The organism is Algoriphagus halophilus, from assembly GCF_041729275.1.
In the GTDB taxonomy this organism is placed as follows: Bacteria; Bacteroidota; Bacteroidia; order Cytophagales; family Cyclobacteriaceae; genus Algoriphagus; species Algoriphagus halophilus_A.
On record NZ_CP146486.1, the window covers coordinates 4,290,650 to 4,348,320 of the forward strand.

General features: G+C 40.5%; 48 protein-coding genes and 8 pseudogenes (2 of these 56 running past the window's edge). 19 read left to right on the plus strand and 37 right to left on the minus strand.

The window, feature by feature from the left end; genetic code table 11:
- The 13 genes and pseudogenes from V8V91_RS23005 to V8V91_RS23065 all read right to left on the minus strand — a co-directional run.
- Positions 1-225: pseudogene (locus V8V91_RS23005) on the minus strand (M81 family metallopeptidase) (its annotated part extends 533 nt beyond the left edge of the window); the annotation flags it as partial.
- Positions 171-335: a hypothetical protein gene (locus tag V8V91_RS23010; RefSeq protein ID WP_373397402.1), complete on the minus strand. Its 165-nt coding sequence runs from the start codon at positions 333-335 to the stop codon at positions 171-173. The pseudogene V8V91_RS23005 and the gene V8V91_RS23010, both read right to left, overlap by 55 nt.
- Positions 336-410: 75 nt before the next feature.
- Positions 411-914 carry an alkaline phosphatase family protein gene (locus V8V91_RS23015; RefSeq protein ID WP_373400795.1) on the minus strand — a complete coding sequence of 168 codons (504 nt, stop codon included), beginning with the start codon at positions 912-914 and terminating at the stop codon, positions 411-413.
- The gene (locus V8V91_RS23020; RefSeq protein ID WP_373397404.1) at positions 911-1,339 is read right to left on the minus strand and encodes an alkaline phosphatase family protein; all 429 of its coding nucleotides are present in this window, start codon (positions 1,337-1,339) and stop codon (positions 911-913) included. The genes V8V91_RS23015 and V8V91_RS23020 overlap by 4 nt, the downstream gene beginning before the upstream one ends.
- A 7-nt stretch (positions 1,340-1,346) precedes the next feature.
- On the minus strand, positions 1,347-1,688 hold the full coding sequence (locus V8V91_RS23025; RefSeq protein ID WP_373397405.1) for an L-rhamnose mutarotase: 342 nt from the start codon (positions 1,686-1,688) through the stop codon (positions 1,347-1,349).
- Between the two features lie 11 nt (positions 1,689-1,699).
- Complete coding sequence (locus V8V91_RS23030) at positions 1,700-2,515, minus strand: TIM barrel protein (protein WP_373397406.1); 816 nt, start codon at positions 2,513-2,515, stop codon at positions 1,700-1,702.
- On the minus strand, positions 2,508-3,539 hold the full coding sequence (locus tag V8V91_RS23035; protein ID WP_373397407.1) for a zinc-binding alcohol dehydrogenase family protein: 1,032 nt from the start codon (positions 3,537-3,539) through the stop codon (positions 2,508-2,510). The genes V8V91_RS23030 and V8V91_RS23035 overlap by 8 nt, the downstream gene beginning before the upstream one ends.
- Before the next feature lie 12 nt (positions 3,540-3,551).
- Positions 3,552-4,379, minus strand: a complete 828-nt coding sequence (locus V8V91_RS23040) for an aldo/keto reductase (protein ID WP_373397409.1) — start codon at positions 4,377-4,379, stop codon at positions 3,552-3,554.
- Positions 4,380-4,531: 152 nt separating this feature from the next.
- The gene (locus tag V8V91_RS23045; protein ID WP_373397411.1) at positions 4,532-5,143 is read right to left on the minus strand and encodes a sulfatase/phosphatase domain-containing protein; all 612 of its coding nucleotides are present in this window, start codon (positions 5,141-5,143) and stop codon (positions 4,532-4,534) included.
- 5 nt (positions 5,144-5,148) lie between these two features.
- Positions 5,149-5,451: a sulfatase-like hydrolase/transferase gene (locus tag V8V91_RS23050; RefSeq protein WP_373397413.1), complete on the minus strand. Its 303-nt coding sequence runs from the start codon at positions 5,449-5,451 to the stop codon at positions 5,149-5,151.
- A 141-nt stretch (positions 5,452-5,592) separates the two neighbouring features.
- A complete protein-coding gene (locus V8V91_RS23055; protein ID WP_373397414.1) occupies positions 5,593-6,213 on the minus strand; it encodes a peptidylprolyl isomerase in 621 nt (206 codons plus the stop codon).
- Between the two features lie 128 nt (positions 6,214-6,341).
- A complete protein-coding gene (locus V8V91_RS23060) occupies positions 6,342-7,361 on the minus strand; it encodes a hypothetical protein (protein ID WP_373397415.1) in 1,020 nt (339 codons plus the stop codon).
- A complete protein-coding gene (locus tag V8V91_RS23065) occupies positions 7,325-8,578 on the minus strand; it encodes a molybdopterin-dependent oxidoreductase (protein ID WP_373397416.1) in 1,254 nt (417 codons plus the stop codon). Before V8V91_RS23065 ends, V8V91_RS23060 begins: the two co-directional genes overlap by 37 nt.
- Positions 8,579-8,824: 246 nt before the next feature.
- Between V8V91_RS23065 and V8V91_RS23070 the strand changes: the two genes are divergently transcribed.
- A complete protein-coding gene (locus V8V91_RS23070; protein ID WP_373397417.1) occupies positions 8,825-9,112 on the plus strand; it encodes a pyridoxamine 5'-phosphate oxidase family protein in 288 nt (95 codons plus the stop codon).
- Complete coding sequence (locus V8V91_RS23075; RefSeq protein ID WP_373397418.1) at positions 9,100-9,360, plus strand: pyridoxamine 5'-phosphate oxidase family protein; 261 nt, start codon at positions 9,100-9,102, stop codon at positions 9,358-9,360. The genes V8V91_RS23070 and V8V91_RS23075 overlap by 13 nt, the downstream gene beginning before the upstream one ends.
- Before the next feature lie 96 nt (positions 9,361-9,456).
- Here V8V91_RS23075 and V8V91_RS23080 read toward each other — a convergent pair whose 3' ends face one another.
- The 7 genes from V8V91_RS23080 to V8V91_RS23110 form a co-directional block, all read right to left on the minus strand.
- On the minus strand, positions 9,457-9,795 hold the full coding sequence (locus V8V91_RS23080; protein ID WP_373400796.1) for a HopJ type III effector protein: 339 nt from the start codon (positions 9,793-9,795) through the stop codon (positions 9,457-9,459).
- Positions 9,796-9,825: 30 nt separating this feature from the next.
- Positions 9,826-10,632: a metallophosphoesterase gene (locus V8V91_RS23085; protein ID WP_373397419.1), complete on the minus strand. Its 807-nt coding sequence runs from the start codon at positions 10,630-10,632 to the stop codon at positions 9,826-9,828.
- Positions 10,633-10,748: 116 nt separating this feature from the next.
- Entirely contained in the window at positions 10,749-12,074 is a 1,326-nt protein-coding gene (locus tag V8V91_RS23090; RefSeq protein ID WP_373397420.1) for an ADP-ribosylglycohydrolase family protein, read from the minus strand.
- 40 nt (positions 12,075-12,114) lie between these two features.
- Complete coding sequence (locus tag V8V91_RS23095; protein ID WP_373397421.1) at positions 12,115-13,071, minus strand: NAD(P)-dependent alcohol dehydrogenase; 957 nt, start codon at positions 13,069-13,071, stop codon at positions 12,115-12,117.
- A 147-nt stretch (positions 13,072-13,218) separates the two neighbouring features.
- Positions 13,219-13,524 carry a hypothetical protein gene (locus tag V8V91_RS23100; RefSeq protein ID WP_373397422.1) on the minus strand — a complete coding sequence of 102 codons (306 nt, stop codon included), beginning with the start codon at positions 13,522-13,524 and terminating at the stop codon, positions 13,219-13,221.
- A 22-nt stretch (positions 13,525-13,546) separates the two neighbouring features.
- Positions 13,547-14,044: a class I SAM-dependent methyltransferase gene (locus tag V8V91_RS23105; protein WP_373397423.1), complete on the minus strand. Its 498-nt coding sequence runs from the start codon at positions 14,042-14,044 to the stop codon at positions 13,547-13,549.
- Between the two features lie 95 nt (positions 14,045-14,139).
- Positions 14,140-14,565, minus strand: coding sequence for an OsmC family protein (locus V8V91_RS23110; protein WP_373397424.1), 426 nt, complete (start codon positions 14,563-14,565; stop codon positions 14,140-14,142).
- A gap of 350 nt (positions 14,566-14,915) precedes the next feature.
- Between V8V91_RS23110 and V8V91_RS23115 the strand changes: the two genes are divergently transcribed.
- Positions 14,916-15,470, plus strand: a complete 555-nt coding sequence (locus V8V91_RS23115; RefSeq protein WP_373397425.1) for a DUF2911 domain-containing protein — start codon at positions 14,916-14,918, stop codon at positions 15,468-15,470.
- 1 nt (position 15,471) lies between these two features.
- On the opposite strand, the gene V8V91_RS23120 is transcribed toward V8V91_RS23115, so the two are convergent.
- The 3 genes from V8V91_RS23120 to V8V91_RS23130 form a co-directional block, all read right to left on the minus strand.
- Positions 15,472-15,912 (minus strand): hypothetical protein, encoded by a 441-nt coding sequence (locus V8V91_RS23120; protein ID WP_373397426.1) that lies wholly within the window; start codon positions 15,910-15,912, stop codon positions 15,472-15,474.
- Positions 15,909-16,754: a hypothetical protein gene (locus V8V91_RS23125; protein ID WP_373397427.1), complete on the minus strand. Its 846-nt coding sequence runs from the start codon at positions 16,752-16,754 to the stop codon at positions 15,909-15,911. Before V8V91_RS23125 ends, V8V91_RS23120 begins: the two co-directional genes overlap by 4 nt.
- Before the next feature lie 114 nt (positions 16,755-16,868).
- Positions 16,869-17,666, minus strand: a complete 798-nt coding sequence (locus V8V91_RS23130) for a zinc-dependent peptidase (RefSeq protein WP_373397428.1) — start codon at positions 17,664-17,666, stop codon at positions 16,869-16,871.
- Positions 17,667-17,843: 177 nt separating this feature from the next.
- On the opposite strand from V8V91_RS23130, the pseudogene V8V91_RS23135 reads away from it, so the two are divergent.
- The 3 genes and pseudogenes from V8V91_RS23135 to V8V91_RS23145 all read left to right on the plus strand — a co-directional run bounded on the left by V8V91_RS23135 (position 17,844) and on the right by V8V91_RS23145 (position 21,627).
- A pseudogene (locus V8V91_RS23135) lies at positions 17,844-19,015 on the plus strand (dicarboxylate/amino acid:cation symporter).
- 124 nt (positions 19,016-19,139) lie between these two features.
- Complete coding sequence (locus V8V91_RS23140; protein WP_373397429.1) at positions 19,140-20,240, plus strand: hypothetical protein; 1,101 nt, start codon at positions 19,140-19,142, stop codon at positions 20,238-20,240.
- Between the two features lie 46 nt (positions 20,241-20,286).
- A complete protein-coding gene (locus V8V91_RS23145) occupies positions 20,287-21,627 on the plus strand; it encodes a TRAFs-binding domain-containing protein (protein WP_373397431.1) in 1,341 nt (446 codons plus the stop codon).
- Between the two features lie 8 nt (positions 21,628-21,635).
- Here V8V91_RS23145 and V8V91_RS23150 read toward each other — a convergent pair whose 3' ends face one another.
- The 5 genes from V8V91_RS23150 to ygiD form a co-directional block, all read right to left on the minus strand.
- Positions 21,636-22,772: a patatin-like phospholipase family protein gene (locus tag V8V91_RS23150; RefSeq protein ID WP_373397432.1), complete on the minus strand. Its 1,137-nt coding sequence runs from the start codon at positions 22,770-22,772 to the stop codon at positions 21,636-21,638.
- A 124-nt stretch (positions 22,773-22,896) separates the two neighbouring features.
- Positions 22,897-23,586 (minus strand): DUF5995 family protein, encoded by a 690-nt coding sequence (locus V8V91_RS23155; protein WP_373397433.1) that lies wholly within the window; start codon positions 23,584-23,586, stop codon positions 22,897-22,899.
- A gap of 38 nt (positions 23,587-23,624) precedes the next feature.
- Positions 23,625-23,972, minus strand: a complete 348-nt coding sequence (locus V8V91_RS23160) for a hypothetical protein (RefSeq protein WP_373397434.1) — start codon at positions 23,970-23,972, stop codon at positions 23,625-23,627.
- The gene (locus tag V8V91_RS23165; protein ID WP_373397435.1) at positions 23,969-25,066 is read right to left on the minus strand and encodes a hypothetical protein; all 1,098 of its coding nucleotides are present in this window, start codon (positions 25,064-25,066) and stop codon (positions 23,969-23,971) included. Before V8V91_RS23165 ends, V8V91_RS23160 begins: the two co-directional genes overlap by 4 nt.
- 186 nt (positions 25,067-25,252) lie before the next feature.
- Positions 25,253-25,993, minus strand: coding sequence for a 4,5-DOPA dioxygenase extradiol (ygiD, locus tag V8V91_RS23170; RefSeq protein WP_373397436.1), 741 nt, complete (start codon positions 25,991-25,993; stop codon positions 25,253-25,255).
- A 353-nt stretch (positions 25,994-26,346) separates the two neighbouring features.
- Here ygiD and V8V91_RS23175 point away from each other — a divergent pair, with 353 nt between their 5' ends.
- Entirely contained in the window at positions 26,347-29,442 is a 3,096-nt protein-coding gene (locus V8V91_RS23175) for a WD40/YVTN/BNR-like repeat-containing protein (protein ID WP_373397438.1), read from the plus strand.
- A gap of 7 nt (positions 29,443-29,449) precedes the next feature.
- Here the strand turns inward: V8V91_RS23175 and V8V91_RS23180 are convergent, their stop codons facing one another.
- From V8V91_RS23180 to purL, 4 genes and pseudogenes are all read right to left on the minus strand, one after another.
- A complete protein-coding gene (locus tag V8V91_RS23180; protein WP_373397439.1) occupies positions 29,450-30,907 on the minus strand; it encodes an aldo/keto reductase in 1,458 nt (485 codons plus the stop codon).
- Positions 30,908-30,910: 3 nt separating this feature from the next.
- Positions 30,911-32,389, minus strand: a complete 1,479-nt coding sequence (locus tag V8V91_RS23185) for an APC family permease (RefSeq protein ID WP_373397440.1) — start codon at positions 32,387-32,389, stop codon at positions 30,911-30,913.
- Between the two features lie 252 nt (positions 32,390-32,641).
- Positions 32,642-33,136 carry a hypothetical protein gene (locus tag V8V91_RS23190; protein ID WP_373397441.1) on the minus strand — a complete coding sequence of 165 codons (495 nt, stop codon included), beginning with the start codon at positions 33,134-33,136 and terminating at the stop codon, positions 32,642-32,644.
- A gap of 773 nt (positions 33,137-33,909) precedes the next feature.
- Positions 33,910-37,594, minus strand: a pseudogene (gene purL, locus V8V91_RS23195) (phosphoribosylformylglycinamidine synthase).
- A gap of 367 nt (positions 37,595-37,961) precedes the next feature.
- Here purL and V8V91_RS23200 point away from each other — a divergent pair.
- From V8V91_RS23200 to V8V91_RS23225, 6 genes are all read left to right on the plus strand, one after another.
- Positions 37,962-38,567 carry a TetR/AcrR family transcriptional regulator gene (locus tag V8V91_RS23200; RefSeq protein WP_373397442.1) on the plus strand — a complete coding sequence of 202 codons (606 nt, stop codon included), beginning with the start codon at positions 37,962-37,964 and terminating at the stop codon, positions 38,565-38,567.
- Positions 38,568-38,624: 57 nt separating this feature from the next.
- Positions 38,625-40,007, plus strand: coding sequence for a TolC family protein (locus V8V91_RS23205; protein ID WP_373397443.1), 1,383 nt, complete (start codon positions 38,625-38,627; stop codon positions 40,005-40,007).
- A gap of 55 nt (positions 40,008-40,062) precedes the next feature.
- Entirely contained in the window at positions 40,063-41,091 is a 1,029-nt protein-coding gene (locus V8V91_RS23210) for an efflux RND transporter periplasmic adaptor subunit (RefSeq protein WP_373397444.1), read from the plus strand.
- Positions 41,039-41,197: a hypothetical protein gene (locus tag V8V91_RS23215; protein ID WP_373397445.1), complete on the plus strand. Its 159-nt coding sequence runs from the start codon at positions 41,039-41,041 to the stop codon at positions 41,195-41,197. The genes V8V91_RS23210 and V8V91_RS23215 overlap by 53 nt, the downstream gene beginning before the upstream one ends.
- Positions 41,198-41,199: 2 nt before the next feature.
- Complete coding sequence (locus V8V91_RS23220; protein WP_373397446.1) at positions 41,200-44,604, plus strand: efflux RND transporter permease subunit; 3,405 nt, start codon at positions 41,200-41,202, stop codon at positions 44,602-44,604.
- A gap of 133 nt (positions 44,605-44,737) precedes the next feature.
- Positions 44,738-45,250, plus strand: coding sequence for a UpxY family transcription antiterminator (locus V8V91_RS23225; RefSeq protein WP_074225080.1), 513 nt, complete (start codon positions 44,738-44,740; stop codon positions 45,248-45,250).
- Positions 45,251-45,275: 25 nt separating this feature from the next.
- Here the strand turns inward: V8V91_RS23225 and V8V91_RS23230 are convergent, their stop codons facing one another.
- The 4 genes and pseudogenes from V8V91_RS23230 to ligA all read right to left on the minus strand — a co-directional run bounded on the left by V8V91_RS23230 (position 45,276) and on the right by ligA (position 50,992).
- Complete coding sequence (locus tag V8V91_RS23230; protein WP_373397447.1) at positions 45,276-45,980, minus strand: hypothetical protein; 705 nt, start codon at positions 45,978-45,980, stop codon at positions 45,276-45,278.
- Between the two features lie 131 nt (positions 45,981-46,111).
- Complete coding sequence (xseA, locus tag V8V91_RS23235) at positions 46,112-47,605, minus strand: exodeoxyribonuclease VII large subunit (RefSeq protein WP_373397448.1); 1,494 nt, start codon at positions 47,603-47,605, stop codon at positions 46,112-46,114.
- A 5-nt stretch (positions 47,606-47,610) separates the two neighbouring features.
- Positions 47,611-48,473: pseudogene (gene dapA / locus V8V91_RS23240) on the minus strand (4-hydroxy-tetrahydrodipicolinate synthase).
- 73 nt (positions 48,474-48,546) lie between these two features.
- Positions 48,547-50,992, minus strand: a pseudogene (gene ligA, locus V8V91_RS23245) (NAD-dependent DNA ligase LigA).
- Between the two features lie 221 nt (positions 50,993-51,213).
- Between ligA and V8V91_RS23250 the strand changes: the two are divergent.
- The 3 genes and pseudogenes from V8V91_RS23250 (at position 51,214) to V8V91_RS23260 (ending at position 54,411) form a co-directional block, all read left to right on the plus strand.
- Positions 51,214-51,804, plus strand: coding sequence for a TetR/AcrR family transcriptional regulator (locus tag V8V91_RS23250; protein WP_373397449.1), 591 nt, complete (start codon positions 51,214-51,216; stop codon positions 51,802-51,804).
- A 50-nt stretch (positions 51,805-51,854) separates the two neighbouring features.
- A pseudogene (gene metG, locus V8V91_RS23255) lies at positions 51,855-53,914 on the plus strand (methionine--tRNA ligase).
- Between the two features lie 134 nt (positions 53,915-54,048).
- The gene (locus V8V91_RS23260; protein WP_373397450.1) at positions 54,049-54,411 is read left to right on the plus strand and encodes a four helix bundle protein; all 363 of its coding nucleotides are present in this window, start codon (positions 54,049-54,051) and stop codon (positions 54,409-54,411) included.
- Here the strand turns inward: V8V91_RS23260 and V8V91_RS23265 are convergent.
- Entirely contained in the window at positions 54,380-55,387 is a 1,008-nt protein-coding gene (locus tag V8V91_RS23265; RefSeq protein ID WP_373397451.1) for a YitT family protein, read from the minus strand. The genes V8V91_RS23260 and V8V91_RS23265 overlap by 32 nt on opposite strands.
- A gap of 298 nt (positions 55,388-55,685) precedes the next feature.
- On the opposite strand from V8V91_RS23265, the pseudogene V8V91_RS23270 reads away from it, so the two are divergent.
- The 3 genes and pseudogenes from V8V91_RS23270 to V8V91_RS23280 form a co-directional block, all read left to right on the plus strand.
- Positions 55,686-57,109 (plus strand): annotated as a pseudogene (locus V8V91_RS23270) (circularly permuted type 2 ATP-grasp protein).
- 7 nt (positions 57,110-57,116) lie between these two features.
- Positions 57,117-57,365, plus strand: coding sequence for an alpha-E domain-containing protein (locus V8V91_RS23275; protein WP_373397452.1), 249 nt, complete (start codon positions 57,117-57,119; stop codon positions 57,363-57,365).
- A pseudogene (locus V8V91_RS23280) lies at positions 57,362-57,671 on the plus strand (alpha-E domain-containing protein) (it continues 424 nt past the right edge of the window). Before V8V91_RS23275 ends, V8V91_RS23280 begins: the two are co-directional and overlap by 4 nt.

Consider the following 57,671-nt stretch of genomic DNA (forward strand, 5'->3'; position numbering starts at 1 on the left):
TAAATTTTCCTGGAGCATTTCTAAGGTGACACCGACCAATGAATCGTATGCTTCTCTCGTTACTATTCCTCCAGGAATGGCATGACCTCTCAACGTAGGAAACCAATCGGCCCTTTCTCTGTCTACTGAACCCGAACCCAAAAAAGGATAATAGCTGAATATTTCTTCTCCTACACGAGTTCTAAATGCAGCAGCATCACTTTGGGCAGGGAGAAGGTACTGGATTCAATTGCCAATCCAGCAATCGCAATTCTTGGAAGTTTTTCCGAAGTCTCAGAACTGCTACATCCAAACACAAGAAACAACGCCAAAAGGCCAAAAATCGATAATCTCATAAATTAAGAGTTGGTGAGTTAGTAATGTTTTTTGGAACAGGTTATTCGGGTATTACAAGTATGCGGGATTTTTATTTATTTCTTAAATATTCCTGCAGGAGTTTTACCAATGGCAGAAGCCTGTAATTCTTTCATCCCAAAAATGGATGCTATCACCGATGCAGTATTGGCGTTGCTATTGGGGATTTGGAATTTTTGATCTTTCAAAATAGAAGGACCTACTACAGCCCAAGGAACTTCCATTTCCTCTTTGCTGAGTCCTCCATGGCCCTTTTCATTTCCTCCGTGATCCGTGATCAAAAAGAAATTCGTGTTCTTGAAAACATCCTCTGATTTCATTTTTTTAACCAAATCTCCAATTGCTTTATCTGCCTCTTCGATGGCTTTGATGTATTCTTTCGACATCCAGCCATTCGTATGGCCAGCATGATCTATGTGCACGGTATACAGGAAAATCAAGAAAGGGGAGTCTTTAGAAGCTGTTGCAAAGGCTAAGGCTTTATCATAATTCTCCCGGTAACCGTCGTTTTCCTCAAATCCTACTTCATCCAGGTATTTCTGATTGATGGAATTGATCAGATTCCCCCATTATAATAGTATGCTGTTTTTATCTCTGGGTTTTCATCCTTTAATGCCTTAAAAATAGAAGGATAATATCCATCAGCATCTGTTTCCAGTGGCGGCAATTCATGTGCTTCCAAAGTCCAATTATTAGTAGTGACCCCATGTTGTTCAGGTCCTCCAGAAGTCAAATGACTGGTCCAGTTAGGTAAAGTGACCGAAGGCATGACCGCTCTTGTTTGAAGAGACAAAACGCCATCTGAAAATAATTTATCCAAATTTGGGGTTTTAGCCTTTTGAAATCCTTCCACACTCAGTCCATCAATCCCTATGACCAATACTTGTTTTGGGGATTTTGCAGTTGGTAAGATAAATCCTACTGAGCCTAGAATGACCAAAAATACCCCTACTACTGGGCTGATTTTTCGTAAACCAATTGTCATCACTGTTTTATTCTCCTGATTTGAAAATGCGTTTCATGAGCACCCATTTTTCTCCGGGTTTTGCCCATGGAATAGCCTGTTGATACTTCCACATAAGGTTTTCCCATTCCGCAATTTTAGGATTAGAAGCATCCATTTTAGCCTTTTCTTCAAATGTGAACTCATCCACTGTTTCCAGAATCATAAACATTCGATTTCCAGTCCTGAAAATTTCAATATTTGTAATTCCACAGTCAATGTCATGTTGGGTCACTTCTGGCCAGGCACTTCCTGGCGCATGATATTGTTCGTATTCTTGAATGGATTCCGGATCATCAATTAAATCCAGGGTTAGACAAAATCGTTGCATGAGGGTGGTTGTTAACTGAAAAATTTTCTAAATGATTGAATGGTTTGAATGGCAGCCTCATCAGGGCTTGGTTCAGGGAATGCTTCTGCTGAAATAAACCCTGAGTATTGGATGTCCTTGATTGCTTTTGCAATAGGGGCCATTTCCGTATGTCCCAAGCCAATTGGCTTTCGGTTGCTATCGGCAAAGTGAATATGGCCAATGTGTCCATTTGCTTCGAGTATACTTTTAGAAATATCCGCTTCCTCGATATTCATATGGAATAGATCAGCAAGGAGCTTTACCTGTTTCGTTTCCAGTTTTTCCAGAAATTCAACCCCTGCTTTCATCGTATTCAATAAATTGGTTTCGTAGCGGTTGAGCGGTTCATAAATCAAAAATGTATGTTGCTCTCGGGCCTTTTCTCCCAGAATTTCCAATCCCTCCGCTAACCAGGATAAAGTCTGGTTTCGGTCATTGCCCGGCAGGACATTTCCTTGCATGGAACCTATTATCGCAGGAGCGCCAAATGTTGCCCCAAAGGCAATCATATCAGAAATAAAGGAAATTGCTTTTTTTCGAATCCCCGGATCCGGGTCGGTAAGTGTAAGCCCATGGATGACTTTTCCGGCTCCGGTACCTACCGCTGCTAACGCTAATTGATATTTGGTCAATAACTCATGTAAGAAATCAAATTCTACAGTAGTAGAAGCAGGAGTAAATAATTCAATGGCATCAAAGCCTAGTTCAGCAGCTTTCTCCATCCCTTTTTCCAGATCCTTCCAAAAAATCCAGGGACCATAATTGATTTCAGGTACAAGAGCGATTGTTGCGCAAGATTTAATCATGGTATTCTCGGTCAAAGTCAATCATAATTTTAGTGATTCCCACGGGATTTGCATCCCAGTCTATCATGGTTTGAGGGGCTTCGTCTATGGTAACCACTTTACTGATGACCTCATCAACTGGAAACTTTCTCTCTTCCAGGTATTGAATGACCCTAGGGAAGTCACCCAAACAATTTCTGGAACCAAGGATTTCTATTTCTTTTTGAACAAATAGGGAGGTGTTAAAATCCACATCCTTTTTTGCATATCCGATGCAGACCACTCTTCCTGTAAAGGCTACTTCTTCTACGGCAGCTCTATAGGTAGAGGGGCTTCCCACCGCCTCAATGATGACATCAGGGCCATCATTATTCGAATACTTTTGAAGGGCTTCGTGTAGGTCTTCTTTACTTGGATTGATGGTGTGGGCGACTCCAATCTTCTTGGCGATCTCCAATTTTTTATCGTCCAGATCTACGGCTATCACTTGAGCTCCCCTTTCCACTGCTGAAGCAATCGCCCCCATTCCCACAATGCCGCAACCCAGTACAGCGACTATATCCTCTTCAGAAATTCTTCCCCTTTCTGCTGCATGGAAGCCCACAGTCAGAGGTTCTGCCAAAGCAAGTTCCCGAAGGGATAATTTTTCTGAAGAAAAAGTGTCCTGATAAGGCACGGAAATGTACCTAGTCATCGCACCCGGACGTCTTACCCCCATGGTTTTATTGGTTTTACAGGAGTTAGGCCTGCCTTTTCTACATGCTTTACAAGTTCCACAGTTTTGATAAGGATAGATCGTGACATTGGTGCCTTCTTTGATTTCAGGAGGTACTCCTGGTCCGATTTCCTCTATAGTGCCACCAACTTCATGTCCTAAAATATTTGGGTATTCCTGCAAGGGGAAAAGCCCTCTGAAACTGTTCAAGTCTCCGCCACAAAATCCAACCATTCCTACCCGCACTAACACTTCCCCTGCTCCCACACCTGGTTTTTCTACTTCTTGAACTTCTGTTTTTCCAACTTCTGTAATGACTAATGCTTTCATGCTAATAGGTATTTATAGGTTGTTTTCTGGGTTTCCTTCAAACCACATTTTGTTTTTTACCGGAGCCAAAAGCTGTGTGATTTCCTCTAGCAATTGACTTGGGATGTTAAAATCTACGGCAGCTACATTTTGTTGGATAAGGGATAGGCGATTCATTCCTACAATGGTAGTCGCAATATCAGGATGATCCATGGCATACCTCAGGGCTACATCACTCAAGCGAAGCCCGTATTTGGCGCATAATTCTAATAAAATGGGCTGCATGGCCTTTACCTCCTCAGGGGATCGATGCCATTCAGGAAGTGGGGCATCTGAAAGTATTCGTTGCATCAAAGGAGCTGCATTCATCAAGCCAAATCCTTTTTCTTTTGAAAGGGGCACCAATTCATCGTTTATTTCATCTTCCAAGAGATTGTAGTGTGCCCAAGATAAAACCGTATCCACTTCCACTTCCCTGACGATTTGGGCCAAGTACCGCACAGGAAGACCGGTGATTCCAATGTACCTGGCTTTTCCGCTCGCTTTGATTTCTTCAATGGCAGGCATGGCTTCTTCTAAAATTTGCTGCTTATCGACAAACTCTATGTCATGCAGCTGCAGCAGATCTACATAATCTGTTTTTAATCTGGTTAGGGATTCATCGATACTTTTTAGAATCCTGTTTTTGGAGAAGTCGAAATCCTGAAGTCCATATCTACCACATTTGGTGGCCAGATAAACTTCGTTCCTTTTTCCTTGTAAGGCTGTTCCCAGCCTCTTTTCTGCTAAAGTGAGCCCATAAAAAGGAGATACGTCAAAGAAGTTAACCCCATGGTCTATCGCATAATGAACGGTTTCCACTCCGTCTTTTTCGGTGCATTCATCAAAAACATTTCCTAGGGAGAGGCTCCAAAACCTAGAATAGAAACCTCCATATCGGTATTTCCAAGTTTACGGTACTTCATGTGATGTTGGGTTGATTGAAAAAGTGTGATTGATATAAATAGATTTTTTTAGTCAATGGTTTTACTGCCCCACCAATCTTTATTCGGCTGAAAATCTTTGGAAAGCATGGCTTTTCGCTGATCTTCCAATCGTTGAATTAAGGTGGTCCTATATCGTTCTGCTACCATGGCAGCTGAATCTGGATTGTAAAGTGGGTCAGGCTTGGCAAAATTGGCATTTCTCTCATGGAGCCAATCTAGTAATTGTTGGGATAATGTTTCGGCGATCTCATGATTTTCGCCTAATACATTCTGTTCCTCGCTTAGGTCATTTTTAAGATGATACAATTCTTCATGACCATCTTCCCAGTAATGGATTAATTTCCAATCTCCTTTTCTGATGGTAGAATTAGGCTCTCCACCTTGGTTGCCATAATGTGGGTAATGCCAATATAGAGCACGCTCTTGCAACGTTCCCCCTTCAAGAAGAGGTCGAAGACTAGTGCCATCAAGTCCTTCTGGCATTTCACTGACACCTGCGTAATCCAATAGGGTAGGTAAGAAATCCACTCCGGTAACGGGGGTGTCGTTCTTGTTGCCATTGTTTTGAAGCCAAGGAACGTATACCAGGTAAGGAATACGAATACCACCTTCCCACTGGTATCCTTTTCCTCCTCGCAAAGGGTCTAAATTGGTGGAGTCATAATTCCATGCACAACAGTGAATCTACCAGTCATTAAACTTGCCCTGGAGGGACTACAAACTGCACTATTGGCGTATCCATTGGTGAACACCATTCCCTTGGAGGCGAGCTTGTCAAGATGAGGAGTCTCATAAAATTCACTACCCATAAATCCCACATCATTGTACCCTAAATCATCTACCAGAATGAAGAGAAAGTTAGGTTCTGAAGGTGCTTTTGGTTCTTGGGAACAAGAGAAAAGCAGAAAACCACAAAGGATTAAAGTGATGGGTTTTAATAGTTTCATGTCAGGAAATTATCTGGGTCAAAATTAAGCTGAAATAGGGTTGAAAGAAAAATTATTTTCCTATAGTTAAAATTTTTGAAAGAAAACCAAGCTATGGAATTTTTTATTTAAGCTGTTTTGGCTGGTTAAGCAGGTACATTTTCATGCGGATGGCGGTGGTAGGCTGATCCTTTCATCGGTGGTAGTGGTGGCAATTTTATCCAGCACCTCAAAACCTTTTTCCAACTCTCCATATACTGTATAGGCACCATCTAAATGGGGTGTACCGCCAATAGAAGTGTATAATTCTTTTTGGAAATCATTTAAAGTCAGTTCCCTTTCCTCTGCATGCTCTTCTAATTGGGGCAGGGTATAGGGTTTCCTTTGAACTATGTAAAATTGGGTACTACTACTGGCTTTTTCAGGGTTATTTGTTCTGGCAGCTGCCAATGCACCTCTTCTATGATAAATGTGTTGGTCTGTCCGAAACTCAGCGGGAATTAATTCTTTGGAATAGGGGTGAGGACTTCCGTCAGGGGAGGGATTGGGTCTCCCTCCCTGGATCATAAAATCGTTGATGACCCGATGAAATTCTAAATTATCATAATATCCCTCTTTCACTTTTTGAATAAAGTTATCTCTATGGACTGGCGTTTCATTGTAAAGCTTGACCATCATATCACCTTCCGAAGTCGCGATTAGAACATGATACAAGCTGTCTTTTTTGGGAATGAGCGATTGAAAGTCCTTGATTTTTGATTTTTCTTCAGAAGAAAGCTTCACAGTGTTTCTACTGGATTGGCAAGCTGAGATTGAAAAAGAAGTAGTGCCAGAAAAGCAACAAGAGGGGATTTCATAGAGGTGATTGATGTTAAATTGATCAATAAATATGATAATTAATTTGTGAAAGCTTAAGCCTGACTGATTTTTACTTTGACGGATTTACTGGCAGGCGTATTACTTTTTCGGGCTTTGAGTTGAAGAGGAACCAATTCATTGCATTCTGGAAAGTAGGTGGCAATACATCTTCTGGGAATGTCATAAGGAATAATGGTCAATCCCACTACTTTCCGGGTCTTCTGCCCGTAAGAGTTATATAATGTAACAGGTTTCTGAAGGTCTAGTGCAAATGTAGCAATGTCGGATTTATTCATTAGCACCACCGTCCGGATGCCATAAATACCCCGATACCGATCATCCATCCCGTAAATCGTGGTATTGAATTGATCATGACTCCGAATGGTCATCATCATCAGTTCATCTTCCTCCAGATGGTAATCGGGCAATGAATTAACAGTAAACCGAGCCTTACCAATGTCATTCGTGAACGTTCCTTTTCTAGGGCCATTGGGAAGTTCGAAAACGGCATTGTTTTTCAATTTCTCATTAAAGGACTCGAATCCTTTCACTGACTTACTGATTAATTCACGGATTTGATCATAGTCCTGGATCAGTGAATCCCAGTTGACTATTTTATTTCCCACCGTTCGGGAAGCTATTTGCGAAATGATATGGGGCTCACTAAGCAAATGTTCCGACCTAGGCTTTTGATTCCCCTGAGTACTGTGCACCATTCCCATGGAATTTTCAACCGTCAATTTCTGGATTCCAGATTGCTCCTGGATAATATCAGTTCTACCCAAACAAGGAAGGATAAAACCAATATCTCCAGGGTAAAGGTGTGAACGGTTCAATTTGGTGGAAACATGAATCGTCATGCCACAATTTTCCAGCGCTGTTTTGGTATAAGCAGTATCCGGGGCTGCCGAAAGTAAATTCCCTCCCATGGCCATGAATACTTTTCCAGGCTCTTCGTGCATTAATTGTATCGCAGCTACCACATCTACTCCATGTGCTCTTGGTGGTTCAAAATTAAACGTAGAGGCCAAGCTTTCTAAAAACTCTTTACTGGGTCGCTCCCAGATTCCCATGGTGCGATCCCCTGCACATTGCTATGACCCCGGACAGGGCAAGTGCCAGCCCCAGGTTTCCCAATACTGCCCTTCAACAACAATAGGTTTACAATTTCCTGGATATTATCCACGGCATTGACATGTTGTGTTAGTCCCATGGCCCAGCAGGCGATGATTTGATGGCGTTCGGTCAAGAGCTGGATTAATTGGTCAATTTGATCCATTGGAAGGCCTGTTCGCTCGATCAATTGTTGGAAATCCTGAGTTTCCAAGTGGGATTTGAAGGCTTGAAACCCATCTGTTTTTTCATTTATAAATGCTGAATCGATGATGTTTGGACGGTCTTTGGCCAATTCCAAAAGTTTTAATGAAAGGGCTTGAAATAGGGCTACATCCTCATTGATCCTAATTTGCAGGTATAGGTCAGCAATTGAGCTTCCAATTCCGAGCATTCCAGCAACAGATTGAGGGTCTTCAAAACGGATAAGACCTGCTTCCTTGAGTGGATTGATGACCACTATTTTCGCACCATGGCTTTTCGCTTTTTTTAGAGCTGAAAGCATTCTTGGATGGTTCGTCCCAGGGTTTTGTCCAACTATCAAGATCAGTTCCGACTGGTAAAAATCTTCCAGTTTTACCGAACCCTTTCCTATCCCCAAAGTATGGCTTAAGGCTACCCCACTGGATTCATGGCACATATTGGAGCAATCGGGCATGTTGTTCGTTCCAAAAATCCGAACGAAAAGTTGGTAAAGAAATGCTGCCTCGTTGCTGGTTCTCCCCGAAGTATAAAAGATTCCATCATTGGGCGATGCCAAGCCGGAGAGTTTCGATGCAATGGTATCAAATAGCTCATTCCAGGAAACTGGTGAATAATGAGCTTCGCCTTTTTTGATCCTCATCGGTTGGGTCAACCTTCCTTGATGCCCCAACCAGTAATCCGTTTGATCCCGCATCATTTCAATGGAATGACGCGCAAAAAATGCGGCATCCGCATTAGCATCCATCGCTTCTTCTGCGATGGCTTTCACTCCATTTTCACAGTATTCACCAAGTTTTGATCGATGTGAAGGGTCTGGCCATGCACATCCTGGGCAGTCAATCCCTCCTTTTTGATTTAAATCGCCAAGGATTTTAAAGGTCTTGCCTAGCTTCATAGCTTCAAAAGCTTTGCTCATAGCATGATATACTGCTTTAGGGCCTGCAGCCGAATTTGCCGGTTTTCCTGTTTTCATACAACTCTTCAAGGATTGTTTAAAAATACGATAAATCAAGGAATGATCCTGTTGGAAGTTTTTACCTCACATTGGGTAAGTATTGACAAAATAGTTTGAAGGTACCCTAGTTGGATTGACAGGTTAATTGTCATTGAATTTATTTAAATAACTGTTTGTCAGTTGTTTGTATTCTGTTCCGTGTATTTTATCGTTGTTTGGAGTGAGGTTTGCAACGAGTTAGGTGAATTAGATGAAACAAATAATATGGAAACTTCAACAAAAGAAACAAAACAAAGAAATGTGGAAAATCTTAGTGGGAAGGCTGCGGTGAGTAAAATCCGAGAGATGGTAGATTCTTCAGGCTTATGTTTTTTTCAAACTGAAGTATCATTTGACGAAAACCAATCCGCAAGACCGATGAGCATTCAAAAATCGGATGAGGATGGAACACTTTGGTTTCTAAGTTCTATAGAAAGTGCTAAAAATGCCGAAATAAGCAATAATCCAAAAGCAAGACTCTTCTTTCAAAAACCAGTTCCATGGAATTTTTAGAGCTCAGGGGTACGGCAAAAATTTCCCAGGATAAAAAGATGATTCATGAACTTTGGGATGGAATCGCCAAAAATTGGTTTCCCCAAGGCAAAGACGATCCAAGAATTTCAATCATTCAATTTTCTCCGGAAGCAGGACATTATTGGGATACCAAGCATGGCGCTGGTTTGGCAGGAGCCAAAATGCTCTTCGGCCTGGTGACAGGTAAACCCATGAAGGTAGGAGTTGAAGGGGAATTGGATGTATAAAAATCTTCAGGGAAAGCAGCATCCCAGAAGTGCGGAATGCGCATAAGTTAATAGGTTTTTGAATCGTGAAAGGATCCGGAAGTTTTCGGATCTTTTTTATAAGGGAGTTAATGCCTCTCCTTCAAAAGAGATACCTTCCCAACCCGTTTTCATGAAATTCCGGATATTTTGATGGTCAACCCCTTCTTGATTTTTTAAGACATCTATTCGGTAATAGTCACCAAATAATTGAAGTGTTTGTGAAGGATTTAAACTCATCAATTTCGCAAAAGAAAAGATTTTACATGACCCATTATTTTGGTTGGATTCATTGAGTAAAGATCCATTTTGGAATCGGGTAGGAGTGAACTGAAAATGTTCGTCTATGTATTGGATTACTTCCTGAAAGTTGATGTTCTGAGGTTCGTGTTGAATTTTTCTAGTAAAGACATTCAGTAATTAAATTCGAATATTTTGAATAGTGGATCAGAGTGAATGACCATTTAGGACTGTGCCGTCTTTCACGGTTTTGAGGTAGGTGATGGTTTTTCCATCTTCCAAAATTTCAACTACACGATAGGTATGGAAAGGGTTGCCCCAGCTTCCTCCAAAATGACCATCCCAAAGATATGGTTTTCCCCGATTGATCATGATTCCATCCACATCATGATCATGCCCATGAAATACGGCTTTGACATTTGAGTAGTTGCTAATCGTTTCAAGCAACTCATCACATTTTACCCCATGTCTTGTCCAGTCATTTTGTGATATATGGATGAAAACAAAGACATGAGATAGCGTCCTATACTCCTCTAATTTTGATTTCAAATAAGTTACATCTCCGCAAAGGTATTCTCCAGCTTGATTGGAGCAGTTTAGTAAAATCACCCCTGAATCATCTTTGGCTTGAAAGGAGTGATTTTCTTGATAACCCCAAATATTTTCCCATTCACCATTTGCTACGCGATCATGATTTCCACGAGTTACAAAATAAGGGGACTTTAGGGAGTCATAATACATTTTTACCTGGGGTAAAAAATTAGGGTCGTCATGAACCAAGTCCCCATTAAACACCACAAATTCTACTTGTTCCTCTTTGTTGATGGATTCCATCAATACAGAATGGGTTTGGATGTAATCCGTATTTGGTTGACCGAAATGCCCGTCAGAAGCGACAATAAACCGTAATTTCTTTGGCTCATTTTGAATGGTTTTACTTAAGCTATCCAGAGGAATAGATAAAACCGCCGTTGAAAATAAGGTGAGTTTCTGAAGAAATGGACGTCTTTGCATAGTGGGTTCGACTTTGGACTCCTTAATTTCTTAAAAGAAATTGATTTTGAGGCGGAGTTAAAGATTAATTACCTGTTAAATGTGCAACACAGGGGTGATGTAGAGGTTGGGAAAAGCTACTTTAAAGGAATAATCCAAGTATTTTCTTTCGTGTCAACTTTTCCATTCATTTCATTCAAAATCACTCGTTCAGTTATGGATATGCCGGTTTTTGCCATGTTTTCAAAGGTGTCAATTCCCCCATTGGGAAAATTAATTCGCGTTCGATGGATATTAAATTGATTAGAAAAGGTCCTTCCAAATGCTTTTTCGATTCCTTCTTTTCCAATCATAAAACCAAGCATACCTCCCCAAGTAGCGGTGGGATTATCAGAATCCCAACCTGCCAAAGCCCCAATTTTAATCGTCTCAATTATATCGCCTTCTCCGTAGAATAAACTGACTAAGCTCGACGCAAAGTTTATTCCTGCAGCAAAACAACCATTGCAATAGAGGTTTCTGGACGTAATGTCATATCCGTCCAATTGTTCAACTTGGTATCTGAAGTAAACAGAATCCCTCGCTTGCTCCCAAGGAATTCCCGACTCGTATTTTGATTTTACAAAGTCATACATTTGAGAGGGATACGAAGATTCAGGCAGGACATGTTTTGCTTCTTCTGCCATCCAAAATACCCGGTCTTTTCTACTCATTGTGGTATCTTCCAGGGAAGCTAGGGAATACATGGTCACATAAAAATCAGATATCCAAGCGGCTTCATTTCTGGCAGTAGTCTGTATGGGTAATTCTGCCATTTTCCTGGCAATATCCGGCCGCCCAGGAGCAAATAAACCAAAGATTTCAGTGGTCAATTGAGCGTCAATCATCTCAAAATGCTCATTCAATTCCGGATCACTGGTTTGTGGGGGGATAACACCTTCTTGCATCAAATCGAAGGCCTTTTGATTGGATACCCACAAGTAATTCTCTTCCTCTGATTTGATATGATTCAACCAACCTGCTCTTATTTGTTCTCCTGAAAGAAAAGAAGTCTGGTGTTGATCTAAAAGGAATTGATATAGATATTCAATATCCGTATCGTCATCGGATCCCCATATTTCGTCTTCATCAGCAAATACGAAGTCAATGGTCGGAGATAAATCACTTGGGATCCCTTCTGCCCAAATACTCGGTTGGTCAGGCTGGCCCCAATCATTTCTAGTGTAAAAATCTCCTGTTTTTATGGTTCCTATATTCCCGATTTTATCCATTTCGGTCACTAAGCCCGTCCAGTTGGCAATGCATTCTCCCAACCAAAAACCATAGAGTTGATCTTGGTATTTAGATTTAGAGAGGACAAGTTCATTCGACTGTTTTTCTACTTTTTTATTTTCATTACAGGACATGAAAATGATCAGGGAAGCGATCAGGAATGGATTCAAAAAGCTTTGACTGAGTTTCATAGGAGTTAAGATGGGCAAGTTTTGTTCAATACGAAATGTCCTAATGGTGAATGATCACATTTCCTGTTTTCTGGCCAGAAAGCACATATTTATAGGCTTCTGAGATTTCACCCAAAGTGAAGTTTTGGTCAATAACCGGTTTGAATTTTCCTTTTTCCAATAAATCGATCATATAAGGAATGGTTTTCTTCAAACTAAAGGGGATAGGGAAGATGACTTTTTTATTCTTACTGAATTTTGTGGCAAGAGCGAAAAGTACATTTTGGGAATTAGGTCCCAATTCAGAAGAAATGTAAATGCCATTTTCTTTTAGTATGGGTTTACAGGCGCCAAAGGTGCTTTTACCGACCGTGTCAAAAACAAAATCATATTTCTCGGTAGTTTGGGTAAAATCCTCCTTGGTAAAATCGATAATTTGATCAGCTCCGAGGGATTTGATTAAATCAATATTCTTAGTATTGGTAGTGGCGGTGATGTGAATGTCAAACATTCTTGCAAACTGCACTAATGCAGAACCAATTGCTCCAGTGGCCCCATTGATCAGCATCGTTTGACCAGGTTGAATCGTCACATAGTGGATAAAGGAGTAGGCATAATGAGCTCCCTCCAAGGCCGCAGCTGCTAAAGGAAAATCGATGTTTTCAGGAATGGAGTAGACCAAATCTTCTTTGACACATACCTGCTCTGCTTGAGACCCCAATCCCATGTCAAAAAAACCGAACACCCGGTCTCCAGGATTAAAGGATTTTACCCGGCTGCCTGTTTGCATCACTTCTCCTGCAAAGTCAGTCCCCAAAATAATTTTTCTGGGTTTGGAAAAGCCAAGCATCAATTTCATGATAAAGGGCTTACCAGTAAGGTTGGCACAATCTGTTCTATTTACGGTGCTTGCTTTTACCCGAATCAATAATTCATCCTCTTTGGGGATTGGGTTCGGAAAGTTTTCTATGGTAATAGAATCTTGATCTCCATACTGACGCCTTACTGCTGCTTTCACGTATATGCCGTTGAAATGAAAAATTTTCGGCTTCCTGAAAAAGCCTTAAAAGGTTCAAAAAACAAATAATATTTGAATTAATCCAAAAATGGGGACAAAATGAAATCTAGTATCAGGAGCCGTTTGATGAACTTGATCTGAAGGATTTCAATCAGAAGGAGGTTTTATTCCGATAGCCACGACAAATTCTCCAGGTATGTCATACCCAGTAGCTGTTTTGTAAGGCTGAATAGACTCGATGTATTCTTTTTGTGCTTCTTCTTTGGTCTGTTCATCAAATCGTGAATAGGCCATTGCTACCGGTCCGCCCATAAAAGATGCTTGGCAAGCCTCCTCATCACTGGAGTAGGGTAGGTTTACTTCAATTTTTGGATGTTGATATTGGTAAAACCAGCTTTTGCAAAGGGAAATTTGATTACATCCTGTTCTCCCAAACTGAAAAACATGGGGCAAACATCTGAACTGACTCTTGCATCTACAATTGGGAATATTTCTGCCCAACCACATTTTTTCTTGACCCCCAAATAGCCACTACTGCCCTTCCTCCTGGTTTTAATACTCTATACATCTCTTTTAAAGCATGGTCTGGATCAGGAAAATACATGATCCCCAAGGCGCAGGTAACTAGGTCAAATGAGGAATCTTCTACATCCAGATTCTCGGTGTCCATTCTTTTAAAACCAACATGAGGGTAGCCTTTCGCTTTTGCTCTTTGGGAGCCGATTTTCACCATTTCATCTGAGATATCGGTAGCGAGAATACAACCTTCTTCACCGGTCAATTCTGCTAAGCGAAATGTGATTAATCCAGTTCCCGCTGCAATGTCCAGAATACATTCCCCAGGTTGAACTTGAGCTGTTTCCAATAATAAATCATGAGCCGGCTTCAGTTGCTTTTGCCAACTTTCCTCATAGTAAGCAGAGGCTTTGTCCCAGCCGTATCTTTGAACTCTTCGTTGTAAATCAGGATGCATGACAGTGGGTTAATTAGTTTCAAATGCTACTTTTCTAATACAATGTTGTGCTCTTGAAAACACATCTAGATAGGGACTGTGTTTATCTCCTTGGTCTAGTACCTGTTCCACTTCCTCTTTACTGGCTGGACTTTTACTTTTACTAAATATTCTACCACACCATACCCGGGAGGAGAATCAGACGTATCAAACAATCCTCCGTCGTCATAGCTTGCAGAAATATGAACTTCTAGACTATCAATTGGCACATCCATTCTAGAGGCCCACATCATATACCCAATGGCGAGACAACTTCCCAGGGCAGCTCTTCCTAAAACCCCTGGAGTTGGACCGGTTTCACTACCGCCCACTTGACTTGGCATATCTGTATGATATACGTAATCACCTTCACGGATTTCACAGGATAAACCTCTGGTAATTCGTGATACCGATACTCCGGTTCCCAATCCTAAAGTGGGTTTAAGGCTTAATGCCTTTTGGGTCCTTATAAATTTATTTTTAATCAACTCTTGCTCTTCCATAATCTTGGGCTTAAAAATTTTAAAAACGAACCTCTAGTTTTTATAAACTAATCATCCCTTGACTTGATGGTGCCTAAAAGCCAGGAGATGCTACCATGATTGAATTTCCTTGGTAGTGGTAATTATGCCTGCTTGAATAGAGCAATACATTCCTTCAAAAATCCAAGCGTCAAAACTTAAAAAAAGCTGTTCAGATAATTCTTATTGAATTTATCCATATTTATCTAAGCTTCCAAAAATCAATGAGTTAGAGTTTTTAGGTAAAATGGGTTTTGTCATATAGAATCCATTTTCTCAAGGTTTTTTGTTTTAATATTGGGTACTATTCTTAACCAAATAAAATAGAATCGATGAAAAACCTAATTCTTTCCATTTTACTCCTTGTAGGGATCGCATCTGTATCCGACGCACAGACATTTAGAGGCCCCGATAAAAGTCCAATGGACGTAGCTTATTTGCCAGACAACTTTGCTCATGACCGAAAGCCTGGTGAAAAGGCGATCGCTAAAGCTTACTACAGTAGACCGAATAAAGCCGAACGAGTAGTATTCGGAGGAATAGTACCCTTTGGTAAAGTATGGAGACTTGGAGCGAATGAAGCGGTGGAATTTAAAGCTTTTCAAGATTTGACTTTGGGAGGCAAATCACTTTCTGCAGGCACCTATTCCATGTTTGCAATTCCAGGAGAGAATGAATGGACCATCATTTTGAATTCAGATTTGGATTATTGGGGAGCATTCAGCTATGATGAAAGTAAAGATGTTATCCGCTTTACCGTTCCATCCAAAAGCAGTGAACAAGTGGTCGAATCTTTCTCAATTCGTTTTGAAGATTTAGGAAATAACAAAGCAGTCATGAGAATAGGTTGGGATCAGACCATGGTAGAACTACCGATTTCCTACTGATTTATAGGAATTCGTTCATAAACTGAATAAAAACGGGATAGTCAGAGGGGATTGTCCCATGACCTCCATCATGCATGTAATATCCCAACTTGTTATGGATTAGAGAAGTGTCTCCCGCTGGAGGCATTTCATTTCCTTCTGGCCCGTTTTCCCCGAAAAGTTGGTATACTTTACTCGCCTCTTGCGCAGCGATGAATTCCCCCTTGGGATCGGACCAATAATCGGTACTTCCTGTTTGGAGTAAAAGCGGGCGAGGAGCAATCATAGCTACCAAGGAATGGGCATCAAAAGGAAAATCTTCGAGATGAGTGGAGTATTCATGGTAGTTGGGAGCAAACTGATATGCATACCTGGATGGTGCAGACATATGTTTGATGTTTTCTCCATAATCCCTTCTGGCAATGGCGGCACCACCTTCTCCGGAACAACTCGCGATGATCATTTTGAATCGGGGATCCCGTATCCCTGTCCACAGAACCGTTTTTCCCAATCTGGAAAACCCATTAGAGCGACTCGATTTTCATCTATTTGTTGGTCTTTTTCGAAATAGTCCATGGCTCGACTCAGTCCCCAGGACCAAGCTGAGATGGTTCCCCATTCGTCGTTTTTAGGTTTGGTCTCACCCGGTTTTAGAAACTCTTTTCGAATTCCATAGTCAAAACCGTCTTTGAAATCGGGATCAATGTCACCATAGTACACCGTGGCAAACCCATAGCCAGCAGCTATAAACTGCTCCACATTGGTAGCCCGGAATCTACTCGGTTGATCTGCCCTCACCTTTTGGCCTTCTCCATTCCATGTCTCTCCAATTCTTATTTCAGGGTCATCTACAGCTTGGTTATTGGCAGTAAATGAAATCGCAAAAAACAAGGGAGTTGCTTTAGTGGCATTTTTTGGCAGATAGATCAAAAGGTCCATTGGATGCTCCTGGCTGTTATCGGTAAGGTAAATTCTGACTTGTTTTCGAATTGCTTTCCCGTTGAAGGCTTTTCCTTCAGCTTCATAATATTCGTAGTTGATTTTTTTAGGAGCTGGCGGGGTATTACCGTATTGTAAATCAGCTACAGCTTGAAGTAATTCAGGTCTTCGTTTTTTGGTCCAGGTGTTGGCATCTTTTACGGTTTGACCATTTTCCAAGGTTAACAGGTCTGGAAGGCTGTAAGGAGGAATTGCCTCCTCGTCGTAATTAACTGGAAACCCGGCAACTTCCTTAGGTGGCTCTTGGGCTTGAGTTATTATACTTGAGAAGTAATACATAAAAAAGAGAAGGAATAATTTTCGCATCGAAATGGACAGATTGGATAAAAATCAATTACAACTTGAAATAAAGAAGATATTTTTCAAAAACTATCCTGCATTGGATTAGTCTGTAAAAAATTGTATATCAATCAGTTGTGTTTAAATTTTGCTGGCTAAATCGGTCTTAAAAACTTGGGAAAGTATTTGATATAATTCAGGATGCTTCTTTTTAAGTAGCTTTGGCCTTTCGAAAAAATACTCACTTACCACAGCCAAGAATTCTTGTCGGTTGGTTGCACCGTAGATATTGATATCACTTTTTCCAGAAATAATTTCGGAAGTTGTTGAATTGATCATATGAAGCCATGGTAAGACCATTTGATGGTTCATAATTATATTGGGTATTCCGTCAATACTACCATCCTGTTTATCAAATAAATGGACAAACTCATGAATTCCTACATTGGATTTATCGCTTTTATTATCGAACCCCTGCCAAAGAGCTGGTTTTGAAAAAATCACTACATTATTCATTGCTCCTCCACTACCTACCATTCCTGAAGTATAACGGTGGTCACCTGTGAAGTCAAATTTTTCAGTAAATAAATCTGGATACAAAAGTACTTCACAAAGACTATTGTATTGCCATTCAGGAAATGCAAAAATGGGGATTACTGCACTACTTGCTACCAGTAAACGATCTTCATCATTGATTTCGCATTTTACTCCTGTAATCTTCACTCTTTTCAAGAATTCTAATACATCAGATTCAAACCGAAGTTTTTCTCCTGAAGGAAGTTTGGAATAAAATTGCACTTCATTCTCTAAAAAGCTTCTCCAATTTGAAGGGAAAAGTTTAGGGATTTCTAATCCACTCTTTTTTGATTTGGAAAAGTAAAAAGCCCAAGCCAACATGGCTAAAAGAAAGGCTGCGAAGATCAGTGTAAATAAATTCAAGTCAAGAAATAGGATAGCTTGTTCCGATTACAAGATAGGAAGAATCGATTTTCTGCATCTATGTAATAGGGTTAATTATTGACCCCTCCATTCCAATCTACCAGCCTATTCCTTTATCTTAGCGGACTTAATCATAAAGCCTTGTTACAGGTTTAATTTAGAAAGTCCCTAAAAAAAATGAAGAGTTTATTTTCAAATTTATTATTTAAGGTGTTTATAGCCATTGTTTTGGGTATCCTGTTTGGCCTCTTTTTACCCGAATCTGTCAATAGGATATTTGCCACCTTCAATGCATTTTTTGGTCAATTTCTGAATTTTGCCATTCCTTTAATCATTCTGGGATTAATCATGCCGGCAATTTCTGATCTGGGGAAAGGAGCCGGAAAACTCTTATTGCTCACTGCTGCCATTGCATATGGGTCTACCTTGTTTTCCGGGTTTATGAGCTACTTTACTTCCTCTACCATTTTCCCATCTTTGTTGGCTTCTCATGTGAACGAAGCCACTGAAATAGCAGAGGAAGGGAATGATTTAGTGCCTTATTTTAGTATCACTATTCCAGCGGTGATTGACGTGATGTCCTCCCTGGTTTTGGCATTTGTGATTGGTTTGGGATTGTCCTATCAAGAGAATTCCACTTTGAAAAAGGTAGTGAAGGATTTTGAGAAGATCATCATGCAAGTGATTGAAAATGTGATTATTCCACTCTTGCCCTTATTTATTTTGGGGATTTTTGCAAACATGGCGTTTAGTGGTCAGGTGTACTCCATCCTCTCCGTATTCCTGAATATCATCGGAGTGATTTTTGCCATGCATATCTTCTTGTTGATTTTGCAGTATGTGATTACCGGAACCATTGTAAAGAAAAATCCCGTGAAGTTATTGTTGACCATGTTGCCGGCTTATTTCACGGCTTTGGGGACGCAATCCTCCGCTGCCACCATACCAGTGACTTTGGAGCAAGCAGAAAAAACGGAGTTTCTCCGAAGATCGCAGGCTTTGTCATCCCACTTTGTGCAACCATTCATCTATCGGGAAGTATTATGAAAATCACTGCCTGTGCGATGGCGTTGATGATCTTACAGGGACTTCCTTATGACTTTGGAATGTTTGCCGGGTTTATCTTTATGCTGGGAATTGCCATGGTCGCAGCACCAGGAGTGCCGGGAGGAGCAATCATGGCTGCCATTGGTGTACTTCAGTCCATGCTCGGGTTCAATGAGGAAATGATCGGATTAATGATCGCGTTGTACATTGCGATGGACAGTTTTGGGACTGCTTGTAATGTGACTGGAGATGGAGCGATCGCATTGGTGGTGGATCAAGTGACGGAAAATAGATCTGAATAATTGATTGAATTCAACTTTCTAATAAAAAAAGAAGCAAGTATTCAAGGGGTTGTATCAAAGGATTTTATCCAGATATGGTTAAATTTAGGGGAGGTTTTCACTGTTGATTTTTTAACCATTGTCCATGAGTACGATCAAAGTTTTTCTTTCCAGTAGAGTCAATTCTTCATTTTCCAATTTGGATTCGGGTAAATCCCTCAAGGATCTAAGGAAGTTTTTACAAGTTGAATTAGAGAAAGAATTATTCCTCCAAGAGCAAATTTTTGATGTACTCATCAATGAAGGGACTTTTGATTCTACTTTGTCTAAGGATGCTTTTGAGAACTGCATGGAGACCTTGAGGTCTTCCCATGTGATCATTATCCTTTACAATGGGGAAGCAGGTTGGCCCATTGCAGATTTGGATTCTTCCAATGGGATTTGTCATGAAGAGTATTTGGCAGCCTTGCAGGAGTTCTCTGATATGACCTTTGGCTTGAATATCAGCCAGTTTTTTAAACTCCCTACCAAAGGACCAGCCTATGAAAGGAATCGAAGTTTTGCAGATGATATGGCCAATGACTTTAAACATTTTGAAACCATTGATGCCAGGGACTTTGAGGAATTGAAAGAAAAGTGCCTAATCCAGATCAAAAGGTATCTCTTAAAAGCTTTGGAGAAATCATTCGAAACCCAGAAAAGAGTGGTGGCAGGTTCCTCGAGTATACCTGAAACTTTGGATTGGAGCAAACTTTCCTATCCGGAGCGAATTCTTGAAATGAAGGAAACCTTGCAAACATCATTGGATAGAAATCCTGTTTTTTTGGATTCCATTTGTAATTATTATGCCGTGCCGGATAGCATGTCGGTAGCGGATGCCAGAAACCAGTTAGGGAGGCCTTTTTTATATGAACAGAAAGAAATTATAGGAAGTAACAAGTCATCCGGGGTGATTCATTTTATCGCAGTTTATGGAAGGGTGACTTCCTCACAAGCCAAAGGTCTGGTAGGTTATCCTGATTTGGCAGTCATCAAAACTCCTTTTGGCTTTTACCTATGGGAGAAAAACTTACATATTCAGATATTTTTTCTTCAAAGCTGTGTGAATTCAAGTGTCATCAGATTGAGAATTGGGGAAATAGCCATCTGGCTGAATTCCTCCAGGGAAAAAGTAAACATTCAGAAAAGGGCAGAAAAGAGGTATAGTATTCTGAAGGCCATCAATGAGGCGAAAATCACTGAATAACTCAGAACAGAAGTTGAGATAAAATTTTACTTGAAACCATAGCGCTATGAAACCTTTATGTTTTGTGATTATGCCATTTGGGAAAAAACCGGATGCCACTGGAAGGATCATCAATTTTGATCAGGTATATGAAAATTTTATCAAGCCTGTCATTGAAGAATCTGGATTGGAATCGATTCGTGCTGATCAGGAAATGATGGGGGGAATTATCCATAAACCCATGTATGAGCGTTTGATTTTATGTGATTTTGCAATCGCTGATTTGACAACGGCCAATGCCAATGTCTTTTATGAATTGGGGATCCGATACACTGCTAAGCCATATACCACCTTCAGTATTTTTGAAACCGGTACCAAGATCCCGTTTGATTTGGTGGATGTCCGGTGCTTCCCGTATACCATTGTGGAGGATGAAATTTCTGAATTGGAAAGTAAAAAAGAGGCTTTAAAGGAATATATCGCTGGCGTTAGGAAAAGTAAGGTGACGGATAGTCCGGTTTATCAATTGCTGGATGGAATAGAATTCAAACACAATCTCTCCTCTGACAAAGTAGAGATGCTCCGGGAAAAAGCGAAGCAGGAAAATGATGTCAGTGAGTTAATCCAAGAGGTAGTTGAGTCAAAATCCAACCCGGATAAACCAGCAGCATTGGCAAAGCTGGAAGAAAGCCTGCCTGATAAAGAGGATTGGGATGCTTCTTTAGCCATTAATTTCATGTTGGCCTATCGGTCAATAAATGCTTATCCGCAAATGGTTACCTATATCGAATCGTTACCGGACCATTTAAGAACTACCGTCATGGTTCAAGAACAGTATGGGTTTGCATTGAATCGTTCAGGAAATAAAAATAAGGCCATTGATGTACTTACTGCGATTTTGGGTGATAAAGGTTCAAATAGTGAGACGCTTGGGATTTTGGGCAGGATTTATAAGGATAAATACATGGAAGCGAAAGGTCAAAATGAATTTTTGGCCAAAGGTTTCTTGGATAAGGCCATTGAAATCTATACCGAGGGCTTTCAATCTGATTTACGTGATTTTTATCCAGGAATAAATGCGGCCACATTGAAATTTGTTAGAGGGGACCAGGATTCAGCTGGTTTTGCCAATGTGGTGGAATACTCGGTTTTGACCTATCTATCCAAGAAAGACAAAGTGTCAATGAGAAAAGCACCTTCAAATTTTGATGGATATTGGCCTCATGCAAGTTTGTTGGAGTTAGCCATTCTCCAAAATAATAAGGAGAAAGCATTCACTTATTTATCCAATGCCATTGCTACAGCTCATGAAAGTTGGCAAACAGAATCCACCGCCAATAACCTTGAGTTATATCATTCTCAAGGAGATTGGGTGGCACAGGTTATTCAGGTTTTAATGGAGAATTAAGAAAATTGTCAGTCAAAGTGATACTCTTTCACGGAGTCTTTGGCTGCTGCTTCACCGATTTTATAGAGTTCTTCCCGGTTTTCGGCATTGCTCATTTCTATGAGACTTGCCACATCTTTTTCCGTGTAATTTTTACCCAAGGCTAAGCCATTGAGTTCATTCTCGGTGATGGGGAAATTGTATCTAAGGTATTTGATCATGGGTTTGCCACCGATGTAATCATCTCTCAATGTCTCAATTTCCATATCTATGTAATGGGCAGTAGGGGAGTTGGACAGCCATTGAAGCATAATCTGGTTTTGCCAGCTCGCATCCTGCATCAGCATATCCGGTACATTCATGGCCCAGGTTTTCATCCAGGCTTCTTTGATCTCACCTACTTGTTTTTTGAATACACTATAACCTGTCCCTACAGAAACCACACTTAATTTATCCTCTCCCATTTCCCAATGGAATGGGAATCCTCTTAAAGTAGCTACCATTAGTAAAGTCATGGACGGATTGTTTGCCATACTCACTCCACCATCCACAAATGCCGCTTGTTGCCCATCGCCTACATCTATCATTTGCGGTGCAAAATAGGTGGGAGCGGCACTACTTGCTCTGACCGCCTGCCAAAGCGGGATGTTTTTATTTTTTCCCAAACTGGTGTCAAAAAATTTCCCCTGAGGGTGGTTAATTAGGGGCCATACGCTATTGGTATCAGCTCTTTTAGCGACAATACAAAGACCGGTTTTGATTTGATCGCTACCCAAGGTGATGTCTCCAAAAGCTCCTTTCAATGATTTTTCCAACACCGTATAATCGTAATTGGCCTTCAGGAATTTCCAGGTTTGAAGGGGATTCCAAAAGCTATATTTTTTACCGAAAATCTTCCCTCCTAGATCCATATAGAGATCTTTAATTTCGTCTACTTTCATTCCTATTGCCAAAGCAGTAGCGATAATGGAGCCCGTGGAAGTACCGCCGATTAAGTCAAAATGATCACACAAGAGATAATCTTTGCCGTTTTTATTTTGCAGTATGGTCTCGATCTTTTTGAGGTACCCCAAGCTCAACGCGCCTCGGATTCCTCCTCCATCTAAAGAAAGTATGTTTTTGGGTTCACCGGTAAAAGAAAGGTGATCATGCAGTGTCTTTTTCATGTTCTAAAAGTCTAAAAATTAAATTCTTATTTAAGTTACGTTTTTTCCTTGTGGGTATAAAGCTGCGGGTAAGGATTTTGAAGTCAGGTCGAAAACAAGTAGGTAGTTGAAATAAAAGGCACACTTAAAAATCAATGGCAAGAATCCTATTTCGCTTTAATACACTCCTTTCTAGTTTGGCTCTTAGAATTTCTCGGTGTTCTATTCCTTTCGTTCCCAATAACACACAAGCTTGATCCCAAACTTCTTTTCTCCAATGGGTAATCAGAGAAGATATGAGGTATTCATCCAGGTTACCAAATACATGATCCATCCATTCCATCAAAAGATCCGAGGGATTGATCAGTTCATCCTGAACTTGATCTATGGAAGCAGCAATTATTTCATTGACCTTACAATGGTCCTCATAGCGTAGTTGCTGCTCTTCACGGCTTAAATGGGGCCATTCTTGGTTAAGGAGATCAAATAACGTCAATACCAAGTCATAATTGATATGCGCATTTACTCCCATTAATAAATATTGAACCTGGCGTAAGTTGAGTTCGGCGGTACAGTGATGCACCTCTTGCCATATTTTTGGGGAGGTTTTTCCGCAATCATAACATTCCAAGGCATCAAAGTAATAATTGGCAAATCGATGAAGGAGAGTAATGATCCAACTGGTGTCATGAAACTCATCCATTTCTATCGCCTGAAACATATTTCCTGTCATGAGACGGTAACAACTTAAAAAAACCTGCCGATCATCGTTTTTGGTTTTCCAGTCCCTGATAAGGAAATCCATTCGGGTTAACACATCCAAATTAGTTGCCATCACTAGAATCGTTCTTTGTTAAAAGTGAGAGATTCATATTAATCTCCCCTCTTGAGATATTTAGAAATGCAATGCACCACGCCTTGCCTTTTAGCGAAGCTATTGAAGTCTCCAAGACGGTGTACGGTAAAGCCGAAACTTTCCCAAAGTGCCTCCATATGATCATCCAAAACAGCTAGAGAAGCATATTCTCCATGACCGAATGTAGGTAAATAGACATGCTTGCCTACCTTTTCACTGTTTTCTACCAAGCAATTGTTGGAAGTGATATGATGCCAATTTCTGACAGAGGCTAGATCATTTTCCCTGGCGCCAAGGTAAAGGAGGTCTTTCAAAGCGCTATTGATATCTTTGTCATCTGGATTTTGGACGGCGAGGTCCCTCAAATAAGAAATTGGGATTTTTCTACCTGTGAACTCAGGATAATGCACCAAAGGGTCCGGTGAACGATCACCCCTTGCTTTTTAAAAGATCGGGCAATTTCATCATAGGCTTCTTGAAGATTATGACGACGGTTAGGGAATCCCATGAGCTCGTTGCCTAATTGGGGAGAGCCGACCATGATTTCAAATTTCCCGTCTTCATTCTTTCCAATCAAACTGATGAACATATCCACATGAAAAATAGGTTGGAATGGACCGGTTCCTACTCCCACAATATCCAGAATGTATTCGTCTGATTCTTTATTGCCAACATAAGCTGATATTGGAATTTCTTTTTTAGTCCCCGCCACGAACATCGGTCTGTTTTTATCCAAAAAATCAGAAAAACTCTGACGGACCAGCTCTTCTATTTGTTGGCCTGTATTGACTCTCAGAGGTAGGGTTTGATCTTGGATTTGATGAATGGTGTCCTGGTAATAGTCTTTTCCCAATATCCAGAAATCATCTGCAACCAGGCAATTTCCACCCTGAAAAATCAACGGTGCCTGGCTTGCATTGATGTTGGTGTATTCTTCAATACTGTCTGCCAATAATTGATCTCCGGAACGAGGGAATTCCCAAGGTTCCATTAAATAATAAGTTTCGTCATAAGCGTCCTTTAATGCCAAATAGGCATCTTCCGCCCAGTCGGTAAAGTCCACATAACTAGGGATAGGAACCCAGGAAATCAAATTGGATTCATGGCCTACTGAGCTAAACCAGGATTCAATGGTGTCTCGGTCCTGTTCATAATGTACTATGATAAACTTGGTTCCTAAACGAAGCGCTTTGATGACAGACCGATAGGCCTCTGTCCTTTCGGAGGCTCCAAAGTGGGGGACAGAAGGAAAAGCGAAAAGAATGGTATCAATTACCCCTTTATATGAGCTGATCAATTCAGGTGTTTGAAGACCTGGAGTGGGACTTTGGGCTTTTGTTTCAAATCCTGTAGCGGTAGTTTTTCCTCTGGTTTTCCCTGCTTTAAGCTTGTCTCCAAAGATGCGCATGTCTTTGGGGGCATCTGGGTGAATGGCAAAAAAGATCGATTGATTAATCATTGATTTCAGATTAATTGAAAAAGTTTGATACTAAAATTTAGCTGCTTTCAAGAAGAATTCAAAAAAATAAGAGGATGCAAAAAAATAATGTAAGGGGCATTGATAATGACCCCTGGATTGGATAAGGTTTCCCTAGCCTAAAAACTAACTTTTGATTATCCGTCCCAGGAAAGCATTCGTCCTATTTTAGGCCCCAATTTTAACAGAGGTCATGGTCAATGAACCTGCCAAGGGTTTATCATTGAATAATGAAATCTCCTCATTTTTATCCTGCAACCCGAGGGTGTATAATAAGGGTAAAAAATGTTCTGGTGTTGGAATTGACAGTTGAAAAGCTCTCCCTTGTTTAGAAAACTGAATTAGGTTTTCATGATCCCTATTCAAGATAAATTCACTCATTATTTGACTTGCTTCCTCCGCCCAGTCAAAGGCATAATTTTCGTTCAGTCTTCTCCAATCTACCATTCGTAAATTATGGACTAGGTTTCCACTTCCCACAATCAACACTCCTTTGTTCCGTAATGCTCGAAGTTCCTGAGCCAGTTGATAGTGTTCTTGTGGGCTTTTTCTGTAATCAATACTCATTTGAATGATCGGGACATTAGCTTCTGGATACATATGCCGGATTACTGACCATGCTCCATGGTCCAACCCCCATTGATCATCCAGGTGAACCTCCGTGCTTTTAACCAGTTGTTGGGTTTGTTTGGCAAGAGCCGGACTTCCTGGCGCTGGATATTGGACCTCGTACAACGCTTTTGGAAATCCACCAAAATCATGGATTGTAGTAGGGAAATCCATCGCAGTGACTTGGGTTCCGGGAGTTTCCCAATGAGCAGAAACTACCAGAATGGCTTTGGGCATTTCTATTTCAGAGGATACTTTCCTGAAACCATTCACAAATTCATTTTCTTCTATGGCATTCATGGGGCTTCCATGACCTAAAAAAGAACTGGCATGGTTGAAGTGTTTCCCAAAGACTCAATAAGTTGTTTCATCTCAATTGAATTAGCGCTTTTCTAGTGGTATAAACTCTGGATTTTTAACCCCCTTTGCATATCCATGTTTGAATTGGTACTTCCTAAATCGAGAAGTTAAAGGACAAGTTCCATTTCTAGGACAAAGATTTTACCAATCATATGGACCATTGAGTTTTCAAAAAAGGATAATGAACCCTTTTTAATTTTTGTTTTATCTTGACTCCTCTAAAAGGAGGTTGAAAATGTCAATACCTTTTAGAAGATTTCATCTAGATTACTAAAACCTGTCACCTGTCCCAAATGAAGTTTAAGCTTACCTTTTTGTTGCTTTTTGTAGTGATTGGCCATGCTATTTTTGCTCAATCTACCGACCTCTCTGGCCTTCAAAATTTGAATGTCAGGAATGTGGGGCCTGCCAATATGAGTGGAAGAATTACGACTATAGGCGTGGTCACTTCAAATCCAAAAATCATGTACGTAGGTGCAGCCTCAGGAGGGGTTTGGAAATCTGAGAATGGTGGTTCGGCTTGGAAGCCAGTTTTTGATGATCAACCCACACAAAATATTGGAGCCTTGGCGATCCAACAGAGTAATCCGGAGGTGATTTGGGTAGGTACAGGAGAGGGGAATCCCAGAAACTCCATGAACTTAGGTATGGGGGTTTTTAAAAGTCAAGATGGTGGAAAGACCTGGCAACATATGGGGCTAGAGGAAACCAAAACCATTCATCGAATTATCATCGATCCTAAAGATGCCAATACAGTGTATGTAGGAGCGATGGGGGATCCATTCACTGCCAACGAACATCGAGGTCTTTATAAAACTACAGACGGAGGGAAAACTTGGGAGAAAATTTTGTTTTCCAATCATCAATCGGGAATTGCTGATTTAGTCATGCATCCTGAAAACCCAAACATACTTTTTGCAGCACTTTATGAACATAAGCGAACTCCCTATTATTTCACTTCGGGCGGTTCTGGTTCAGGTCTTTATGTCACCAAGGATGGAGGGGTAACCTGGCAGCAACAAGGAGAAAATGAAGGATTACCTGCTGGAGAGCTGGGAAGAATCGGCTTGGCAATTTCCCTGTCCAATCCTCAAAGGATGTATGCAAAAATAGAAGCGAAAAGAAATGCCATCTATAGGAGTGACAATGGAGGGAATACCTGGCAGTTGATTAATGATGATCCAAAGTTTGCAAATAACAGACCCTTTTATTTTCAGGATTTAGCCATTGACACCGAAGACCCCGACAGGCTGTATAATATTTACCAGCCTTTGTCGGTGAGTTATGACGGAGGAAAATCATTTGATCCGGTTCCCATGATCCCTGCTGACGAAACCAAAGGGATTCATGCCGATTTTCACGCATTTTGGGTCAATCCAAATGATGCACAGCATTTTATTATTGGAGGCGATGGAGGATTAGGAATCACCTATGACCATGGGAAAAGCTGGTATTTTCCTGAGTCAATTCCAGTCGCCCAATTTTATCATGTGGGAGTGGACCATGACGTTCCTTACAATGTCTATGGTGGAATGCAGGATAATGGCAATTGGTCTGGCCCGGCTTATACTTGGAAGCGTGGAGGAATAAGGACCTTGTATTGGCAATACCTCGTGGGAGGAGATGGTTTTGATATTGCTCCAGACCTTGATAATTCAAGGTTTGGTTATGGCTCTTCTCAAAACGGTGATTTATATCGATATGATAAAATAACCGGCTACTATGTCAGCATTCAACCCCCGGCTCCGGACTTAGCAACTAGTTTACGGTTTAACTGGAATGCTGGGTTTGCAAAGAATCCCTTTGATTCCAATTCTGTCTATTATGGATCACAATATGTCCATAAGACCCATGATAAAGGGCGCACTTGGGAAATTATTTCACCGGATTTGACCACCAATAATCCTGACCATCAAAAGGCAGACTATGGAGGATTGACATTGGATGTATCAGGAGCTGAGCGCTACAATTCGATTTTAACAATTGCTCCAAGTAGCCTAAATGACCAAATTATCTGGGTAGGAACCGATGATGGTCAAGTACAGTTGACTACTGATGCAGGAAAGACCTGGAAAAATCTTACGTCCAATATCCAGGAAATGCCTGAAGAAGGTTGGGTTGCCCAAATGGAGGCTTCTAGGTATGAAAAAGGGGCGGCTTGGATGGTGGTCAATAATTATAGAAAGGGTGATTATACGCCATATCTGTTTCAAACCAAAGACTTTGGGAATACCTGGCAACGGATGGCAGACGAAGATCAGGTGAGAGGGTATGCGCTTTCTGTAATCCAAGACCCAGAAGAGTCTGATTTAGTATTTCTTGGCACCGAACATGGATTATGGATAAGCTTCGACGAAGGAGAAAGTTGGGAGCAATTTCAAAATGGATTTCCCTCAGTATCAACCATGGATTTAAAAATTCAAGAACCGGAATCTGCCCTGATCATCGGGACTTTTGGTAGAGCAATATGGATCCTAGATGATTTACTTTCTCTTCGGGAAATTGCTTCAGGTAGGCTTAAATCTGGAATTACCGCGTTGCCTATGAATGATGCGGTCCAAGTCAAAGGCTTGTTTATCAATCCTCCAGGCAATATTTGGAGCGGTTTTAATACCACTTTTGAAGGAGAGAACAAAGTGTTCCAACAAACGAAGATTCCTTTTTACTTGTCAGAAACCCCTGAGGAAAACAGGTCGGTAACTGCCAGGATTTATGATGCCGAAAATAGATTGATCAATACGGTGGAATCTTCTCAATTGGAAAAAGGGCTGAACTATATGATTTGGAAATTGGATGAGCATTCTTCCTCTTTAAGACCGAAAGGGACCGATGAATTTTCAAGAGACATTCCTGTATTGCCAGGAGAATATAAGATAGTACTTTCCTTTGGGGAGTATCTTGATTCCACCGCTGTCCAGGTAATTCCTGATCCCAGATTTAACCTGGATCCCAAGGTAGATGTGGAACTGTACAAGTATAGAAAAGCCATTGATGTCCAGGTGAAAAAGCTTGCAGAGGTCTTAGGGTTGATGGATGAAAAAACAAAGGTGGTAGACCAGCTGATTGAAAAATTAGAAGAAGGAGAAAACAAGAATCCGAGTTTAGAATTGGCTAAGAACATGAAAGCACAACTCCAGGCTCTTCGGGCCCAGGGACAAACCCCTAGGCCCGAAAGACAAGTAGGAGCTTGGCAATCCTTTGAGTCTTCTCCCTACTCAAAAGTCCAGGAGGTATTAAAAATTGCGGCAGCTCAAACTCAACTACCCTCTATTCAGCATCAGGAAATCTTGAATCAGGCTACTGAACTGGTGGAAGAATATTCAAAAACCGTGGATTCATTTATGGGAATAGAATGGAAAACCTTTGAATCGAAAGTAAACCTGGATTAGCAGCAAATTAATCAGCGGAGGAAATGATTGCCTCCGCTTCTATTTCTACGAGGTAACCTTCACCCACTAATTTGGCTTCTACCAAAGTATTGGCTGGGTTGATTCCTTTAAACCGTTCTCCATGTGCTCGGGCCACGGGTTCCCAGTCTTTAATTTCATTGACAAAAATCCTAGTCCTTACCACATCTTCCAAAGGACCTCCAAAGGAGGTAAGGACTCCCTCAATTTTATCAATCACAAAATGGGTTTGGGCTGCTGGATCCAGGCCGCCTATTTGATCTGGGCCGTGAGTGGAGGTAGTGCCGGAAATATAAACTCTATTTCCATCTTTTACCGCCCTACAATAGCCGGCATATTCTTCCCATTCTGTTCCGCTGAAGATCTGTTCGCGTTGCGCTGTTTTCTGAATAGGAGTGAATGCCTTTGGGATGGTTTCCAAATGGTCACTGAGATCTCCCGAAGCGGTTAAGAACGGTGGTTTTCTGTATTCGTCTCCACAATCTCCGGGTATGGGGGTTAAACTTCTTTGAGCTTCTTGGATAAGCTCAAGATCTTCCGCTTGTAAATTGATTTCAAGCAGGTTTTTATTGTCTTCAATATGTTCGCTCTCTCCCAAGCGTGCACCTACGATGATGGCTGCAACATTGGGGTTCTCCAAAATAAACCGCCCCGCAATGTTGGCTACTGATACTTGATGTTTCTCCGCTACCTGCTTGAGGGTTTGTAATAATTGTTGAAACACATCCCAGCCACCGGCAGCATCTATGAAGCGCTTGTATTTCATTTGAGACCAGGTTTTGATTTCAGAATTGCTGGGTTCAGCTTTTCCTACCCATCTGTCCGTTAAAAAGCCTCCGGCCAAAGTACCAAATGCCAATAATTTGACATGATACGTATCACAGACCTGTTTCATCTGTAGCGTAGCTCGTTGGTCAATTACCGAATGGCAAACTTGATTACTTACAATAGGGATTCCACTGGCACATGCAATTCTCAAATGGGCAGCATCAAAATTAGTAACCCCAAGGTGTTGGATCAGTCCTTCTTCCTTCAGTTCATTTAAATAGAATAGCCCATCAAGCCAGCTTGGGTCAGGGTAGTACCATGCATGGAATTGCAACAAATCTATCGAGGTTTGTTGCATCCTGTCAAGGGCAGTTTGAATGGCGCTGCGAACATCTGATCTGGTGATTTTCCCTGGCTTCGGAACCCATTTGGTAAACAGTTGAATCTTTTCTTTTTCAGAAAGGCTGTTCTTAAATGTCCCCGCAATAATTTCACTGGAACCATAATGGTCCGCCATATCAAAAGAAGTAAATCCGGAATCAACATAGTCCTGCATGTATTTTGAGGTGGCGACAGGATCCAACGTGTTTCCATCACGCTCCATATCTGCAATTTGCCAAAGGCCGGTGACGATCCTCGAAATCTTTAAATTTTCTGCTAATTCAATATTCGGATTCATGTGTTATTCAGTAGGAAGTTTCAAAAATGTGTTTGTCAAATCAGGGTCGTGTTTTTTCAACTGCTTCCACTTATAAGCAAAAATAATACTTGCTAATCCCATGACAATAAGCCAGATAGGAGTGGAGTGAAAATACCACGATGTGGTTTCTGATGTTAAATCCTTATAGGTGTGGATGGTCAGGAATGCTGATAAAGTCAGAATCCCGGACCAGGCTATTAACAGTTGGGTTTTTCTGTTTTTTACCACCGATATTTCTTTCGCTAGCTGGGGATTAATCCTTGGAATGGCAACCAAGGTGATACACATCAGTAAGAAATTGACCATCATGGAGGTCACCATAATATCAATTCCCAGAAAAAAGTCACCTGCAAAATGGGATCCTATAACCCCAATACTTGCCATGCAACCTGCTACTAACAGGGCGACATAGGGTGTGTGATTTTGAAGATGAACTTTAGAAATTGCAGCAGGAAAGATACCGTCTTCTGCCCAGGCAAACATCAATCTGGAAACAGACAACAACATCGCTGGTAAATCATTAATCAAAGCAATGGCAGCCCCAACTAAGATAGCCACTCCCCAGCCTGATGGCAAAACATAGCTCAATAAGCCAGGTGCTGAAATGTCTTTTTTCAATGCTTCTTCCGCCACAAAGCTCCAAGGGACAATATGGTAAACTGAAGCCGAAAACAGGAAGTAAAATGCTCCCACCCCCACAATGGCCAATACAATTGCTTTCGGAAGATTTTTAGTTGGATTTTTAGCTTCTCCTCCAGCCTGAGCAATGGAGTCAAAGCCTATGAAACTAGAGAAAAGTAAAGCGGCTGCAGATAGAAACACTTTCAAGTCGAATGGCACTACGGGAGTAGGCTCAAAGTTTCTGGATTCCTTTTCTTGTAATGCTCTCAAAAAATCACTGGCGTCAAAAATTAATCCTGAGAAGATTACAATTCCTCCCAAGGCAAACATCAAAAACATCATAGGAAGTACGATTTTTTCGTATGATTTTATTCCTTGGATATTGATCAGGACAAAACCCCAGATGATCCCTAAGGCAAGGGAAACTCTAACCCAGCCTACCTCAAGAGTTTCAGCAATGCCATTCCATCCAAAATTGGAGGAAATATCCCGAATAAATGGGATGGTTAAATAGGAGATGACTCCGATGACTATGGAGAGCCCAAACCATTGGGAAAAACTAGCCACGAAACCCAAATAAGGGTTGAGCCCACGACTTGCGTAGATGTAGCTACCACCAGCTCTCGGCATAGCGGAGGATAATATTCCATAGGCAAAAGCGGCAAAAAGGGCAGGAATAGCGGCAAAAAAAAAAGCAGGTAAGACGTAAGGGCCTATTCCTGGAACATTCCTTTGAATCATAAAAGGAACCACATTGATGGAAGCTCCAAGCATAGAACAGACTCCCGTAGCAATCAAGGCCAAAAGTCCCATTTGCCGAGTCAATTTAGTGTTGCTCACTTAGGACGGTATTAGTTAGTGAATGAAAATGGATGAAACCAATAAATACTATTTGCGGAAGATAGTTTTTTCATGCCATTTCACTCCATTTTTTAGACCAATGGTTGGAGAATATGAACGAGCAAAAATTTAATAAATAGGGATTAAAAAAAATGGTAATTGAAATCTACCGCTCCAACAGAATTAAACCTGATTCTAAAAAATAGCTTTCCATTGTTTTTCAGTAAATCCAGGAATAATCCCCTAGTTTTTCTAGTTTATATCCTGATCTTTTTGTAATTCAACTAATGCTTGGTGTACTTTCTTCGCTTGTGAGAGAAATGACCCCCATTTGGAATTAGTAGAGTTTAACTCTTCAGACTTTTCTTCAAGACAGTGGAATCCTTGTTTGGTAAAAAGCATAATTCTGCATGCCCCTTTTTCAGGAAAAGGAATTTCTTCGATTTTAGTTGCCTTTTCAATCAACCCCTGAGCCATTTCTAGTAAAGAGAAAACTTCATTCCTTACGTTTTCGAAATTTCCACCCCCTATAATACCTCCTCCTTGACTAAAATAGATACTCGCATCACCAGATAGGTAGGCTACCAAACTGGCGAGTCCTTCTTCAAGCTCCCAGTCTATCATGACACCAAATACTTTTGATTCAGAAATGGATGAAGGTGATTCAATTTGATCAGCTGTAATTCCTAATGCTTGTTTCCTTAAATTGGTATATAAACTGGTTTGATTTTCTTGGGTGTGATTCATTTGGTTTGGTAATATTCAAATGGCAATAGAATGAATAGAATATTGGATTGCTAGGTGACTGGGTGATAGGTGTTTGCTGTCCAATATATTCCGTAAATCTTTGACAAAATTAGATAATTTTATGAATCCCTATTGATTTAAGTAGATAAAAGTTTTATTATTTTAATTTTAATTAGTTAGTTGATTTTTTCTTAGATTCAAAATACATTATTTAATATGTGTGTTATGTAACTGGTTTTTAGGGTGTTTAATTTTCGGGGGAATTCTTTTGGCTCCATTCAGTGTTAGGCGTCTTATGCCTAGGGAAATAATCGAATTTCAAATTGAATTGTTCTTTGGAAGATCTCGATTAATATGCTTTTCATCCTTAGAATTTTTTCTCACATCCTTAGTTTAAGAATTTTCTTAAAGAATCAGTACAAAATGCTATACGACAAAGATCACATTGTGCCTAATTATTAATTCTGAAGTTCTGGTTTGAAAGATTTTATATTTAGTATATCCGTTAAAAACCGAAGAGGATAAACTGCCCCAGTCCTTGTTATTGCTACAAAAATCTGACTGCCTATTAGGATGATCCATACCTACAATAATGATGGACAAAATTTGAGTTTTTGGATGGGAACATCAACCAAAATGCTCATCAAAAACTCTAAAAAGATTTGGAACTACAAGAAACAAAAATAGCATCGAGCGAAACCCAATGCTATCTTTATATTTATTCTTTAAAATCGTAACCTATAAAAGGAAAAGTTTTTCTCAGTTTTGTGATTTTAACTTTCTGAATTTTCTTCTACCCATTTTCTAGCATTGACAAAAGCATCCATCCAAGGAGTAAAATCGTCTTTTCTGTCTGCAGGATAATAAGGCCAGTTCCAAGGCTTTAAGCTTCGTTCAATATGAGGCATGATGGCCAAGTGACGTCCATCCGCAGAGGCGATGCCTGCTGTGGCATAATCAGATCCATTAGGGTTGCCAGGATAAGCTTCATAGCTGTATTTCATGGCAAAGTGATAATCGCTTTCCGCTTGAGGTAAATGGAATTTACCTTCACCGTGTGCCACCCAAACACCTAGCCTTTGTCCGCTTAATGAACCTAGCATCACCGAATCATTTTCAGGAATGGTTACATTCACGAAAGTAGATTCGAACTTATGGGATGCATTGTGAAGCATTTTGGGTTTATCTGTATGATCAGAGGTAACCAAGCCTAATTCAATCATGAGCTGACATCCGTTACAAACCCCTAAACTTAAGGTGTCAGGTCTAGCATAGAAATTATCCAAGGCTTGCTTTGCTTTTGGATTGTATAGGAATGCACCGGCCCAGCCTTTGGCAGAACCCAACACGTCAGAATTAGAAAATCCTCCAACAAAGACAATCATTTGAACATCTTCCAGGTTTTCTCTTCCAGCAATCAAATCCGTCATATGCACGTCCTTCACCTCAAATCCCGCCAACCATAAGGAATAAGCCATTTCCCGGTCACCATTCACTCCTTTTTCACGAATGATGGCCGCTTTCGCTTTGCCTACGGTTTTTCTGAAAGGATCTAAACCAGCTGCATTGAAATCACCTTTCCATCCTGCTGCAAATTCATAGGAAAGAATCTGATTTTTGTAATTGTCAAAGCGATCTTTTGCTAATTTTTCTCCACTTTGCTTTCTATCCAACAGGTAGGAAGATTTGAACCAAGTATCTCTCAACTCTGCTACCTCTAAGCTAAGTTCAGTTCCTTTGAATTCAACTTTACCTGTATCTGTAACTTTTGCAAGTTCAACGAAGTCCACATCATCTTCCACCAACAGCTCCTCTACTGCATTCTCATCAGATACCTGAAGAATTACGCCAGGATTTTCAGCAAATAACATTTTCACCAAATCCTGTTCTTTCATTCGGTTAGGATGAACTTTCAGACCCACTCCGGGGCTTGGGAAACACATTTCAAGTAAGGTAGTGATCAATCCCCGGAAGAAATATCATGACCCGCTAGAATCCATCCTTGATCTATGAGATCCTGAACAGAAGCAAATGCTTTTGCAAAGTGTTCTGAATCCTTCACGTCAGGAGTTTCGGTTCCTATTTTATTAAGTGCCTGATAGAAGCTGGATCCGGCAAGTTTTGCTTCTTCTCGGGAGAAGTCCACATACAAAAGCTTACTTCCTTTGACAGGTTGAATTGCAGCCTTTACAGATCTCTTCACGTCCATACATTCCCCAACTGTAGAAATGATGACAGTTCCTGGAGAGTACACTACTTTTCCATCAGGATATTTTTGTGTCATGGACAGGGAATCTTTTCCGGTTGGAATATTGACCCCTAAATCAATCGCAAATTTAGAAACCGCTTCAACAGCTCTGTATAATCGATCATTTTCACCTTCATTCTTCGCTGGCCACATCCAGTTCGCTGATAGGGAAATCCCAGCCAATCCATCTTGAATCGGTGCAAAAATCAAATTTGTAAGAGCTTCTGCGATGGCTAACCTACTTCCAGCTTCAGGATCTGCCAAAGCAGCTACGGGAGCATGTCCAATGGAAGTGGCGATTCCTTTTTCACCAGTAAAGTCCAAAGCCATTACCGCGACATCGTTCAATGGAAGTTGAATCGCGCCGACAGTTTGTTGAGTGGCAACACGACCAGTTACGGATCGGTCCACTTTATTGGTCAACCAGTCTTTACAGGCCACTGCTTCCAACTGCAATACCTCATTGATGTAGGATTTAATCAGTTCAGGATCATAGCTTGCTTCGGCAAAGTCGGATTTCTTGGTGGTGTCCTCTAGAATAGTTTTGGGAGAGGAACCAAACATATAACTCAAGTTCCAGTCTACCGGCTTTTCTCCAGTCTTCTGGTTCTCAAATTTGAAATGCATGTCTCCAGTGGTTTCTCCAACTACATAAAAAGGAGCTCTTTCTCTATCGGAAATGGTATGAAGGGTATCGATGTCTTTTTTCCGATCACCAAGCCCATTCTTTCTTGGGACTCATTGCCCACGATTTCCTTCGCTGAAAGGGTAGGGTCCCCTACAGGTAACTTATCAATATGGATAGTTCCTCCTGTGTTTTCCACTAATTCAGATAGGCAATTTAAGTGGCCACCTGCTCCATGGTCATGGATAGAAATGATTGGATTATTTTCATTCTCTGCCATGGCGCGGATCACATTGGACACCCGCTTTTGCATTTCAGGGTTAGATCTCTGAATCGCATTGAGTTCGATGGCGTTGGAAAGTTCACCGGTATTTAGGGAAGATACCGCAGATCCTCCCATTCCGATTCTATAATTATCACCGCCCATGATCACAATTAGATCACCGGCTTTTGGTTCTTCTTTTTTAGTATACTTGGCATTGGTAAAGCCAACACCTCCGGCAAGCATGATTACTTTATCAAAGCCATGTTGCTTCCCCTCTTCTTCATGTTCGAAAGTTAGAACAGAACCAGAAATCAAAGGCTGACCGAATTTATTTCCAAAATCGGAAGCTCCGTTGGAAGCTTTGATCAAGATGTCCATGGGAGATTGATACAACCATGGTCTTGCTTCCAGGTTCTTTTCCCAGCTTCTTCCTTCTTCAGTTCTTGGGTAAGAGGTCATGTAAACCGCTGTTCCGGCCAATGGAATAGAGGCTGTTCCTCCTGCCATACGATCTCGGATTTCACCTCCTCCGCCGGTAGCTGCTCCATTGAATGGTTCTACAGTAGTGGGGAAATTATGGGTTTCTGCTTTCAGCGAAATGACCGTGTCAATATCTCTTGTTTCGAAAAAGTCTGCTTTGTCCTGTGTCTTTGGAGCAAATTGCTGCGCTTTTGGTCCTTGCACAAAAGCAACGTTGTCCTTGTAGGCAGAAGCAATTCTATTGGGATGCTTTTTGGAAGTTTCTTTGATCAGTTGAAATAAGGTCAAAGGCTTCTCTTCTCCATCAATGATAAAGGTTCCGTTGAAGATTTTGTGGCGGCAGTGTTCAGAGTTCACTTGACTGAAACCAAATACTTCAGAGTCAGTCAGGGGTCTTTCCAACTGCTTGGCAACGTTCTCCAGGTAATCAACCTCTTCTTGGCTAAGCGCTAATCCTTCTTTTTTATTGTAGGCAGCGATATCAGAGATTTCCTGAATTTTTTCAGGCTCTAAATGAATATCAAAGATATCCTGATCCAGTCCATCGTAAGACTTTTGAAGCATGGGGTCAATTTGATCCCCTTCTTTTAATGGGAAAAACTCTTCAATTCTGATGATTCCCGGAATCCCCATATTTAGGGTGATTTCCACCGCATTGGTGGACCAGGGTGTAATCATTTCTTTTCTTGGGCCGGAGAATTTACCTTCTACCTGTTTGGTTTCCAGTGCTTTGGCCTCTCCAAAAAGCCAGATTAATTTCTGGATGTCTTCGGGTGCGAAAGGTTGTGGAGTTTGTACGGCGTAGATAAGGTTTTGAGGGGATTCGAAGAAGAATATCATGTCCTTAGGCTAGTAAGCTGCAAAGGTAAGAAATTGGACTTTAGATTGAAATATTTAGGAGAGGGTTATTTGATGAGGTTGGAAATATTCAGTGGGATCACCGAAGTTTGAAAATAGTTGAACTATGGAATTATAGATAACGTTTAGCCAAAAAGTTCCTTGAGTGAAAACAAAATATTTCAGGGTTGCTGGCATTGGCTTGAGTCAGGAAAAAGTTGGAGAGCTGCTTTTATGTTCGTAATCGTACGGTTTTCAATGTTATTTTTTTGTTAACTCGAAAGAATGTTCGTTTTTAGTACTGAGGAAACTTTTGGAAAGTGGAAAGTTTCCGTAGTTTTGCGTTCGCTTAAATCAAGAATAATATTCAATGAGGAAGAAGATATTAGAGGTTGCTGTCGAACAGTTTAGTCGTTTTGGAGTAAGAACCATCACGATGGAAGATATCGCACGATTATCCGGTGTTTCCAAAAAGACGATTTACCAAGAATTTAAGGATAAAAAGGAGTTGGTAAAGGAAGCATTTGGTATGCTCTTAAATGAAGACCAAGAAAAGCTGGAAGCGATCATGAGCGATGAAGACGGGGTAATAGAACATTTAGTTTATACCTCTAGAATGATCCGGGAGCGAATTGCCAACTTGAACCCAATGGCAATCTTAGAAGTGCAACGGTATTTTCCGGATGCATGGAAAATGTTCGAATGCTTTAGGGACAATGTTATTGTGACAAACATCGTCAAAGTCTTAGAAAGAGGGAAAAAGTTGGGGTATTTTCGAGAAGAAATCAATACAAGGATTTTGGCAAGGATGCGCGTAAATCAAATCAATGCGGCTTTTGATCCTTCAAATTACAGCGGAGAAGATGTGAAGATGGTGGATATACAGATGGAATTGATGGACCATTTTCTTCAAGGGATTTTTACTGAAAAAGGAAGAAAGGCTTACCTTGAAAGTATTGGGTTAAATCATAAGTAAGCCAGACATACAACAGGAATTTTGAACTACAAACCGACTTTTATTTAGAATAACAACATGTTTAAGAAGAAGATTAAATTAGTAATCCTGAGCTTGTTAAGCCTAATTGGTTCAGGAGTTTTAGCACAGGAGACCCCTCCTTTAGAAGTTCTTCAGCTTAATTTAAAGGAGACTTTGGAATATGCGCTGGAGAATAATCCAGATTCAAAAAATGCCAAGCTGGAAGTCATGATTTCACAGACCACCATTAAAGAGAATACTGCTTCGGGTCTGCCACAAATCAATGGTTCAGTAGGGATCAATTACAACCCTTTGGTTCAGGTGGTCTTTTTACCGAATGAGCCTCCTTTCGGAGATCCTAGTAATCCATCCGATGTAATTCCTGCTAGGTTTGGGGTTAGCTATTCTGGAAATGCGGGGTTCACCTTGTCTCAAATGATTTTTGATGGCTCCTTCTTCGTGGGTTTACGTGCAGCCAAGACTTACAAGGCCTTGACTGAATTTGACAAGGTCAAAGTAGAGAATGATGTCATTGAAAATGTGAAGAAAGCCTACTTTGGAGTTTTGGTCAATGCTGAGCGAATCAAACTTTCCCAATCCAATTTAAGCCGGATTGATTCTCTCTTGGAGGAAACCAGAGCTTTAAATGAGGCAGGTTTTACCGAGAAGATAGAAGTTTCAAGAATTCAGGTTCAAAGAAACAATACATTTTCTCAGTTGAAGCAAAGTCTTACGGCCTATGATATCTCCAAACAACTATTAAAAATTCAACTGGGCTTACCTCGGAATTATGATATCGTGATTACCGAAACTTTAGCAGAATTAAATCCAGAAGAAGATTTAGCGGCTTTATTGGCCATGGAAGTAGGACATCGAGTAGAAATGGATCAGATCAATACCAACTTGGAATTGACTCAGTTGGATTTAAGGTATAATACTTCCCAGTATTTGCCGACGATCGATTTGAATGCAAACTTCACCAGGTCTGGTGCTGGGGATTCCTTTAGTAGGTTGTTTAATAGCATCAACTGGTTTAGCTCTTCCATGGTTGGGGTGACTATGAACATTCCGATTTTTGATGGTTTATCCAAAAGTGCACGAATTCAACGAAATAGAATTCAATTGCAACAGCTTGAAAATCAAAAGTTTTATTTGAATCAAAACATTGCTTTAGAAGTGTATCAAGCCAAGCAAAATCTAGCTAATGATTTGGAAGTGCTAGCAGTACAAAGAGAAAGCATGGAACTCGCCAAGGAGGTCTACGATATTTCTAAAATCAAATACAATGAAGGAGTAGGTTCCAATTTGGAAGTAGTGGAAGCAGATGCTGCCTTGATAGAATCTGAAATCAACTATTTAGGAGCTCTTTATGATGGCTTGGTTTCTAAAGTGGACTTAGAAAAAGCTTTAGGAGTTCTGAAAAACGGATTGGATTATTAAGTGGTAGATCCACTATCACAAACAAAACTTGTAACAACGATATTATTTATACACAATGAAATTATCACATAAATTTTTACCACTGATAGGGTTGACTTTCTTGGTTTTTTCCTGCGAACCAAAAGATGAGTTGGCTGCAAAAAGAGCAGAATTGGAAGAGTTGAAAAATCAATCCAATGAGCTAAATACCTCCATTGCCTTATTGGAGGAGGAATTGATGAAAATGGATCCTGAATTTGCAAGTCAAAATCAAAAGTCCATTCTTATAACTACCACCAATGCTAAAAAGGGGGAATTTGATCATTATGTTGAAGTAACAGGATCTGTACTCTCTAAAAAGAATGTGGTAATCAGTTCCGAAACTTCAGGTAGAATATTGGAAATCCCAGTATTGGAAGGTATGCGGGTTGCTAAAGGAACGGTATTGGCCAAAATAGATGCAGAGACTATTGAGAGAAGTATCGATGAGTTGGAAAACTCATTGGAGTTGGCGACTACCCTGTTTGAAAAACAGGAGCGTTTATGGAATCAGCAAATTGGAACAGAGGTTCAATACCTAGAGGCAAAAAACCGAAAAGAAGGATTGGAAAGAAACCTGGCTTCTGCCCGAACCAATCTTGATAAGGCCATTATTAGAGCTCCATTTACTGGAACAATCGAAGAAGTTCAGGTGAGATTGGGAGAATTGGTACAGCCAGGGATGGGAATGTTCCAATTTGTAGGGGAAAGTGATCTCTTTATTGAGGCAGATATTTCAGAAAGTTACATAGGTGTGCTTTCCAAAGGTGATTCTGTGGAGGTGAGTTTCCCTTCCATCAATAAAGAACTTCAAACCAAAGTTTCTTCTGTAGGAGCGATCATCAATCCAAATAACAGAACCTTTAAGGTGGAAGTTTTTCTTCCAAATATTGATTTGGTGAAACCGAATATGATTTCTGTGTTGAAAATCTTGGATTACCAAAGTGCGGATGCAGTGATAGTACCTAGCTATTTGATCTTAAGTGATAACAGGGGGGGATTATGTCTTTACCGTGGAAAATGGAAAAGCTATCAAGAAATATGTAGAGCGAGGAAAGACATTTGATAAGGAGACTGAGATCCTAACTGGACTTACCGGTTCAGAGGTTTTAGTGGACAAAGGATTCCGAGAAGTAGGAGATAATTTCAATGTGAATATAGCACAGCAGTAATTATGGCAGAACAACAGAAACCACAAAAAACGAGAGAGTTTGGACTGTCCAGTTTGTCAGTGGACAATTCCACTTCGGTGGTTATCCTTACCTTAATTATCTCGGTGTTAGGACTTAGTGCCTACAGAAATATGCCAAAGGAAAGTTTCCCGGAAATTGTGATTCCTACAGTTTACGTGGGAACCCCGTATCCAGGTAACTCTCCGGTCGATATGGAGAACTTGATTACTCGTCCTATCGAAAAAGAATTGAAGTCCCTAAATGATATCAAGGATATTAATTCTACCTCTGTGCAGGACTTTTCTTCCATTGTTATTGAGTTTAACCCTGGAGTAGAAATTTCCAAAGCCATCCAGGATGTAAAGGATGCTGTCGATAAGTCAAAGAGCGAACTTCCCACAGATCTAGATCAGGATCCCAATGTATTGGAAATCAATACTTCTGATTTCCCGATCATGAATGTGAATATCTCTGGAAATTATTCGGAGGCTGAACTGAAGAAATTTGGGGAATATTTGGAAGATGAAATAGAGAAGCTTCCGGAAATATCCAAAGCAGATCTGGCTGGAACAGTGGAGCGTGAAATCCAAATCAATGCAGATCCTTATAAAATGGAGTCGGTTGGCGTGAGTTTTAATGACATTGCTCAAGCGGTACAAACCGAAAATGTGACCATTTCAGGAGGTAATATCCGTTCTGGGGATTATCAGCGCACACTTAGAATAGATGGAGAATTCAGTGATCCAATGGATCTTCAGAATATCATCGTAAAAACCGATAACCAAAAGATTGTTTACCTACGGGATGTCGCGGAAGTAAAAGACACCTATAAGGAAAGAACCAGCTATGCACGTAGCAAAAACCTTCCGGTAGTTACCATCAACGTCACCAAAAGGAGTGGGGAAAACCTATTGTATGCTGCTGATAAAATCAAAGAGATCATTGAACAAACCAAAGCAAATAGATTCCCTCCAGATTTGGAGATTACTATTACCAATGATCAATCAAAGCAGACGAGACTTCAAGTAAGTGACCTTGAGAACTCCATTATTTTCGGGGTGATCCTGGTGGTATTGGTATTGATGTTCTTCCTGGGTTTCAGAAATGCACTGTTTGTAGGAATTGCCATTCCTCTTTCCATGTTTATTTCCTTCTTGGTGTTGAATGCCTTCGGGATTACGCTTAATCTAATGGTGCTATTCTCTCTGATATTGGCACTAGGGATGTTGGTGGATAATGGGATTGTGGTGGTTGAAAATATCTATCGTCTGATGTCCGAAGGAAAGTCAGCTGTACAGGCTGCAAAAGAAGGGGTAGGAGAAGTGGCTTGGCCAATCATTACCTCCACAGCAACCACCTTAGCTGCATTTCTTCCTTTAGCATTCTGGGATGATTTGGTAGGAGAGTTCATGAAATTCTTACCAATTACCCTGATCATTGTACTTTCCTCTTCCTTGTTTGTTGCCTTGGTGATCAACCCTGTATTGACCGCCTTGTACATGAAAGTGGAAGATGTAAGCAAGGATAAACCCAAGCAAAAATCAATTGTAGTTGCAGGGATATTTCTCATTCTTTCCACCATATTTTATTTGGTTGGAATCACTGCATTTGGAACGCTTCTTCTAGTGGCCTGTGTGCTGACCTTGTTCAATGTGTTTGTCTTGAGGAAAGCGATTCGATGGTTCCAGACGGTATTACTGTTGAAGTTGGAGAATATTTATGAGTCGACCTTGGAATATGCGCTTAATGGTAAAAAACCATACCTATTTTTCGGAGGTACAGTACTCTTATTGTTCTTTTCCTTGGTTTTATTGGGCATCAGAGCTCCGAAAATATTGTTCTTCCCAGATAACCAGCCTCAGTTAATCAATGTATTCATTGAATTTCCTATCGGTACCGATATTGAGGCTACCAATGAATTTGTGGATGGAATGGAAGACGAGTTGATGGTCGCTTTGGCTGATTATGAAGACATTTTGGAGTCTGTCATTAGCCAGGTAGGTGAGGGTACAGGAGATCCTTTGGAAGGACCAAGTAACCAACCTACTCCTCACAAGGCAAAAATCACCATCGGCTTTGTGGATTATATTGACAGGCAAGGAATCAATACCAATGAAGCCATGGAAGTGATTCGTCAGCTGGTTGAAAAATATCCGGGCGTACTAATCACAGTGGATAAGCAACGAAATGGTCCTCCTACAGGAAAAGCAGTGAACCTTGAGTTTGTAGGGGAAGATTATGACCAGTTGATCGCATATGTAAACAAAACCAGGGAATACTTGACCAACCTCAACATCGCAGGAATTGAAGAGCTTAAATCTGACCTTTCCTTAGGTAACCCTGAAGTGATCTTGAATATCGACAGAGAGAAAGCTAGAAGGTTTGGTTTATCTACTTCTGAAATTGCCAATGACCTAAGAACTGCACTCTTTGGATTGGAAGTATCGAAGTTTAAAGAAGGAGAGGATGACTATCCAATTCAGTTGAGGCTTAAGGAAGGCTTCCGTTACGACATCAATACCTTGGTCAATAAAAAGATTGGGTTTAGAGATAAGTTCGGTACTAAACGGGAGGTGCCTATTTCCGCAGTCGCAGAGATCAAGTATGGTTCTACCTATGGTTCTGTGAAACGGAAAGATTTGGATAAAGCGATTACGGTTTATTCCAACGTTTTGGATGGATATAACCCGACTGAAGTGAATGCTCAAATTCAAGCTGCCCTTAGAAATTATGATGTGCCGGATGGGATTTCGGTGAAATATACTGGTGAACAAGAAGAACAGCAGAAATCCATGGAGTTCTTGATTGGAGCATTGGGGATCGCGGTATCCTTGATCTTCTTAATCATCGTGGCCCAGTTCAATTCTGTGACCACACCGTTCATTATCATGGCCTCAGTAGTATTGAGTACGATTGGTGTATTCTTGGGGCTGGTGATTTTCAATATGGACTTTGTGGTGATCATGACAGGTATTGGAATTATATCCCTCGCAGGGGTTGTGGTAAACAATGCCATTGTATTGATCGACTACACGAACCTGGTAAGAGAAAGAAAAAGAGAAGAGCTGGGGATGGGGCCAAAAGATCATTTGCCATTTAACTTGATGATCGCAAGTATCGTGGAATCAGGAAAAACAAGATTGAGACCGGTATTGCTTACAGCGATCACAACGGTACTTGGTTTGATTCCTTTGGCTATCGGTATGAATATCAATTTTGGAACATTATTAAGTGACTTTAATCCGCAATTCTATGTAGGGGGAGATAACGCAGCTTTCTGGGGTCCAATGGCCTGGACAGTGATTTTTGGGTTAACCTTTGCGACCTTCCTCACGTTAGTAATTGTACCAGTCATGTATCTCTTGGCCGACAAGTTAAATATGCGGTTAAAGAAGATTAAAGCATGATTGTTTTAAGGTTGGTGGTTTTTTTATAAAACCTCCGGGGTTCTATCCCGGGGTTTTTTCATTTTAAGTCCAGCTTGGTTCGACCTTTGCTGCTAAAAAATGTTAATTTTAAATACCCAAATAGATTACTAAAATGAATGAGATGAAGTGGTATGTGATGTATACAGCATCACGTTCCGAAAAGAAGGTTGCAGAAAGATTAAGAGAAAATGGCAAAGAAGTGTATCTGCCAATTATAGAGGAGGTTAGACAGTGGTCAGATAGGAAGAAAAAAGTTCAAAGACCCTTGTTTAACGGGTATGTGTTTGTAAAAACCAATAGGAATCAATTGTGGGAATGTCTACAGGTTCCAGGAGCAGTAAAATTCGTCCATTTCTCTGGGCAACATGCCACCATCAGAGATGAGGAGTTGGATATCATTGAAAGAATTATTTCTACGGGGGTCGCAGTGGAATCAGATGGAACAGTCATAGAGCCCGGAGAAAAAGTAGAGGTAATTGGAGGAGCACTTCAACATATGACAGGAGAAGTCATAGAAAAAGGAAACAAGGATTATTTCTTAATCAGAATCCCAAGTATCTACCAAAACATGCTGGTAAGTATTCCACGTAAATTTTTACAACCACTAGGAAAAGTCAGTCAATAAAAAAGGAGCGTTAATCGCTCCTTTTCTATTTTTCAATTCGTGGGTAAAGATATCTTCTATACACGATTTGGGCCTGAAATAAATGATCCCCAAATTTATTAAATCCCACATTTCCGTCTATATCATCCACAAAGGTGAGTAGCATGGTTCCTTCTGCCGCAATATCGGAATAGGCCCCTAACTGGAAGCTTAAGCCAGCCCGAACAGGGATGTAAGCTGTTGTTTTATTGAATTTCTCCGGAACCTCGTCTTCGTTAAAGGATTTGGTTTGTTTGGTGCTCGTGTACATGACTCCCAACCCAAATCCACCATAAAGATTCGCAAAGCTTCGGTTCATATGATTTGAAAAAGGAATAAGATTGATGCTTGGCATCATATCAAAATAGATGGCACTTCCTTTTGCGGTAAATGCAGCATTATTTTCATACCAATAATCCCGAACTTTCGTACTTGGATTGCCACCACTTGAAATCCATTGAATGCCAGTGGTTGCCCTCAGATCAATCATGGGAGTCAACCTTTTTGCGATAGAAGCGGAAAAAGATGGTTTGATCTCGAAATTAAAAGTTCTGTATGCTCCTCCATTATCCAGATAGGCAAAAGAGGGGCCCATACCAATACTTAAGATATTATCTCTGGATATTTTTTCCTTATAGAAATTTTGAGCCTCTACTGTTTCGGAGAATATTAGAAATAAAATAAAAAACGGTATGGAAAGTAATTTTTGCATGATGGTATTCCTGATGCATTAATGTAAGTTTCAGGATTGTTGCAAATTCGTCAACAAATATGCCAATCCTTTCAAATAATTCATATCCATTACAGGATTATTGAAGAATTATTGTTAAATGAGTAATCTGATCACTCGTTTTCGAAGGCTTTTTGAATTTCTTCCTCCGTGGATTTTAGCTTAAATCGGCATGCTTTTACCAATTCTGAAGCCTCTTTTACCAATTCAGATAATTCATCAATGCTTTTTTTCCTTCTTCTAATTGAACCAAGATCTGTTCTAGACGGCTCATTGCTTCTGTATAATTTATATCTGCCATTACTCCTCAATTTGGGTAATTGTACTACTGATTTTTTGGTTGATGTGTGGGTGATCATCAGATCCCCTTCTTTGATAGCTACTAACTGAACAGGTACTGAATTTACTTCCGTCTTGGTATATCCTCTCTCCAAAATTGATTTTGGATCCAATTGTGAAAGGGTTTTTGATAGTCTCTCCACGCGATTGGATTCCTGAACCAAGGTATGTTCCACCTCTTGCTTGATCGTCTTTTCCAAGGATGAGAGTTTTACCTTCTCCAATTGAATCAAACTTTTGGAAGCACTTTTAATTTGGTTGAGGTTCGCATTCAACCTGTCGGTCTCCCTACTGAGCCTGTTCATGCAATTGGAATTGATTCGATGACTTAAACCCTGCAACACCGTGAATTGTTCTTGCAGCTGTATTCTGGTACTCCGGTCCAATCTTCGAAATTGCAAGGAAAGCAGTTCGTCAAATTCCCGGAATCCTGAAAGTAAAAACTCCGCCACCGCGGTGGGTGTTTTTAACTTGGTATTTGCCACTAAATCAGCAATGGTTTCATCCCGTTCATGACCAATCCCTGTGAATACCGGTAAACTACATTGGGCAATTTTAAGAGCCAATTGATAGTCGTCAAAGCAATCCAAGTCTAATTGGGCACCACCTCCTCTAATAATCACGATTGCCTCCAGACCTAAGCGGTCTTTGGACTCTTCTGCAAGCTCAATGGCCCGGATCAAGTTGGCGGATGCGTCATTCCCCTGCATCAGGGAGGGAAATAATTTGTAATAAATATGGTAGCCTCCCGGGTTAGATACAAGTTGATTGAGGAAGTCTCCATACCCGGCTGCAGTAGCACTACTGATAATACCTATTTTTTGAATAACCGGAGGCATCTCAAGTTGGCTATTTAGATTGATCATTCCTTCCTTGGTAAGTCGGTCGATCGTTTCCTGTCTCAACCTGGCTCTTTCCCCTAAAGAGAACGATGGGTCAATGTCCTTTACATTGATGCTAAGTCCATACAGTGGATGAAAATTAATGGCCACCTGAGCCAGGATATTCATTCCATTTTTCAAACTGGAACCAGTAACAGACTCGAATTTAGCAGCGATGTTTCTATAGGTGAAAGCCCATAGGTTGGCTCGAAGTTTTGCCTGGATTTTATTTCCGGATTTCTCTACGAGTTCAAAATAGGCATGACCTTGAGGGGAAAGCCTAAAATCTGAGATTTCACCCACCACCCAATAAACCGGATCCAGTTCAGTGTCGATTACCTGTTGGATCAGCTGGTTTAATTCTGAGATGGATCGTGCATTATGCATTCAGATTAGTTGGATTTTTGGTATACCGTTTTGATCTGCTGATTCAATTCAAGACTTGCTCTCAACATAGGAAGTCTTAGCTGGTCGCCACAGATTCCCATATGCATCAATAGGTTTTTAATTCCTACGGGATTCCCTTCCTGGTACATCAAGGAATTGAAATCCAAAAGGGAAAAAGAAGCTTTTAAACTTTCTTTTTCTGAACCATGGCAAATCGCTTTAAAAGTGGAAGGAAGTGCATTTGCCAAAACAGAAATGATTCCGGAACCTCCGATACTATACATGGCTTTCGTCATTAAGTCATCCCCGGAAATCAACAGAAAATCTTTGGGCTTAGAGGCTGCGATTTGCATACACTGTTCCAGATTTCCGCTGGCCTCTTTCATTCCGATGATATTGGGATGGTCAGCTAAACGTAATGTTGTTTCGGCTGTCATATTTGACATGGTTCTTCCCGAACGTTATATAGAATCACTGGTACAGGGCAGTTATCCGCAATAGCAGTATAATGTGCAATGATCCCTCTTTGACTTGGTTTGTTATAAAAAGGACTCACCGAGAGAATGGCAGAGATTCCGGTAAAATCGGTATTGATGATCTCATTCAACACCAATTGGGTGTTGTTTCCACCAACTCCATAAACTACGGGAACTCTCCCCGCATTGTATTCCAAACAAGCAGCAAGCACTTGTTTTCTCTCTGCAGGCAACAAAGTAGCGGATTCACCGGTCGTTCCTAAAACGACTAAATAATCAACCCCGCCATCTATGACATGGTCTATTAGCTTTTTTAATCCTGTAAAGTCAATAGAGCAATCATCATGAAATGGTGTGACTAATGCTACTCCTGTTCCTTTAAATTGATTCATTTGTAATAAATAGGTTTGAAGCCTAAAGATAATGGGCTTACTTGAATTGATCTTAAGAAAATTGATATTTGGATTATTCTTGTATCATTTTAAGGAATTCTTCCTCTGAAATCATAGGAATACCTAGTTTTTCAGCTTTTTCCTTCTTACTAGGCCCCATATCTGCTCCTTCTATGATAAAGTCCAGATTTTTGGAAACGGATGATAGGTATTGGCCTCCATGAGCGATGACAGTATCTTTGATCTCATCTCTTTTAAAATGAACAAGTTTCCCACTGGCCAAAATCCGTTTACCCGCTAAAGCATCCCCTAATTGGCGGTCTTCATGCTGCTCAATTTCAAATTTTAACCCAAAGGCTCTTAACCGGGTAATGATCTCTTGGTTTTTGGGCTGAGCAAAGAAATCATGGATGCTATGTACCAATGTTTCGCCTACACCATTGATCTCTAATAGTTGCTCCGTAGTGGCAGCTTCTAATTTTTCAATGGACCCAAAATGCCTTGCCAATAATTGAGCAGTATTCTCCCCAATATTTCGAATTCCCAAAGCAAACAATACCTTTTCAAAAGGTTGGTTTTTCGATGCTGAGATCCCCTCCATCATGTTAGAAATTACACCGTCCTGAAAAGTATTCGCTTTCAGTTTTTTAATTCGATCTTGAACTTCCGAGGAAAGATCTAAATTCAGTTTCAGTAAAATCCCATGAACAGTTCCTTCCAATTTAGAGGTCGATAAAATGGTTTCAAAATCCACTCTTCTTCCCAGTAAAATCTCCAGCACCCTACCGCACATAATCTTCCAGCTTAGGTAAGCCGTGATCTTTCAAATGATTGATTAAGTACTCCACCATTCCGACGTTGGCCGGAACTTTCTTTTTCCAAAGCCTGATTTGTTCCTGAAATGACCTCAAGGTTTCCTGCAATGGCAGCTCTGCTTTTTCCAATAAAAAGTCATGAATCTGTTTGAAAGAGATTTGTTCTGTCAAAGCAAAAAGAGCCTTTTCCACCGTGATATACAATAAACCATCTCCCTCTGTTTCGTATTGGTCATGGGACATTTCAAGTCCCAAAAGGTCCTGTTTTTTCTGTTCCAACTCATAAATATCTGCCGGATTGGAGATGAAACCCTGATCGATCAACGCACGGATTCTTTCGGTACCCATGGAATCGATATCCATGGCACGTTTATGTACAAAATGCTCTATTCTTCCTAAAACCTGAGGTGGACAGGTTTCGGCATTTGGACAATAATGCTTTGCTTCTCCCTCTTTTCTCTCCAAGGCTGTTCCACATTCGGGGCAATGAGTGATATAAGCGATGGGTTTAGCTTCTGATTTCCTTCGATCAAAGTTGACTGCAGTGATTTTGGGAATGATTTCTCCGCCTTTTTCTACGTAAACAAAATCTCCCTCATGTAAATCGAGTCGTTCAATTTCATTGGCATTATGTAAGGAAGCCCGTTTCACGGTTGTTCCAGCTAAACTTACTGGAGATAGGTTGGCTACCGGTGTGATAGCCCCTGTTCTTCCTACTTGATAGGTGATGGATAAAAGCTCAGATTCAGCACTCTCTGCTTTGTATTTATAAGCAATGGCCCAACGAGGGTTTTTAGCGGTAAAGCCCAATTCCTCTCGCTGATCGTAATTATTGACTTTTAAAACCACCCCATCCGTGTCCACAGGAAGTGAAAATCGCTTTTCTTTCCAGTCATTAATGTATTGGACCACTTCCTGTATGTTGGCTACTTTTCTATAGGTCTGGGACACGTTGAATCCCCATTGTTCTAGGAGGGCAATAGCTTCTGAATGGGTGTTGACACTCAAATCATCTCCGAGCAATTGGTAGAAATAACAGTTTAATCTTCTTTTTGCCACTACGGAAGAATCCTGCATTTTCAGGGTTCCGGAAGCTGCATTTCTAGGGTTTGCCAACAAGGCTTCCCCAGCTTCATCACGAGCCGCGTTTATTTTTTGGAATTCTCTCAAGGGTAGGAATATTTCTCCCCTGACCTCAAATTTTGCAGGGATATTTTGGCCTTTCACCTCGAGAGGAATATTTCTAATTGTCCGAACATTTGCAGTGACATCATCTCCACGATATCCATCTCCTCGGGTAACTGCCCTGAGCAAGCGTCCGTTTTCATACACCAGGCTGATGGCCACCCCGTCGAATTTCATTTCACAGAAATACTCAAAATCAGAATGCCCCAGACCTTTGATGACACGTTCGTCAAAGGCAATTAATTCTTCAACAGAGTAAGTATTCCCCAAGGAAAGCATGCGAGTTTCATGTTCTACCGTCTGGAACTCCTTGGTAATGGTACCACCTACACGCTGGCTGGGGCTGTCAGGATCTAACAAGTCAGGGAACTCAGTTTCCAGTTTGATCAGCTCTTCCAATAATTGATCGAACTCATAATCAGAGATTTCAGGATTGCTTTCCTGATAATACAGATTATTATGATGATTGATCTCTTGCGTGAGTTGAGCAATTTTTGCTGCTGCTTCTTGGTGGTTCATAAATGGGACTGAAAATTGGAATCCTAAAAATACATTTTGCCGCTGCAAAGATCAATTCGAATTCTTAGGAACAATAGGTTCTTTAAGAATATTTTCTCCTAAGATTGAATTTCTATCTTTGGGTTGATAAGTGTAGTCATGAGCAAAAAAATAGCCAAGAGGGTAAAATTCTAGATGCGGCGTACAAACTTTTTCTTGAAAAAGGGTACCGTCATACCACGATGGATGAGATATCAGCAAGCTTGGGTATCAGTAAAAAAACGTTGTATAAATATTATCCAGGGAAACTGGAATTATTGGAGGCTTCTTTTGAAGTATTGAAATTGAAGATGAGCTCCAAAGTGGAGGCTATTTTGGAAAACAAATACATTTCTTTTCCACTCAAATTAAAGTCTACTTTAACAGTGGTTGCCAATCACTTGGCTCCCATCAATCCAGAGTTGTTTGAAGATGTGCGTGAACATGCCCATGACATCTGGGAAGAAATGAAGATTTATATCAATGAATCTGCCTACTTGAGATTTCAAAAATTAATTAAACAAGGAGTGGAGCAAGGTTTAGTGAACCCTGGGATCAATATCAATCTGGTCGTCATGCTCTATGCATCGGCGGTTCAATCCTTATTGGATCCTAAATTCATCGGCCAGTTTCCGGAGTCTATCCAAAAGGGAATGAAGCTATCCCCTCAGAAATCTTTGATCAGGCCATTTCGATTATTTATAATGGGATACTCACGGAGGAAGCAAGGAATGAATTTGCAAATGCCTGACCTCTCCCTCAATCGTTTTACTTATCTTTGCGGCCAGAAATAATTGAATTGAAATTTATTTCACCCATTTAGCATTCGAATTATTCTCAGGATATGAGCCATAAAAACTTTAAAAGATACACTGTCACTTCAGCACTTCCTTATGCCAACGGACCTTTACATATTGGCCATTTGGCGGGATGTTATATTCCATCCGATATCTATGTTCGGTATTTACGAAGCTTAGGAAAAGATGTGGCTTATATCTGCGGCTCGGATGAGCACGGAGTTGCTATCACTATCAAGGCCAAAAAAGAAGGAAAGACTCCGCAGCAAGTCGTGGATCATTACCATGAAATCATGAAGGGGAGTTTCCAGGAATTTGGAATAAGCTTTGACCACTATTCCCGGACTTCTGCTCCTATTCATCATGAAACCGCCCAAGGCTTTTTCAAGGATTTGTATGAAAAAGGGGAGTTTTTAGAGCAAAGTACGGAGCAATACTATGATGAGGAGGCCAAGCAGTTCCTGGCTGATCGATATATTGAGGGGACTTGTCCCAAGTGTGGGAATGAGCATGCCTATGGAGATCAGTGTGAGAAATGTGGGAGTTCTTTGAGTCCAACGGAGCTCATCAATCCTAAATCCAAGCTAAGTGGAAGAACGCCGGTTTTAAAGGAGACCAAGCATTGGTTCCTGGATTTGGCCAGGTACCAAAACTTTTTGAAAAAGTGGATTTTGGAAGAGCATGCTGAGGATTGGAAAAATAACGTGTTGGGCCAATGCCGTTCCTGGTTGGAAGCCGGGGATGGACTGCAGGCAAGATCCATGACCAGAGATTTGGACTGGGGGATCAAAGTGCCCTTACAGGATGCAGAAGGGAAAGTATTGTATGTGTGGTTCGATGCGCCAATTGGGTATATCTCTTCCACCAAAGAGTGGGCAAAAGAGAAAGGAATAGATTGGGAGCCTTATTGGAAAGGCGAGGATACCAAGCTGGTGCATTTTATTGGAAAGGATAACATCGTGTTCCATTGCATCATTTTCCCGGCGATTTTGAAAACGCATGGAGGCTATGTGCTTCCTGATAATGTGCCTGCAAACGAGTTCTTGAATTTGGAAGGGGAGAAGATTTCTACTTCCAGAAACTGGGCTGTTTGGCTTCATGAATATTTGAAAGAGTTTCCAGGTAAACAGGATGTCTTGAGGTATGTACTGACAGCCAATGCACCTGAGACCAAAGACAATGACTTTACCTGGAAAGATTTTCAGGGAAGAAATAATTCTGAGTTGGTAGCGATTTATGGAAATTTTGTGAATCGTGCCGTAGTGCTTACCAAAAAGTATTTCGATGGAGCGATTCCAGCTAGGGGAGAATTGACGGGCTATGATCAGGAAGTGTTGGCTGAATTGGCAGGCTTCCCGAAAAGATTGCTTCCTCTATCGAGAGATATAGATTTAGAGAAGCGCTTGCTTTGGTCAGGGATTTAGCACGTTTAGGGAATAAATACCTAGCTGATACGGAACCTTGGAAGACGATTAAAACAGATGAAGCCAGAACAGCTACCATTCTGAATATTGCCTTGAACATTGCGGCGAATCTGGCCATTGTATCCGAGCCTTTCTTACCGTTTACCGCTTCCAAACTGGTCAACTTGTTTGGAATGAAAGAATGTGACTGGAGTAAAGCTGGAGATGCTGAATTATTGAAAGCAGGGACCACATTGGGCGAGATGGGGCTGTTATTTGAGAAAATTGAAGATGAAGTAGTGGAGAAACAAATACAAAAATTGATGGACGCGAAAAAAGAAAATGAGGCAGCAAATGCCCCTGTACCAGTAATGAAAGAAATCATCACCTATGATGATTTTGCAAAATTAGATATGAGAGTGGTCACCATCTTGGCTGCTGAAAAAATGCCTAAATCCAAAAAGCTATTGAAGTTGAAAGTTGATACAGGATTGGGTGAAAGAACCGTGTTAAGCGGGGTTTCAGAGCATTTTGAACCTGAGTTTCTGGTGGGTAAGCAAGTAACGATGCTGATCAATTTAGCCCCAAGAAAAATGATGGGGATTGATTCGGAAGGTATGATTTTGATGGCTGAAGATAAAGATGGTAAGTTGAAGTTACTTACTCCGCATGAAGGAACTGCGAGTGGATCGACTATTTCTTAATTTCAAGTTTAATTTTCAATGATCAAACCTAATTTTCAATTAGAAGTTAATGAACAATTCAAGTTGAAAAGTTAAAATTTAGTTTTTAGTTATGGCCCAATTGATTTAAATTCAATTGGGCTTTTTTTTTAAGTATGGAAAGGAAATTTGATTTAGAAGATAGGTTAGTAAGGTTTGCGGGAGAATCTATCCATTATTGTAATTCATTGGGTCCTACTTTTGCAGAAAATCATTTATGTAATCAATTGATCAGGTCATCTACAGGTGCCTGTTTGAATTATGGAGAAGCTCAAGGTGCGGAAAGCAAAAAAGATTTCATACATAAAAATGGCATTGTTTTAAAAGAATTGAAAGAATCACGTGCCTCCCTCAAAATTCAAACCTATGCCCAAATCGGAGATACATTAAAAAGGGAAATATTATTAAAAGAAGCGGAGGAACTTTGTGCGATTTTTGCCTCAATCATCAGTAAAACCAAGAGAAATATGAACCAATAGATATTTTATCCAAAAGGGAAAACCTTGGGGACTTTGAAATTGGTTTATTGATCATTCCTTTTTGAACATTGTTAATGCAATGGCCTTTTTTGATCATTCCTCCTTTGGTATCTTTAATAGGGTATTGAATCACAAATGCTTTCGGATCTATTTTTTCAATTTCTGTTAGCAATCGCGTGACTTCCAGTCTGGTGATGACGCAGAAAAGAACTTTTCTTTCGGGATAAAGATTGGCTTTTTCACCATATCCCCCATCTGATTTCAAAGCCGTCACCCCTCTGCCCAATCCATGGGAAATCATGGATTTTATTTCTTCGGTTTGGGGAGACATAATCATTACCCCTAGGTACTCTTCCACACCATTGATTAAAAAGTCAACTGTTTTTGAAGCTGAGAAATAAGTCAACATGGAGTACATGGCTGTTTCTATATTGACAAAAACAGCAGCTATGATAAATAGGAAGACATTGAATACGGAGATGAAATCCCCTACGGTTAAGCTTGATTTTCTACTGATAGAAATGGCCAAAACCTCGGTTCCGTCAATCACTGCTCCACCTCGAATGGCAAAGCCAATCCCACTACCCAGAAAAAATCCTCCAAATACGGCGATCAATAATTTATCTGCTGTGATGGTGGGAACTTCTATGTAGTGTACAAGGAGTGCTAAACCAAAGATGGCAAGGCTGGACTTTATAGCAAATGGCCATGAAAACTGTCTTGCGCCCAAAAGGATAAAGGGAATATTGACTAATACAATTAAGACAGAAAGATTGACTGGGGTGAGGATTTCCAATAATAGGGATACGCCCATGGCTCCTCCATCAAAAAAACCATTGGGGAGCAAAAATCCTTTTAGCCCAATGCTGGCCATACAAGTACCGATGGCAATAAAAAGAAAATCCTTCCAAGTACTCCAAGAGGTAAGCCTTGATGCAAAACTTGGACTGATTGAATTAAAACTGTCATTATTCATACTGTAAAATAAGGCTTTTATCAAGTGTATTTAATAGCAAGGCTTAAGAATACTTCGTAAATTATATCATTCATTACGTTTTTGAGGGAATGGCTAAGTTGGTAATCCTCGCATTTAATAAAATATTTAATACAAACTTTGAATAAATTATTGAATTAATAAATAACCCTGTTTTTTGTATAATTTATAGTTAAAGTTCAAATTTGATAAAAATTTACCCGTAAAGGTTTTGAAAATTTGACTTTTATCTATTTTAACCTATCTTATTTGACCTCATATTTTAAAAAACCAATTTTTAATGAAAACAGAAGGATATAGTGCAGGGGAGCATTTTGACGAAATGTTTACTCCAGAAGGTGAAGTGAGGCCTCATTACGAAGGCTTTTTCAACTTTTGAATAAAGCTTCTTCAAAAAAAATGAAGCATCTTCAATTTTCAGCCAATAAAACCCAATTGGCCATGGGGATGACCTTCAATGTATACCATGACAACCAAGGGATGGAGAAAATTCTACACCTCGATATCATCCCAAGAATTATCTCGAATCAAGAGTGGAAAAAGTTAGAAGCTGGGTTAAAACAAAGGGTATATGCACTGAATCTTTTCCTTCAAGACATATACAATGATCAGAAGATCTTAAAAGATGGGGTGGTTTGCGGAGCTAATCTTAAAAAGTAAGGATTATCTAAAACCTTGTATTGGCTTAACTCCTCCAAAAGGTATTTGGTGTCATATCACAGGTACCGATTTGGTGAGGGATAAAAGCGGGGAATTTTATATTCTGGAAGATAATCTCCGTTGTCCATCCGGGGTTTCTTACATGTTGGAGAGCAGGGAGATTATCAAAAGGGTATACCCGGAATTATTTAATAATAAAGGGGTGATGCCTGTTTCCGATTACCCCGCCAAGCTTCTAAAAATGTTGCAAAATATCAGTGGGAAGCAAAAACCGGTGGTAGGCGTGTTGACCCCAGGGATTTATAATTCAGCCTATTTCGAACATTCATATTTAGCACTCCAAATGGGGGTTGAACTGGTGAGTGGTGTGGACCTAATTGTTGAAAACAAGAAAGTGTATATGCAGACCACCAAAGGTCTTCAACAAATTGATGTAATCTACAGAAGGATAGATGATACATTTTTAGACCCCATGGTTTTCAATCCAGAATCTATGCTCGGCGTTCCAGGGATTTTTGAAGCCTATAAAGCAGGAAATATTGGATTGGCAAATGCTCCTGGTACGGGAGTGGCAGATGATAAAGCGGTGTATGCGTATGTTCCTAAGATTATAAAATATTACCTAGATGAGGATCCTATTTTAAATAATGTGCCTACCTACCTATGTAGAGAGGAAGATGATCGAAAGTATGTCTTAGATAATATTCATGAATTGGTCGTTAAAGAGACCAACGCAGCAGGTGGATATGGAATGTTGATAGGTCCAAAAGCCACGAAAGAAGAGCATGAGCACTTTAAAACTTTGATTAAAAACAATCCTTCAAATTATATCGCTCAACCTACCTTATCTCTCTCTACTGTTCCTAGTTTGACAGACGAAGGTGTAGTGGGGAGGCATGTGGATTTGAGACCCTATATTTTGTATGGGGAAAATATTGAGGTGATACCTGGAGCACTTACCCGAGTTGCCCTAAAAAAGGTTCTCTTGTAGTAAACAGTTCACAAGGTGGAGGAAGTAAAGATACTTGGGTACTATATAACTAATTAAATTATGCTGAGTAGAGTAGCAAATCATATTTATTGGCTAGGTAGATACCTAGAAAGAGCTGAAAACTATGCTCGATTTATTGATGTTAATTTTAATTTAATGCAGGACTTGCCACTTGATCTCAAAGAACAATGGCAACCTTTAATAGCTGCTACTGGGGATTTACATTTTTATTTGGAAACCCATAAAACCTTTTCCAGAGATCAGGTGCTTTTTTCTTATCCTTTGATGAGAAAAATCCTAATTCCATGATCAATACGATTTATAACGCTCGGGAAAATGCGAGAATTATTCGAGATAGTTTAAGTAAAGAAACCTGGGAGGAGGTAAATGAGCTGTATTATATGATCAAGCATGGGGCTGTCAAGAAAATGTGGAAAAAGGAAGACCCCGTAGCTTTTTTGAACAAATTAAAAACCAGATCCTCCTGATTTATGGGATTGCCGATAATACAGTTGCCAGGACAGAAGGGTGGTTTTTTAGGCAATTAGGCCAATTCTTGGAAAGAGCTGACCAGACTTCCAGGATACTGGATGTGAAATACCATATTTTGTTACC

Excerpts from the sequence above, each read along its gene's own strand:
- V8V91_RS23050 (WP_373397413.1), bottom strand. The coding sequence starts at position 5,451 with ATGAAACTATTAAAACCCATCACTTTAATCCTTTGTGGTTTTCTGCTT.
- V8V91_RS23020 (WP_373397404.1), bottom strand. The coding sequence starts at position 1,339 with ATGACAATTGGTTTACGAAAAATCAGCCCAGTAGTAGGGGTATTTTTG.
- V8V91_RS23145 (WP_373397431.1), top strand. The coding sequence starts at position 20,287 with ATGAAACCTTTATGTTTTGTGATTATGCCATTTGGGAAAAAACCGGAT.
- V8V91_RS23035 (WP_373397407.1), bottom strand. The coding sequence starts at position 3,539 with ATGAAAGCATTAGTCATTACAGAAGTTGGAAAAACAGAAGTTCAAGAA.
- V8V91_RS23250 (WP_373397449.1), top strand. The coding sequence starts at position 51,214 with ATGGATGAGATATCAGCAAGCTTGGGTATCAGTAAAAAAACGTTGTAT.
- V8V91_RS23220 (WP_373397446.1), top strand. The coding sequence starts at position 41,200 with ATGGCAGAACAACAGAAACCACAAAAAACGAGAGAGTTTGGACTGTCC.
- V8V91_RS23110 (WP_373397424.1), bottom strand. The coding sequence starts at position 14,565 with ATGGAAGAGCAAGAGTTGATTAAAAATAAATTTATAAGGACCCAAAAG.
- V8V91_RS23190 (WP_373397441.1), bottom strand. The coding sequence starts at position 33,136 with ATGAATCACACCCAAGAAAATCAAACCAGTTTATATACCAATTTAAGG.
- V8V91_RS23115 (WP_373397425.1), top strand. The coding sequence starts at position 14,916 with ATGAAAAACCTAATTCTTTCCATTTTACTCCTTGTAGGGATCGCATCT.
- V8V91_RS23070 (WP_373397417.1), top strand. The coding sequence starts at position 8,825 with ATGGAAACTTCAACAAAAGAAACAAAACAAAGAAATGTGGAAAATCTT.
- V8V91_RS23075 (WP_373397418.1), top strand. The coding sequence starts at position 9,100 with ATGGAATTTTTAGAGCTCAGGGGTACGGCAAAAATTTCCCAGGATAAA.
- V8V91_RS23125 (WP_373397427.1), bottom strand. The coding sequence starts at position 16,754 with ATGCGAAAATTATTCCTTCTCTTTTTTATGTATTACTTCTCAAGTATA.
- V8V91_RS23175 (WP_373397438.1), top strand. The coding sequence starts at position 26,347 with ATGAAGTTTAAGCTTACCTTTTTGTTGCTTTTTGTAGTGATTGGCCAT.
- V8V91_RS23105 (WP_373397423.1), bottom strand. The coding sequence starts at position 14,044 with ATGCATCCTGATTTACAACGAAGAGTTCAAAGATACGGCTGGGACAAA.
- V8V91_RS23275 (WP_373397452.1), top strand. The coding sequence starts at position 57,117 with ATGCTGAGTAGAGTAGCAAATCATATTTATTGGCTAGGTAGATACCTA.
- V8V91_RS23225 (WP_074225080.1), top strand. The coding sequence starts at position 44,738 with ATGAATGAGATGAAGTGGTATGTGATGTATACAGCATCACGTTCCGAA.
- V8V91_RS23230 (WP_373397447.1), bottom strand. The coding sequence starts at position 45,980 with ATGCAAAAATTACTTTCCATACCGTTTTTTATTTTATTTCTAATATTC.
- V8V91_RS23120 (WP_373397426.1), bottom strand. The coding sequence starts at position 15,912 with ATGATCATCGCGAGTTGTTCCGGAGAAGGTGGTGCCGCCATTGCCAGA.
- V8V91_RS23210 (WP_373397444.1), top strand. The coding sequence starts at position 40,063 with ATGAAATTATCACATAAATTTTTACCACTGATAGGGTTGACTTTCTTG.
- V8V91_RS23085 (WP_373397419.1), bottom strand. The coding sequence starts at position 10,632 with ATGCAAAGACGTCCATTTCTTCAGAAACTCACCTTATTTTCAACGGCG.
- V8V91_RS23180 (WP_373397439.1), bottom strand. The coding sequence starts at position 30,907 with ATGAATCCGAATATTGAATTAGCAGAAAATTTAAAGATTTCGAGGATC.
- V8V91_RS23165 (WP_373397435.1), bottom strand. The coding sequence starts at position 25,066 with ATGATTAATCAATCGATCTTTTTTGCCATTCACCCAGATGCCCCCAAA.
- V8V91_RS23060 (WP_373397415.1), bottom strand. The coding sequence starts at position 7,361 with ATGGGAATCTGGGAGCGACCCAGTAAAGAGTTTTTAGAAAGCTTGGCC.
- V8V91_RS23265 (WP_373397451.1), bottom strand. The coding sequence starts at position 55,387 with ATGAATAATGACAGTTTTAATTCAATCAGTCCAAGTTTTGCATCAAGG.
- V8V91_RS23090 (WP_373397420.1), bottom strand. The coding sequence starts at position 12,074 with ATGAAACTCAGTCAAAGCTTTTTGAATCCATTCCTGATCGCTTCCCTG.
- V8V91_RS23030 (WP_373397406.1), bottom strand. The coding sequence starts at position 2,515 with ATGATTAAATCTTGCGCAACAATCGCTCTTGTACCTGAAATCAATTAT.
- V8V91_RS23010 (WP_373397402.1), bottom strand. The coding sequence starts at position 335 with ATGAGATTATCGATTTTTGGCCTTTTGGCGTTGTTTCTTGTGTTTGGA.
- xseA (WP_373397448.1), bottom strand. The coding sequence starts at position 47,605 with ATGCATAATGCACGATCCATCTCAGAATTAAACCAGCTGATCCAACAG.
- V8V91_RS23065 (WP_373397416.1), bottom strand. The coding sequence starts at position 8,578 with ATGAAAACAGGAAAACCGGCAAATTCGGCTGCAGGCCCTAAAGCAGTA.
- V8V91_RS23200 (WP_373397442.1), top strand. The coding sequence starts at position 37,962 with ATGAGGAAGAAGATATTAGAGGTTGCTGTCGAACAGTTTAGTCGTTTT.
- V8V91_RS23205 (WP_373397443.1), top strand. The coding sequence starts at position 38,625 with ATGTTTAAGAAGAAGATTAAATTAGTAATCCTGAGCTTGTTAAGCCTA.
- V8V91_RS23155 (WP_373397433.1), bottom strand. The coding sequence starts at position 23,586 with ATGGCAACTAATTTGGATGTGTTAACCCGAATGGATTTCCTTATCAGG.
- ygiD (WP_373397436.1), bottom strand. The coding sequence starts at position 25,993 with ATGAATGCCATAGAAGAAAATGAATTTGTGAATGGTTTCAGGAAAGTA.
- V8V91_RS23025 (WP_373397405.1), bottom strand. The coding sequence starts at position 1,688 with ATGCAACGATTTTGTCTAACCCTGGATTTAATTGATGATCCGGAATCC.
- V8V91_RS23140 (WP_373397429.1), top strand. The coding sequence starts at position 19,140 with ATGAGTACGATCAAAGTTTTTCTTTCCAGTAGAGTCAATTCTTCATTT.
- V8V91_RS23260 (WP_373397450.1), top strand. The coding sequence starts at position 54,049 with ATGGAAAGGAAATTTGATTTAGAAGATAGGTTAGTAAGGTTTGCGGGA.
- V8V91_RS23150 (WP_373397432.1), bottom strand. The coding sequence starts at position 22,772 with ATGAAAAAGACACTGCATGATCACCTTTCTTTTACCGGTGAACCCAAA.